Raw genomic sequence first — 57,671 nt, 5'->3', positions numbered from 1 at the left:
GCTATGCCGTCTGCTGCGTGTTCGATTGTTTTATCCGTGTTCGTCTCGTATGCCGGAATCTGTTTCATTTGGTTTTCGATTTGAGCTGGGCGTTCTTCCTGCTGATGAGCTTCACCAAACAGCTGAGCAAATGATGCTTCATGTTTGTCCGCAAAAAAGTCGATTAGCTCTTGAATAGTCGGATACTCAAAAAACAGAGTCGGATTTAATTCGATCTTTGTCTCTGCTTCCATCTCCCTTGTCAATGAAACCAATTGAGAAGAATCGATTCCAAAATCCATGATATGCGCTTTTGCAAGAGACAATTTTGACGGATCGGCCATGTTTACTGCCAGTTTATCTGTTACATAGCTTCTGATACGATCTTTCAGATTGCTGGCTTTGATTGCCTTGTTTTGATTTCCTCTTTGATTCGAAATACGAAGCTGTTTAAGCGAGTAGCCCGAGTAGTGCAGCACTGTTTCTGACGACTCATTGATCACATCTACATCAAACAGCAGCATGTCACCTGTATTCTTAACCAATGTAATCAAAAGCCAGCAATCCCCTTTTATCGTTTGCTTTGTAAACTGGATATCATTGATTCCAAACGGCAGGAAGCCGCCTGTCATGTCAAACTGCTCTAAGAAACTGAGGATAGCCAAGTACGCGCTGTTTGTCATCAATGGGCTTACAGTGTAATGGTGCCCGTTTGCCAGCCCGCTTTGGGGCAGGCGAATTTTTGCCAGTATAGACTTGTGATCTCTGTAGAGATGAGTAATTGTCTTAAATAACTCTCCCCATTCAGGACCGTTTCCGGTTTTATACATCTGATCGATGTGATGAAGCTTAGTTAATGAATGCTTAATGTTCTCGATATTGACTTTTTTTGGCTCAAAAGAACCGATTCCGCATTGTCCGATTGCGGCAGGCTTCCACAAACCAGAGGACGGCTCGCGATACATGATTTGCAGTTCTATGACTTGATCTTTTTGCAGCGGCTTTGCCTGAAGTTCAATGGTCTCGCCTTGTTTGATGACAATTGGACTGATATAACTTAATTTGCTGATACGGCCGCTGTTTTCCTCAGGGAACAGGTTAAAAAATGCTTCAACGGCCAGACTGCCATATGTGGCACCGACAAGCACCCGTTCATTGTTGAAGACGTGTCCTTGAACGTAAGGCTCATCATAAGTGAATTGATCTTGAATGACCGGCTGATTGATATTGTCTTCAACATCTGACGATTTCTCATTGATAGACGATACAGCGAAATGAAATGGTGTATTATGGTCAAATGCATAGTGAGGCAGATGAACCCAGCCTGTTCGGTTCCCTATATCAGCTTCTTTAAAAGCAATCGATGCCCCTTGTGCCCATTGCTCTGCTGCGTTTATTTCTCTATCCCTAGATGCTGATTCCGCACATGGCTGTAAATCGAATGATGTATAGATGCCTTGCTGGAGTGAGCTTTCTCTTGATGTTCGGAACACCTTTAGTTTTTCGATCAGCTCTTGAGTCGATGTCACTGTAAATGCAGCCCTATGCTCTAAATTATGGTTTCTCCTGTGTAAAGCCTGTACAACGGGTTCAATATCCAGAGAAGCTTCCTTCTCTAAAAACAATTGCATATTTTCTAGATAGCTAAGCAGGCTCCATTTTGTTTTGGCTGAAAAAACGGCAGTGAATTCCTGCTGGCGGGGAGCGATATGTTCTTTCTCAGGGGCCGTCTCCATATATTCTTCTATAATAAGATTGGCATAGGCTCCCCCCGCTCCGAAGGAATTGATCATGCTTCTGCGAGGCAATTGTTTTCCAGTTTCAGGATCATTCAAGCGATGCCATGGCTCTGTTTGTTCCTGAAGATAGAAAGCCGTGTGCTCCAGCTTAATATTTGGATTGACAGGCATCGCGTTAATTGTCGGCACCAGCGTCCCTTTCTTCATCTGCAGCAGCACTTTTGTCAGCTGAGAAATACCGGAAGCCGCCTCTAAATGCCCCAGATTGGATTTGACAGAGCCTATCGCACAAAACTGTTTCTTGTTTGTATATTGTTGAAACACGTTTGTTAAGGCAATTACTTCAATAGGATCGCCCAGCGCCGAACCATTTGCCGCCGATTCAATATAGCCGATAGTCTCTGGATCAATGCCCGACTGCTGAATCGACTTGACAATTAACTTTGCTTGCTGCTTCGGGTCCGGAGCTGTATACATCTGTCTTCCGCCGCTATGGTTGGCAAAACTGCTTTTGATCACAGCGTAAATATGATCCTGATCTTCCATCGCCTTCGAAAGCGGTTTTAACAGGACAGCTCCGACGCCTTCCCCGGGAATAAGCCCGTTTCCTGTGCCAAAACTTTTGCTTTGATTGCCGCTTCCCAGCAGATTGGCACGCTCCAAAGAATCATATTTAGAGAGATCGAGTGTTAAATTGACGCCTCCAGCAATCGCCATTGAGCAGTTTTTCAATTTCAGGCTTTCACACGCAAGATGTATGGCGTTTAATGAACTAGAGCATGCTGAGCTGACAGCGATACTCGGTCCGGTCAGGTTAAAAAAGTGGGAAACGCGATTTGCAATGTGCCAGTCTCCCCCATTTGAGCTGAGGACTGCCTGCTCTAAAGATGGGATATTCCAAAAATACTGGTTATACATATTCCCTATAAAAACACCTACTCCGTCATCATCCCGCAATTTATCCAGCCGGGTTCGCGTATAGCCGCCGTCCTCAAACGTTTCCCAGACGGTTTCTAAACATAAACGGAGTTCCGGTGTCATTTCCATCACCCGGTTTTGCTCCACCTCAAAAAGCTGATGGTCAAATGCCTCTATATCTTGTAAAAATCCGCCATAGCGTTTCTTATTTGCAGGATTTTTTGGATCTTTTGATAATGTTTTCAATAAAGATGTGCGCCATCTGGATTCCAGTGCCTCTGTAATACAATTGTCTCCGGCGATTAAATGCCCCCAAAGCTCTTCTAAACTGTTAGACATCGGATAGCGCCCGCTTACCCCGATTATTGCGATATCTTCTGTACTAGAATCATTAAAATGTGTTCTTTGCAAATTACTTGTCTTTTCTTTTTTTAGTGGTTCGGTATTTGCTAGCTGAGTTTCAGTGACTTCCTGCTTTGTAACAAAGCGGCGTGTATGAAAAGTAAATGGCTTATTAGGATCTGTACGCTCTGTTTGAAGTGGAGCTTCATTTTTTGCAGGCTTCGTTTTTTCCTTTAACAATGCTGTCCGGAGCTTATTTTCATGCCCCTTTACTAAATATTCGACGAGTTCTTTTGTGTTGTTATGTTCAAATAAAATGGTTTTTGGAAGCTCTCCCGTCACTTTTTCTAATTCACGAATGAAATTCACCTGCAAAATCGAATCAATTCCATACTTCTCAAATGTCGTATCTTCGTGAATACGTTCTGGTGATAGTTTGATTGATTTTGCCAGCGTATGCTTCACAAATTGTGCCGTTTGTTCGATGAGAGAATCGCTTTCATGTGAATGATCGATTTCAGCATTCATTTGTATATGGCTTGGATCTTCTTCTGCCCCCGTTCTCTTCTTTTGACGGACGACTCCGTTACTTTCAGCGGCAATGATCTGCTGGCCGAGCTGATGCGATTGTTCAGCCATAAAGGAAACATAGCGAAATCCTTCACTCTCAAGCACCGTTTTCCAAGTATCCGGATACAGGCCCGGGCAGCCCGGTATGCGGAGATCAGGATCCTCATACAGCCACCAGCCCTCTAAAAGGCCGAACGTCAAATGCGAATATATATTATGATCACTAATTTCATTTAAAAGGAGCAGCCCGTTTTTTTTCAAAACTGCTTTTGCATTTCGCAATGTCTGCCGGATATTTTTTGTGGCATGAAGCACATTTGCCGCGATGACCGCGTCGTAGCCTCCCGCATCAATATGCTGTTCAGACGCCGGCTCCTCGACATTAAATCGTTTATATGTCAAATATGGATTGTCAGGACCATACTCATTTTCTGCATGCATTAAAAAAGCTTTAGACAGATCTGTATAACAATATTCTTTTATATGTGTCTGCCATGCTTTCAATTTTTGAAAAACAGCCGCGCTTGTCCCGCCGGTCCCGGCTCCGATTTCTAATATTCGAATCTTCGCCTCAGGCTCTTGCTTCAGACGTTCTTGCAGATAGGCTGTTAACGTATCTGCAAGAACATCATTAAAATAGTCTGCGACTTGATTGTTTTTATAGATCCCTTCTACTAAATCCATAGATGAATTCGGAAACAGGATATCGGTGGCTGACGCCTTGCCGGTCAGAATCTCCGGCAAGGCTTTAAGTGCTGTCTCCACCAATGTCACCATGGCTTTCATATTATTGTCTTGAAGCAGGTCAGATTTTTGTTCATTCCATTCTTTCCACAGCTCGCTCATGGTGCCTATTGAGCGTGTTGGAACATGTCCGTTCTCCGTTCGCTTGAGAAATTGATGCCGTTCTAAAATCGATTGGCTTTCTTCAAACCATCTGCCATAGAAATTCTCCAATACCGGCTGGGATTTACTTTCTGTGAAAAACCCTATGGACTGTAATTGTGCGAAAAGCATTTTACAGAGAATGTCTTCTGTGTTCAGCATTGGCGCTTCTCCTCCTATAACAGTTGTTGAATCTTTGTGCTGTCACCCGGGTGATAGCTTCGCAGCTTTTGCATGGCGGAGCCGTGAGTTTCCGGGTACACTTCAATCGTTTCTTCTGTCTGTTCCGCTTCATCATTCGTTTCGTTTGCCATTTTCATCATTACTAGCTGCTTCAGCGGTCCCCCGAGCAGCAATTCCAAAGCTTCCATTGCTTCAGGGGCTTCAATTGAGCCTATGCCTGCCTGAGCCATTCTCTTTTGGTAATCCGGTGATGAAACAACACCAATGCTTCCCCAATAACTCCAATTCATCACGGCTACTGTACAAGGCCATACTTGAGACAGCCGCTGTGCAAAAGCATCCTTAAAACTGCAACCCGCAGCGTAATTGCTTTGTCCGGAAGCTCTTGCAAACGATTGTACGGAAGAGAAAAACAAAACAAAATCCAGTGGTTCATGCCGGAAAACTTGGGCCATTCGCACGCTTACATCAACCTTTGCAGCAAGAACGTTTCTGAAACATTCCTCACTCATATTCATCAGGCTTCGGTCTTGTAAGACAATCGCAGAATGGATGATGCCGTTGATTTCATGATGCGTTTGTTTCATTGTTTCATACGCGCGTTCTAATTCCTCTCGGTTAGCCGCATCTGCTTGAATGTAATACGGGGCTGGCCCTAGACGTGCAAGTCTGTCCAGCTTGCTTTGAATGGCTGCATCCTTTTTCCTTCTGCCAATCCAAACGATCTGCGCCTGATATGTTCTGATCATATATTCACTCCACGCCTCACCAATACCGCCAGCTCCGCCTATGACAACATAAACACCTCCGTGCTTATACTTCGTGTGCACCGGTTGATTGTTGTGTACTGGAATCAAACGAAGCTTATGCCAGACCTTGTCTCGATAGGCCCACGTATTCCCTTCTTGATCGGCAGGCAAGGAAAGGAGTTGAGATAACGGCAGGTCTTCGTATTTTTTAACATCGATCAGCTTTGTCTGCCAATTTGGATATTCTTTTGACATTGAACCGATCAGGCCGTGCACCCCGGCATCGACCGGATCGACAATATCATGCTGATCAACATATTGTGTGTTCACCGTCACGACCGTCCAGCTTATCTCCTTCTGTCCATAGCCTAAAGAAAGCATTGCCTTAATGAGCCTATACATTTGAATGACGCCTTGATCTTGGGCTTCAATCATTTCATCGCCGACTTCGCACTCTGTCACACGAGAAGGAGACATCCACACGATGTGGTCAAACGATCCGAGTGCTTCAAGCTGGCCTGTAATTCTATGAATTGATGCGTTCGGCTCAATGTACAGCTCCTTGGCAAACGGAAACTCCCTTTGAACAGCTTTTCTGCTGTTGTCATCCCCTCCGAGGATGACAACACGCTCATCAGCAGGCGAAATGCTCCTCTTCTCCAGCTGCACTCGATCCCATATCGGCGCCATAAGAAGCGCTCCGTTAAGAGTTGCTTTGGAGTTTCCTAGTGATGTGGGCCCGTCTGGCGGTTGTATGCCTTCTTCCAGCAGCCTTGAGGTAATCCCCTTGATTCTTACACACACTCGACCTTGTTCATCACACAAATCAATATCCAGTCTCTGTATTTTGTCCTCATTAGGACGAGATGTCACAGACACCCACATTTTATTTGTACACGGGCTGAATATTTCTAGCTCTTGCAGCGCAAAAGGCAGAGAAAGCTGCTCGTCACCGGAATTCAGCTTTAGCCCGATCGACGCTTGTAAAGCAGAGTCGGCCATACTTGGATGAAGAACGAATTCATTCAGTGTGTGAGTTACACCAGCAGGCAGAGAAAGCTCTGCCAAGGCTTGATTGCGGCCGATGTAAAGCCGATCTATCCCTTGAAAACCAGGTCCGTAGTCAATGCCGATCGCCTTAAACAATTCATAACACTGGTCGTGTGAGAGTGTGCTTAAACTGCATTGGTCTTGAAGCGCGCTGATATCCTGGACTGGAATGTCTCCTGCCCCACGGATTGAAGCACTGCCTTGACAATGTATCTTTCGATCATTGTGTGCAGCCTCTGTATAGACGTTAAAAGCAATCTCGCCGTCCTGCTGGGGATTTAGACTGATATCCACTTGAACAGGCTGGCCATCCGCCACAATCGGCTGCACCCACACAACATTTTTGATGTGAATAACAGATTGTTGATCTTCGGTTCTTCTCACTGCTCTTGTAACGGCAGCATGAACCATCTCAAGATATGCCACGCCCGGCATAACCGGTTTTCCCTTCACCTTATGATCGGCGAAAAAGAACTCAGCACCTGTAAAGGCCGAGCTGAAACGCTGCTCTGACAAATCAGATGTGTTGACATGTATCAATGGATGCAAAGCTGCTGATTCGACTGTTTTTAAAGCTGTTTGATGGGCGGCTGCCTCCTCTTTCGTATCCGTTATCCAGTAGCGTTCTTTCGCAAATGGATAGGTAGGGAGGCTGATGCGTTTCGGCTGTTTGCCGTCATACAGTTTACTCCAGCCTATTTCCATGCCTTTTACCCATAAATCAAGCAGTCTTTCATATATGTGAGGCTCCCAGCTATTGTTGAGCGTTTTCTGTACTTCGTCATCTGATCTCAATGTTTGTGCGATACCTTTTTCTGCTCTGCCTCTGTACATGTACTTCGCATTGGTGCCCCCTTCTATAAAGAGGTTCAGTTTTTCCAGCAAGTCCCCAGTCGAGACAGCGATGATCCCTAATCTCTCCTCCATTGCATCACGCCCCTCTTGGAGTGTATAAGCAATATCAGTGAGGTCACGAGCAGTGATAGATCGCTTGCTGATAAAGTCTGCTAATTGCCGGGCTTGGTCTTTCAGACGATCTTCATCCTTTGCCGACAAAATAAAGATGCCCGGGTGCTGTGCTGTCACAGCTGGTGCTGTTGCAGGATGGGTTGTTTCTTTCGGAATATATTCCTCAATGACCACGTGGGCATTGACGCCGCCTATCCCGAACGAACTGATACCTGCGCGGCGCGGCAGCTCTCGGCCGGCTTCATCCCGAAGCGCCTGCCACTCTCTCGATTCCTGCACAATATAAAACGGGCTGTCATCCAGTCTGATATATGGATTAACAGTTTCACTGTACAGACTTTTGACAAGCGTTTTATGCTTGAGCTGCAATAACACTTTAATGACACCCGCCACACCGGCCGCAAGCGATAAGTGACCGATGTTTGTTTTCGCTGATCCAAGTCCGCAATGGCTGCCATGAACAGCCGGGTCCCCCGTTTTTTCATACAGCTCTTTAAATGCCGCTTTTAAGCCGTTGATTTCTACTGGATCGCCCAGCTCTGTTCCAGTCCCATGCGCTTCAATATAAGTTACGGTTCTTGGATCAATTCCCGCTTTTTCATATGCTGTTTTTACGACATCCGCCTGAGCTTTCGGATTAGGAGTCGTTAGAGAATTTGCGCGGCCACCGTGGTTTACCGCACTTCCTTTAATGACACCGTAAATATGATCACCGTCTCGTTCAGCCGCTGTCAGCTTTTTCAGAAAGAGAATGCCGGCACCTTCACTGACTGCGAATCCATCGGCTTTGTCAGAAAATGTTTTGCATCTTCCTTCTTTGCTCAGCGCCCCGGCTTTATCATAGGCGATATGGCCTTGCGGAGTTACGACCGTGTTGACCCCTCCCGCAATCGCCATTTCACAGTTTCCATTTTCAATGGCGCAAACCGCATGATGAATGGCGACCAAAGAGCTTGAGCACGCAGTGTCGATCGGTTCACTCGGTCCATGAATGTTCAGGAAATAACTGACTCTATTCGGTCCTGCAGAAGGACTCATATTCGCAGCCGCTGAGCCTTCGATGTCTACATTTGACAGAAGTGAACTGTACCCTGTGTTTCCTGTCCCGATGAAGATGCCCGTTTTGGTTCCTGCCAGGCTTCTCGCTGAGTGTCCCGCTTCTTCTACCGCCTTCCACGCATAGGTCATTAACAGGCGCTGCTGAGGCTCCATCTGCTCAGCCTCCAGCGGAGATATGCCGAAGAACAATGGATCAAAGTCAGCTACTTCATCAATAAAACCGCCCCATTTGACGTTTGTTTTATTCGCTTCTTTCAGAGGGTCTCCGTAATACTCCTGCCAATCCCAGCGGTCTTTTGGAACCTCTGTAATACAATCTGCGCCCGATGACAGGTTCTTCCAATATTCCTCAACGTCTTTTGCCTTTGGGAAAACGCCGCTCATCCCAACAATCGCAATAGGCTCAGGCTTGTGATCAGCTTCCTTTTGCATTGGTGTTACCGAAGGTTTTACAAAGCGGTTTTCAGTCGAAAACGTCATATTTTTTATATTCTGTTCGACAGGCTGCATCAGCACCCCAGCTTTGGCAGGCGTTTGAGCTGTAAAAGCATTTGGATATTCTTCTGACAGATACCCTGCAAATGCATAAACAGTTGCGTGCTCAAAGAAGATCGTAGGCGTAAGATCCAGCTTGTACTTCTCATTCAGTGTATTTGCGAATTCAGTTAACGTAATCGAATCAAATCCATATTGATTAAACTCCATGTCCGGGTCAATCTCTTCAGGTTTGATTTTGAGCAATTGAGAGATTGTTTGCTTTAAAACTTCTTGAATGTGATCGAACATATTCCCTTGATCCATTCTTGCTTCAGATGTCACCGGTACTTGCACTGTTTTCATTGGTACATCATCAGAAGACGGCTTTTGAGTCAGCTTTTCCCTCATCATGTCTTTGAATCCTTCCATGACGATGACTTGATCTTTGCCAAATGCCAAACCTTTATACAGCGCTTGAATGCCGGTCTCGGTCCGCATTGGAGTCACACCTGTGTTTTTCAACGTCATGTTTTCAATTTCTTTATTCGCGCGCATGCCGCCTTCTTTCCAGAGCGGCCAATTGATTGACAACGTTTGTCCGTGCCTGTACATGGCGGTTACAAGCGCATTTCGATAAGCAGCATAACTGTCCATAAATGCATTAGCCATTGCATAATCGGCCTGTCCCGCGCTGCCGGCAACACTTGATATTGAAGAAAAGAGGATAAAGAAATCTAACGCAAGATGCTCGGTTGCCTCATCCACATTCACAAGCCCTTTCACCTTAGGAGCGAGAACTTGTGTCAGCTCTTCATTGGTTTTGCTCATAAGATAGTTATCTTTAATCAGCCCAGCGCTGTGAATGACACCATTCAAGTCTTCGTAATCAGACGTAATGCTTGTGATAAGCTCGGAGGCTGCTTCCGTTTGTGTCACGTCAACCTGCCTGTATTCTGCGCGAGCCCCTAATTGCTGAAGTTCGTTAAGCTCCGCCTGCTGATCCGCATTCAACTCGGATCTGCCTGTCAGAATGAGCACAGGCTGTTCGGCTTGACGAGCAATTTCTTTTGCAAAAATAAACCCAAGTCCTCCTGCGCCGCCCGTGATGAGGTAAACACCTTTATCTCTCCACGGCATGCTTATTTCCCGATCATCTATTTGCATTTCATCCAGATCATTGATGTACCGTTTGCCTTTTTCATATTTGATGTGCTGATCTTCTGTGTGCCTTTTATTCTCTTTCAGTTTTTCTATTACACTTTCAATATTTTCATGTGAATCGATTTCAATCGTCTGGCCGATTAGTTTTTTATTCTCCAGGCCGGCGGTTTTAAGGAGCGCCGATAGCCCTGAGAATGAGTACTGCTTTCTTTGTGCAGAGGTAAGCAGCTGGATCAGAACATTGCCCTGAGGTCTGCTTTTGAGAAGACCCTGGACCGTCTCAAGCGCTTGTTCGGCATAATCTTGGAACCTCTCTGCAAGTCCTTCGCGGAATGACTCCAAAACGATGCATTCCGCTCCTGTCATTCTTGATTCAATGCGATCTTTTGAGAGGCCATTCATGTCGCAAAGCATGACAATGTGCCGTTCGTAATGAGGCTCAGGACTATCTTTTTTAAAATCCTTAGGCACCCATTTTTCTTCAAACATCAGGGTTGCCAGCGTTTGATCAGATTCCGCCGATCCAGAGCCGCCTTCTGCTGCTCTGAAAGATAATCCTTTCATCCGTACGCAAACATTGCCGCTCTCATCTAAAATATCAATATCGCGCTTTTGCACCTTATCAGTTGCCTTGCTGCCTTGGCTGTATCTTGCGTATACCCACATTTCTGACGAACATGCTCCGAAGACTTCAAGCTCCTGGACCGCAAAAGGCAGTGTCAGCTGGTTATCCCCGGCGCCTGTCAAAATGCTTGACGCCTGCAAAGCAGAATCCATCAGCCCAGGGTGCATTTTGTATTGGCTGAGCGTATCTGCAGCTGACGGATGCAATGACAATTTTGCCAAAACAAATTGTTCAGCTGTATAGATTTTTTTCACTCCGCGATAAGCAGGACCATATTCAAATCCAATCATTCGATAGGTGTCGTATACTTCGTTTACGCTGAAATGGCTTTCCTGACACTGCTCCCGCAGAGATTGCAAATCAACCGCCGGCAGATTTTCAGCAGGATTCAATACCGCGCTGCCTTGACTGTAGACGATTGACTGTTCGCCAGTAACGTCTGAATGACCATAGATTTCATAAGATATCTCACCATTTTCTCCCGGTAAAAGCCTAATGTGTACTTGCTGCGGCTGATCCTCTACAACAATAGGCCGCACCCACACCGCATTCTTTAGCTTCATGATGCGTGGTACACCTTGTACCTCTGCGGCCTGCTCAACAGCTGCCCGCGCCAATTCAAGATGAGCCACTCCCGGCAAAATCCGTTGGCCTTTCACAACATGATCAGCGAGGAAAAACTCTTCTCCCGTATAAATAGAGCTAAACCTTTGTTCCGAGAGATTCGATGTGTTTTGATGCATTAATGGATGCAGCACGGCTCCGCCAAGGCGGGAGGCTGCTTGATTTGCATCAATGCTGCTGCTTTTTTCAATATGATCAGAAATCCAATAACGGTCTTTTGCGAAAGGATACGTCGGCAAGCTGATGCGCTTTGGCAGATTCTCGCCATACAATTTCCTCCAGTCTACATCAAGCCCCTTTACCCATAATTCAAGCAATTTTGCATACTTTCCCCGTTCCATCCATTTCTCGACGGCTTCTTGAATCTCTTCGTCCTCTGTCAGCATTTGGAGTGTGCCTTTATCAATCCTGCCTTTAAATACATCCTCCACACCGCTTTTCTCCGCTGCAAAGTCTTTTAACTTTTTCTGTAAATCCTCAATGGAACCGGAAATAATCCCGAGACGTTCTTCCATCGCATCCCGTCCGGCTTGCAGTGTATAAGCGATTCGGGCGAGATTTACGTCACTATATGTTTGCTTATCAAGCGCATCTGCCAGCTGCTGTGCATGTTCTTTTAGCCTCGCTTCATTTTTAGCCGATAAAACGAAGATACCCGGATGTTCCGGCGCGATGGATGGTATATTCTCATCGGATGCTTCCGGAATATATTCCTCGATAATCACGTGGGCGTTTACTCCGCCGATTCCAAATGAACTGACACCTGCCCGTCGAGGAAGCTCTTCTCCCCGTTCATTTTTCAGCGCTTTCCATTCTTCCGTTTCCCGTACGATATAGAACGGACTGTTTTTCAGCTGAATGTATGGATTCACGGTTTCGCAATGCAGACTTTTCACTAAGGTTTTATGCTTAAGCTGCAATAATATTTTAATAACTCCTGCTGCACCGGCTGCCAGCGATAAGTGGCCGATGTTTGTCTTTACAGACCCTAATCCGCAGTAAGGATTGGCTGATGTGTCTCCTTCATTTACACCCAATGCTTTAAAAGCTGATTTCAAACCGTTAATTTCAACCGGGTCTCCAAGCTCCGTTCCGGTTCCGTGGGCTTCAATGTAGGTCACGGTTTTCGGGTCGATTCCCGCTTTTTGATATGCCGACTGAATAACATCTGCCTGCGCCTTCGGATTGGGAGTCGTTAAAGAGGCTGCACGGCCGCCGTGATTGATTGCACTGCCTTTTATGACTCCGTAAATGTGGTCTCCCGCTTCTTCAGCCGCTTTTAATTTTTTCAGGAACAGTATGCCGGCACCTTCCCCATGTGCAAAACCATCGGCTTGATTTGAAAACGTCTTGCATTTTCCTTCTTTGCTCAGTGCTCCCGCCTTATCAAAGCTGATATACACCTCAGGAAGGATAATCGTATTTACACCGCCGGCTAATGCCATGTCACAAGTGCCTTCCTCAATTGAAGAGATGGCATGGTGGATCGCCACTAGTGAACTTGAGCACGCTGTATCAATCGGTTCGCTCGGCCCGTGCAGATTAAGGAAATAACTGACCCGGTTCGGACCGACCGATGGGCTCGTATTGGCTGCCGCTGATCCTTCTATTGCCGAGTTCGCTTTAGATAGAAGAGAGCTGTATCCTGTATTTCCCGTTCCGATGAAGACGCCGGTTTTTGTGCCTGACAACCTTTTCGCCGAATATCCTGCATCTTCGATCGCTTTCCAGGCGTAAGTCAGCAGTAAGCGCTGCTGAGGTTCCATTTGTTCAGCTTCACGCGGGGAAATGCCAAAGAATAATGGATCAAAATCTGCAATACCGTCAATAAAACCGCCCCATTTCACGTTCGTTTTATTGACTTCCTTCGCCGGATCACCTTCATATTCACGCCAATCCCAGCGATCTTTCGGGATTTCCGTCATGCAGTCTTTGCCCTCTTTTAAGATGTTCCAGTACGCCTCAACGTCTTTCGCCATAGGGAAAATCCCGCTTATGCCCACAATGGCAATTGGCTCAGGCCCAGCATCACTCTGTATGGCGTTTGGCAGCATGACTTGCTGCTTTCTGCGTCTTTTAGCTTTGGCACGCACGGCTTGTTCCTGTTTCGCGGCAGGCTGAATCTTAGCCGATGCAGCGCGCACAGCAAATGTCTTCGCAAATACCGATTGATATTCTTCTGACAAATGCTTGCCAAACGCATGAATCGTCGGGTGGTCAAAAAATACGGTTGGCGTCAGCTCTAACTGATAGGCGCGATTGATATGGTTGGTGAATTCAGTCATGGAGATAGAATCAAAACCATACACCGTCATCTCGGCATGATCATCAATCGTTTCAAGCTTGACCTTTAACAGCTTGGCGATCTCTCGCTTTAACATCGCCTTTACTTTATCCAGCAAACTGTCTGTATCAATGCTATTTATTTGTTCAGTCATGTGTTCTGCTTCCTTCTTTTCCGTAGGTGCTGAGGCGTTTTTGGCCAGCATGTTTTGTTTTATTTTCTGCACATCGCCTTCGATCACCATTACTTGGTTTGCTTCTGAATGAAGTGCTTGATATAATGCCTGAATTCCTTTTTCTGCCCTCATAGGAACAATACCGGCAAGTTGTACAAGCCTTTTCTCAGTTTCTTGATCGACCTGCATGCCTCCATCTCTCCATAAAGGCCAGTTTACAGAAAGCGTCTTCCCATGCCGCTGGCTGAGGTCGGCAAGCCTATTTCGATAGCCTGCATACATATCCATAAATACATTGGCTGCCGCATAGTCAGACTGGCCAATGCTCCCTAAACTTCCTGAAAGAGATGAAAAGAGAATAAAGAAGTCTAAAGGCAAATCCTTGCTCGCTTCGTCTAGATAAACAAGCCCTTTTACTTTAGGCGCCAGTACATCGTGCAGATCTTTTACCTGTTTATTAACCAGGTAGCTGTCCTTGATGATTCCGGCACTATGAAGAATACCGTTCAGACGGCCATATCTTTTTTGAATGTCGTCAATGAGCTGATAGACTTCAATTTTATTGGTAACATCTGTTTGCCGGTAGGTGATGTCAGCCCCCTTACTATGAAGCTCTTCCAGCTTTTTGCTTTTGCTTTCGCTAAGAGGTGAGCGGCCCGCCAGAATGACTGTCGCATTTTTCGTTTGTTCCGCAATTTCCTTTGCAAAAATATGACCTAGTCCGCCGGCACCTCCTGTAATGAGATAAACACCATTGTCTTTCCACGGTTTGCTGCCGTCTCCTTTTGCCTGTTTGATTTCACGCCAATCAGCAATATACCGTGTCCCGTTTTGATATTTGACATATGAATCGCCGCTCATTTGATTTTCTAACAGTTTGCCAGCGATGCTTTCTCCACTTTCTTCACCGCTGACTTCAATCATTTGGCCGGTTAGTTTGGCATTTTCCTGACAAGCTGTTTTCAGCAGTCCTGTCAACCCTGAAAACAATTGCTGGTCTCCCTCTGCAGAGGTTACGATCTGAACGAGAATGCCGTCTTTCGGTTTCGTACGAATGATCTCTTGTACCTTTTTAAACACTTGTTCTGTATAAGAATGGAAACGCCCATCTACTGAAGAAGGCCTTGCTTCCAGGCTGTATACATGGACATCCTCGATGGCTGCTTCAATTTGTTTTCTCGTCTCATGATCATATTCACATAGGAATACGAGATGCTCTGCATATTTTTTTGCAGCTAAGCTGTCAGCAGCCTTTTGTTCTTGCCAAACGGGCTGGAGCAATAAAGTTTCAGCGTTGATTTTTGATGGTTCGGTTTGTATATCTGCCTCCATCACTCTCGTCGAAAATCCTTTCAGCCGCACGCAGATCATGCCATGCTCATCACATAGGTGAATATCGACTTTCTGTATCAAATCTCCTGGTTTGTTTTTCGAGTTGAATTGAACATAAACCCACATGTCAGAAACGCACTGACGAAAAACCTCAAGTTCCTCCAGTGCAAATGGCAGTGCTGCCTTAAAGTCTTCAGTGTCTGAAAGTTCCGCTCTGACGACATTTTGCAAATATTCAGCCGCCTGTAACGCCCCGTCCATTACACTTGGATGAAGAACATAATCGCCCAACGTATGTGCAACAGATTCTGGCAGTGATAATTTGGCAAGCAGCTGGCCGTCGCCTTTATATACGGCCTCTACACTCTTGTAACCTGGACCGTAATCGGCGCCGATCATCCCTTCATAAAACGAGGCAGCATCCATTTGGCTTTGATCACATTGTTTCTTGATCTTAGAAAGATCCAGTGCTTTTTCTCGCTTTAACTGAATCAATTCCGCTTTACCTTGGTTATATACAACTGGTTCTGCATCAGCGGATTCCGGATCACCATACATCCGATAAGCAATATGTCCGCCATCTTCATCGTAAAGTCCGATATTTACCTGAACCGGCTCACTTCCTGCTACAACCGGGCGAACCCACACGACATTTTTCAGCCTGATTCCAGTTTCATGATCCTCCAATCCGCCAATTCCTTGTTCTATAGCGGCTCTTGCCATTTCAAGCGTGACCGCCGCCGGCAAAATCGCCATGCCTTTAATGATATGCTCGGCAATAAAATACTCTTGTCCTGTGAAAATGGAGCTGAAACGCTGCTCTGACAGAACCGATGTATTATGGTGCACCAAAGGATGCAAACGAGATGGTTCAATTGTTGTGATAGCGCCGGTGCTGCTTTCAGGCCAGTATCGTTCTTCGGCAAAAGGGTATGTCGGCAAGCTGATGCGGCGTGGCTTTATATTTGGATAGAGCCTGCGCCATTCAACGTGAAAGCCATTTGCCCACATCTCGGCAAGCTTTCTCAATTCTTCTTTTGATATCCGCGATGAAGCCATATCATCTGCTTCAGCATTTCCAAGCAGCTGTTCAGCGGATGTCATTCTCGTTTTTTCTCCTTGAATACAGCCTTCTGCGAGCGGCTTTCCAGTCACAAAAGCTTCCAGCTGATGTTTCCACTCTTCCAGATCGTTCACTATAAAAACGATCCTGTTATCCATTGCTTCACGGCCGACTTGGAAGGTATATGCAATATCTCTTAAAGAGAAATGCCTTTGCTCGTCTTGACTGATATAGGACAGCATTTCCTTCGCGTATACTTGGAGCCGTTCACTATTTTTTGCTGATATAGGAATGATGTAAGGCTGATTGCCTTCGTTTTCGGTACCTGCATCAGAAATGTTTTCATATTGCTCAAATATTGCATGGGCGTTAGTTCCGCCAAGGCCGAATGAGCTCAGAGCCGCCCGATGGACACCTGCGTGTTTCTCTAACGATTTTCGTTCACGGACAACATAAAAAGGAGAGCTTTCAAACTTTATATCCGGATTCGGCTCCGTACAGTTGATGGTCGGTGCAAGTTCATTATGGTATAAACTCATCGCAACTTTAATACATCCGGCTAACCCCGCAGCTGTATCCAAATGGCCAATATTCGTTTTCACTGAACCAATTCCGCAAAATTGTGTTTTGTCTGTGTATTGCTTGTACACTTTATTTAGCGCAGACATTTCAATAGGATCGCCTAATTTCGTTCCCGTCCCGTGCGCTTCAATATAACTGACCGTTTCAGGATGAACCTTGGTTGTATCCAATACATGCTGTATCACCTCTGTTTGGCCTTTTACACTTGGCGCATAGAAGCCGGCTTTTTCTGCCCCATCATTATTGATGCCTATTCCGCGCATAATCGCATAAATATGGTCTCCGTCTTTTACGGCATCCACAGCTTTTTTCAGCAGGATGACCGCTACGCCTTCGCCCCCGGCCATTCCGTCCGCCGAAGCATCGAACGCCTTTACATGCCCGTCGCTTGAAAAATTCAACCCGTTTTGGTGCACGTAGCCGATCGCTGATTGTGCGTGCAATGTTGCGCCTCCGACAAGCGCATATTGTGATTCGCCCGATGTCAGGCTTTTGTATGCTTGATATAAACCGACTAGTGATGAAGAACAGTTAGAATGAACAAAATAGCTTGGCCCTTTTAATCCGAGCTTATGTGAGATCATTGTGGGAATGGTTCCGCTTTGGGCTAAAACCCATGAGACATAGCCATCCGGTGATTCATGTCCTTCTGTTGTCTCCTTCGGCAATAACGTTCTATATGAATTGCTGCTTGCAGACATATATACACTTGTTGCCGGAATCTCCTTAGCCACATATCCTGCATCTTCAATCGCTTTCCAGGAGTGCAGCAATAAGAGGCGGAGCTGAGGGTCCATATACTCAGCATCTTTTGGCGAGATTTGAAAGAAACCGGGATCGAATAAGTCTTTCCCTTCGATCACAGATTGCACAGGCACATAGTCAGGATGCTGTATCAATTCTTCGGGAACTCCATTTGCGCGAAGCTCTTCTTCAGAAAAGAATCGTATGCTTTCTTTGCCTTCTTTGATGTGGTTCCAGAAGTCATGATGATTTTTCGCACCCGGGAACTGGCAAGATATCCCCACAATCGCAACACTGTCATCAAAATAAGGGGGAATCTTCTGTTCTAGGTGTTTTCTATCTTTTTTGATATCATAATGATCTTCATTTTGTGTCCCGGCTAGATCTGAGTTTTTCATCTCCAAAATATATTCACTGATTGCACGGATCGTGGAAAACTCAAACAGCTCAGTAACATGAAACTCACAATCGAATTCTTTTTTGATTCGTTCAGCCACAGCTACAGCCAGAAGCGAATCGCCGCCCGCATCGAAAAATCCGTCTTCCGGCCCAAATCCGCTGACCTTGAGCGTTTCCTCCCAAATACGCAGCACCTGATCCTCTATTTCCGTTAATTGCAAGTGATTTGGTTTCCTTCTGTTGAACACGATCTCGCGTTTTTCTAATTCTTTACGGTTCACTTTTCCGCTGGGCGATAATGGAAGCTCATCTAAGCGGATAAAGTGTGAAGGTATCATATATTCGGGCAGACTCGATTTTAGATGAAGGCGCAAATCTTTTGGATTGGCAGAGGCATGTCCGCTTTCCTCTGTATAATAAGCAGCGAGCTGTTGATGGCCCTCAAGCTGCTTCACCACTACCGCCTGATCTAAAATGCCCGGAAATTCACCCAGCTTTGTTTCTATTGCGCCCAGCTCGACGCGAAAACCGCGTATTTTGACTTGGCTGTCAATCCGTCCCAAGTATTCTATGTTGCCGTCAGGAAGCCACCTTGCTGAATCACCCGATTTATATAGCTTCGTCCCTGATTCAAAGGGATTATCAATAAATTTTTCAGCCGTAAGCCCCGGCTTTTTAAAGTAGCCTCTTGCTAAGCCGGCTCCAGCGATGCAAAGCTCACCTGGCTTTCCGATCGGGACAGGCTTCAAATGCTGGTCCACAATATAAATTTTCGTGTTGGAAACAGGCTTTCCAATCGGTGTATGGTGACTTGCGATATCTCCTTTTCCGCATCCGAAATACGCAGCGTAAATGGAGGCTTCTGTCGGTCCGTATATATTTTCAACCCGGCAGTTTGTAAAGAGCGATACCGCCTTTTTCACTAATTCTTTAGGGAAGGCTTCACCTGCAACCATCATATACTTCAGCGGACCGTCCTCTGTGAATCGCTTGTTGTCTTTCGCCATTTCTAAAAAAACATGCAGCATGGCCGACACAAAATTAATGTGAGTCACTTTATATGTTTCAATATAATCCATGCAAAGCTGCGGTGATTTCTCCCCATTAGGCGGAAGAATCACTAGACGGCCATCTCCAATAAACCATCCGAATAATTCTGAGATCGATACATCAAACACATAGTTCGTCTTCAATAAATATGCATCCTCAGCCGTTACAGGATAGTGAGATTCAAGAAAATTCAGGGTATTCATAATGCTCCGATGCTCTACCATAACCCCTTTAGGCTCTCCGGTGCTTCCCGATGTATAAATAATATAAGCGAGGTGTTCCGGTTTTACTTCCCGCTTTAAACCGCTGCTTTGCTGGTCTGTATAACCGTTTCGGCAAGCTAACTCGATATTGATCGCTTTTACATGGCTGCCAGTTAATCCGCTGATCCTATCATGAACGTTAGGTTGGGTGAGGACAATGGATGCCTGACTGTCTTTGAGCATGTACTTTAATCGTTCTTGCGGAAAACTTGGATCTAACGGCACATACGCTCCGCCAGCTTTCAGTATTCCTAAAATTCCGATGATCATATCAAACGAACGCTCTGCACAAATGCCAACGGGCTGTTCAGGTCTAACACCCTGATGTTGAAGGTAGACTGCCACAGATGTGCTTTTTTCATCTACTTCTTTATATGTAAGTGATCTGTCTTCAAACATCACAGCAACCGCATCGGGGGTTTGTTTCGCTTTTTCCTCAAACACCTCATGTATACACTTGTCATTTGCGATGTTTGTCCCTGTCGCATTCCATTGTTCCACCAAATTAGTTTGTTCTTGATTTAATCGCAAAGAGTAGGCTTCAAGCGGCAAAGACGGGTCCTCCATCATGTGCTGCGCGAGCTTCATATAGTTCTCCATCATGCTTTCAATGGAGGACAGTTCATACAAATCAGGGTTGTACAGAAGATGAAGCACTGTTTCATTTTCTTGCTCATATATTTCGAGCGCCAGCTCAAATTCACCCTCTTGCCGAATGTCTTCAATATATTCGATGCCAAGCGTTTGATACGGTTCGAGCACTTTTTGCAAGCCTGTTGCTTGAAAAAAGTTTTGGTACAGAAAAGCTGTTTGAAAAACCGGAGAATCCGCGGCCGAGCGGTCTACATTCAGCTCTCTTACCAATGCAGGGAACGGAAACGCCGCATGATCCAGGCCGTCAGCCACTGTCAGCTGCAGTTCCCGAATAAATGCTGTTAATGGCTGAGATCCGATATTCTTGCTCCGAACAGCCATCATATTGATAAAATAACCGATTAGGGTTTCAAATCTGTCTTCTTGCCGACCCATTGTCGGAACGCCAACAATGATATCCTTTTGTTTTGTATAATGATGCAGCAACACTTTGTAAATGGAGAGAAACACAACCGATTCATTCACATGATTGGTGCGGGCAAACGATTTAATTTGATTGCTCAGGTGATGAGGGAGCAAGCTTTTATAAGCTTGCCCCTTGAATTTTCGTGCTGAAGACCGCGGACGGTCAGCAGGCAAATCAAGAACTGGCAGACTCCCAGACAACTGTTCTTTCCAGTAAGCGAGATGCTCTTCCCCTTCTCTGCCAGTCAGCATCCGTTTTTCCCAATCGACAAAATCGTAATAATCAGCTGTTAATGGCTGCTGCAAGGGCTCAATCCCATTCAGCAATTGTTGATACGCTTCGAATAGCGCCGATATCAATGTCAGCATCGACACACCATCAAATATGATATGGTGAATTGTTATAAGAACAATGCATTCTTCTAACCGATGAAAAAGGTGTGTGCGCCATAACGGACCAGCATCCAACTGGAAAGGTTCTTTTGCTTTTTCTTTTAGAAAAGGAAAGATATCTGCTGATTTCATTGCTGATATATTCTCTTCCACAAAATAAAGATCCTTTGATAACTGAACCGATTGAAATGGAATGCCATTTTCTTCTTGAATCACACTGGCTAAGATCGGATATTGTCTCTGTACAAACAGAAGGGCTTTCTTGAACGTCTCTGCATGTATTGGTTTGCTGAAGCGAAAGCATAAAGGAATATGATATGCACTCATCCCAGGAGACATTTTTTGAAGCATCCACAGCCCTTTTTGCCCTTCTGAAAGCGGGCTTTTCAACTGCCGCTTCATGCCTTTAAGATGTTCTTCCACCTCAGAAATGGTTAATTCTCCTGATCTGAAGGCATCGAGAATTTCTTTATGATTCATACGATTTACTCCCTTCTATGATGTTTTGCACACTCTTAAAATCCAATTTCCCTAGCGCCACCTCTTGCATCAATCCGATGATTTGCTCGTCTGTATACGTGTCCTTTATTTGATGTGCTGCTGCGCTATGATTTTGTTTTTCCGCTTTTAAGGCCAAATGGTCAGATAGAGCTTGGACTGTCTGACATTCAAGGATTTCCCGACCGGCCATCTTCAGCTGCGTGGTTTTTTCGATATGCCGCATCAATTTTCGGCCAAGAATTGAATCCATCCCATAATCCAGGAAGTTTCTTTTGAAATTGATTCGATCCTCAGATATGCCCAATTCTCGTGCTAAAAATTGAACAATGATCTTTTGAATGTGGCTTTTGCCATTCGGCTCGTCAATCTCTGTTTTCATATCTTGTGAATGCTGTTTAACGGCCTCTGATTGCTGAGTGCCTGACGAAATCCAATACCGTTCCCTTGCAAATGGATAACCAGGTAAAGAAACCATCCGAACGTGATCGCCATCATGAAAGAGTTCCCAAGGAATCTGATATCCTTTCACCCAGCATTCCGCGATGTTTTCCAAATTTCTTTCTTTTGCGAGAGCTTGCAGAACTGCTTCATCTTGTTCTTCTAAAATCCCTTCTGTATATCCTGTATAAAGGGATCTCTGTTGGCCTGATACCCCACCATTCTTCATTGCTTCCACATATTCCTTCAATTTTCGCACCAATTGCTTCTGATTGTTTGCAACGAGCGCGAGCCTTGCTTCCATGGCTTTTCTCCCAACCTGAAGCGTATATGCCACATCAGGTAAAGAAAGGTTATGATTCTGCTCCAGATACGCAATCATGCGGCAGGCAGCATCCTGAAGCCGATCGTCATTTTGGGCTGAAAGCACAATGATCTGCGGTGACCCTTGATGCCGCTGTGTGGACGGCTGATCATCCGGGATGTATTCTTCAATGACTGCATGTGCATTGGTGCCGCTGATTCCAGTCGTGCTGATCGTTCCCATCCTCGGCTTCTGATTTTTCCTGATCCACGAACGGTTTTCTTTGCAAAGCACAAATGGGCTTTCTTTAAACGGAATATACGGGTTTTCCGATTCACAGTGATGAGTGGCCGGAATGATCTGGTTTTTCATAGCCATCAGCATACTGATTAAAGCAACCGTTCCTGACGCTGCAAATGTATGTCCGATTAAAGGTTTAATTGAGCTGATCAAACAGCATTGCTTCTGCTTCGTATATTTGCTGAACACGCTCGTTAACGCTTGGACCTCAAGCGGATCACCAAGATTCGAGCCGGTACTGTGCGCCATCACATATTGAATATCGAGCGGATTGATTTCATTTTTTTCATAAATGTTTTCGATCAATTCTGCCTGGCTAAAAGGATTTGGCGCAGTAATGCCGTTGGTTTTGCCATCGTAATTCACGCCGCTGGCTTTGATGCAGCCATAAATATGATCTTTATCTTCAATTGCCTTTGATAATGGTTTCAAGAGAACAGCAGCCACCGCTTCACCTGGCACAAGACCATTGGCATCCTGGTCAAACACTTTGCATTGTCCGTTCGGAGACAGCATTTCGGCCCTTGTCAGCGCCTCAAAAGACATGTGAGAAATATTCAAGCTGACGCCGCCGGCTAAAGCCATTTCACAATCCCCCTGACGCAGAGCTGAACATGCCTGGTGAATCGCCACCAGTCCAGATGAACATGCTGCTGTCAAAGCCATATTAGGCCCTTTTAAATCCAATGCGTATGCGATTCTCGCAGACAATGTGGCGTTTTGTGTTCCGTTAATGTAATCCGTATCTTCGGTTAGATGCGCATATTCCCCTTCTTCCACACCTACATAAACACCGCAGGATTTTCCTTTTATCCGATCTCCCATATAGCCGGCGTCTTCAAACGTGTGCCATGCTTCCTCTAGAAAAATGCGCTGGCGCGGATCCATGCTTTCGGCTTCTTTAGGCGATATTTGAAAAAACAGCGGATCAAACCGGTCTATGTCCTTCAAAAATGCACCCCACCTTGGCACTGCTTTTTCTGGCTCTCTGTTAGCTCTCCCCCAGTCCCGGCGTTCGCCCGGAATGTCAGAGATACACGATTTACCGTTTTTCAGATTATCCCACAGCTCATGGACCGAATCAGCTTGAGGGAACCTGCCGCTCATGCCGATAATGGCAATAGGCTCATCGTGAACCTGCCGAATGCTTTGTTTACTGGTTTCCGGTTCAGGAGCTACAGGAATTGCTTCATAAGCTTCAGGGGGCTTTTGCGCCTCTGATGCATCATCCCGGTAAAATGCTTCAAATTGCTCTTTATGATCGGTTAAGAAAAAGCCGATCAATTCTTGTAAAGTCGAATAGCCGAAAAATAAAGCCGGTGTCACTTCGATGTTGAAATGCTTTGATAACACATTCGAAAATTTAGCCAAATAGATTGAATCAAATCCGAAGTCGGCCCAATTTTTGTTCAAATTCAGCTTGTCCTTTGAAATCTTAAGCAATGTGTGAATATGCTCTTTCAAGTCGTGTTCTAAACGCTTTTCAATGCTTAACGTTTTTACCTCATCCTTGTTTTCTTGTGCTAGAGGGGCTTGAGTGGCCGGTTCTGAAATAGCTGGTTCAGTCATTCCTAAAAATCTGCTGACACGGCTGGGCTGACCGGCTATCACGAGATGCTGAGCATCCTGCTGAGCTAGGATGTGCTCAAACATACGGATGCCTTCCTCGGCTTCTAGGAAGCGTTGGCCGCTTGATTTCAGGTACATATCCGTTGTTTCCTCATCACCGATCTTCATTCCGCCATCCTTCCACACAGGCCAGTTGATGACAAACGTTTTACCGTTATGCAGCTCATTTCTGTATTGTGCGTAAGCCATCTGAAACCTATTGCCAATCGCATAATCACAACATCCAAAATCCCCTAAAACCGCAGAAGAAGAAGAAAAATAACACATAAAATCAAGGTCTTCATTTTTAAGCCATTCATCAAGCGCTATCGTGCCGTTGATTTTCGGTTCAATGATGCGCTGGAAGCTTTCGATCTTTTTGTCAAAAATAGCAGAGTCGCTCTCGATTCCGGCTGCATAAATGACACCGTTGATGGCACCGAATCGGTCTTTCCCTCTTTTTACGCAGTCTCCCATTGCGATAGGATCAGACACATCTGCTTCTGCATACATCGCTTCGCCGCCTAGATCCTTTAATTCTTTTATTTGCTTTTGCTTCTCATCATTAAAAGGCGACCTCCCTGTCAAAATCAGGTTTGCGGCATAGTTTTTGGCCAAATGCTTGGCAAATAAATAACCAAGCCCTCCTACACCGCCTGTAATCAGGTAAGTACCGCCAGACTTCAATTTGCTGTTGTCCGGTTGTATCGTTGTCTGTTCAATGTGATTTACATATCGTTTCAGATTCTGATACAAAACCGTTTGTTCAGTTGAAGCCTGTAATTCTGCCCAGACTTTACGTGTCCAATCATCCATCGATCCTTGTTCCGCGGGCTGAAAGATTCCAGTCACTTTTGTGTGCGGAAGGACAAGCCCGAGTGAACGTTCGAAGCCAATCCATGATTCCAGATAACTTCGGTCAAGACTATCTTCAAAACATCCTGCCAGCAGCAGCCGTGAAGGATGAAGCTTTGCTGCGGACATACCTTGTAATAGGTAAACAATACAGGAATGGTCCTTAATACAGCGCTTGTCTTCCATAGGCCACATATAGAGGATTGCATCTGGCTCTCCAAGTTCTTCTTTAATGCTCTGGAAGGCCTTTTCAAAAGTAACGGGTTCTTGCCGCACAATCTGATAGCTATATTCAGACTGTTTGCTGTACACTTCGCCCTGTGATATAAAAATGACCTTGGTGTCTTGATCAACGTTTTTCAGGGCTGAAGCAAATGCGTTTTGCTTTTCTCTTTCAGTCAGAAAACAGATGAGCGTTTTGATACGTTTCGATGTGAGAGTCGCCGGCTCTTCTTTCCACACTTCTTGAAACGTCATAACCTTGAAAGGTTCTTCAGTTTGCTGATCATGATCCTGTTCTATAGACGCCGGAGCCTTTGCCGCGCCTGGCGCCCAGTAACGTTCTTTTGCAAATGGATATGCCGGAAGACTGATCCGGACAGGCGTTTGGGTGCCGTACAGCATGCCCCAGTCGAAAGACAAGCCTTTCACCCAAAGATCCAGCAGTTTCGTGTATTTCCCTTTGCTCATCCATGCTTCTATGATTTTTTCCGTATCCTCATCCGCTGATAAGACTGCTAACGCTTTTTTGTTATCATCGATGCGATCCAGATACAGGCTGTCTGCTTTGTTTTCGATAAAATCGTTCAGCTTTCTCTCAAGATCCTCTAGTGATTCCGCTATAAAGGCCAGCCGTTCCTCCATTGCTTCACGGCCTGTTTGCAAGGTATAGGCAATCCTGATCAGGTCTGTTTCGCGGTACCTTTTTTGTTTGATGGCTGTAAGCAGCTGTTCCGCTTTTTCTTGCAAGCGTTCCATGTTTTTGGCCGACAGCACAATCAGCGCTGGAGGATGGTCTTTCGGCGTTTGCGCCCCCGTTCTTGGAATATATTCTTCCAGGATGATATGGGCATTGGACCCTCCGGCGCCAAAACTGCTCAAGCCAGCGCGCCTAGGCACCTCTTGCCCGCCAATCACCGGGCGTTTCCATTCACCAAGTTGCTGCTGAACGACAAATGGCGTATGGCTGAACTCGATGTTCGGATTCAACCGCTGAGCATGCAATGATGGCGCAATTTGGCCATATTTAAACTGAAAAAGTATTTTTGTCAGCCCTGCAATTCCGGCTGCACTTTCACAATGACCGATATTTGATTTGCTGGAGCCGATCGCACAAAACTGTTTCTCCTGCGTATCTTTCTCAAATGCTTTTGTTAACCCCGCTATCTCAATCGGATCTCCTAATGCAGTGCCTGTTCCATGCGCCTCTAAATAACTGATGGTTCGGGCAGGAATGTCGGCGCGCTCCATTGCTTCTTTAATTACCTGTGCCTGTGCATGAGGATTTGGAACCGTGTATCCATTTGTTTTTCCTCCGCTATTAATGGCACTTGCCTTTATCACACCGTAAATATGGTCACCGTCCGCTATTGCTTGCTGCAGCGGCTTTAACACAATGGCGCCTACGCCTTCACCGTCGACAAATCCATCTGCATCATCGCCGAATGATTTACATGTATCACTAGCAGAGAGCATATTCATGACAGATAAATTCTGATAGTGAACCGGGTCGACAACTAAATTGACACCGCCGGCAATGGCACAATCACTCGATCCGCTATAAATGCTTTCCAGCGCTAAATGAATCGCTGTCAGGGAGGATGAGCAGGCTGTATCGACTGCAAGACTCGGGCCTTGGAAATTCAGTAAATAGGATATTCTGTTGGCGATAGACCAATAGCCGTATCCGGTCGGATAATTTTTGTTCATGACTCCGGCAAAGACGCCGATTTTTCTGCTTGAACAGAGCGAGTCAGGCGTGTATCCCGCATCTTCAATACTTGCATAAGCGGTTTGCAGAAATAATCGCTCCTGAGGGTCCATTCTTTCTGCCTCAAGCGGAGAAATCTGAAAGAATAATGGGTCAAACTTGTCCATATCCTTGATAAATCCGCCCCATTTCGTATAAATTGATCCTTCTTTTCCTTTTTCTTTATCGTAATAAACTTTCCAATCCCAGCGTTCTTTCGGAATTTCCTCAATACAATTTCTTCCTTCTTTTAGGTTGTTCCAAAAGTCTTCTGCGGTTTCCGCCTGAGGATAGCGTCCAGAAATGCCGATAATGGCAACGTCACGACTTGCAAGAGTGTTTGTCGGTGTTTCTTTCTCCCCGCTGAAGCCAAGCTTGCGATAGCGCCGTGTTCTTTTAGCCGCCTGATCAGGTTTCTGTGAAGATTGGGTTCTGCTTTCGGCCGGTGTCTGTTGTTGAACTTGACGGTCAAGACCTGTTAATTTCATCAGCGCTTCTGTTTTTGTTTTGATGAAATGCTCCACTAATGCGTCAATGGTCTGGTACTCGAAAAATAAAGTGCTGCTTACATGGTCAAATTCTTTACGCAATGTATTCGTCAGCTGGACAACAACGATAGAATCAATACCGTACTTTTCAAGCGGTTCAGATGACTCAATCTTTCCTGCAGGAATTTTCAACGTTTCCCCGATTAGTTTTTTCATATATTCTGTGCTTTTTTCTCTTAGGAGAGCATGTTTTGATTGTCCAGCTTCCTCTGAATCTATGGTATGAATGTAGGCTGGCTCCTGATTAGACGCTTGTGAAACAACCTTCTCCGGCAAGATCACATTTTTCATCATACGGCGAACCAGCCCGTTGCTTGAGGCTGCGACGATTTGGTGACTCAGATCATGTGCCGCCTCAGCCGGGAAAAAGACAGATTCAAAGCCTTCGCTTTCAAGTGCCGCTTTCCAGCTGTCAGGATGTAAGCCTGGACAGCCGGGAATCCGCACTGCAGGATCTTCATACAGCCACCAGCCTTCCAAAAGACCAAAGGTGATGTGAGGGAACAGGCTGTTTCCCGCCATTTCATTCAACAGCAGCATTCCGTTGTTTTTCATTACCGCTTTTGTATGCCGCAGTGTTTGACGGATATTTTTTGTTGCGTGAAGGACATTAGCGGCAATGACGACATCATAGCCTCCCGCTTCAAATTCCTGCTGATCAATCGGTTTTTCCACATCAAAAAGCTGATATGTCAGGTACGGATTTTCCGCCCCATATTCCTTTTCTGCATGCAGCAAAAATGCTTTAGACAGATCTGTATAGCAATATTCATTGATGTGCTTTTGATATGGTTTCAGTTTTTCAAAGATTCCGGCACTCGTGCCGCCTGTGCCTGCGCCTATTTCCATAATGCGAATCGATGCCTCAGGGTCGTGCTTCAGACGTTCATCCAGATAAGCTAATAATGTATCGGCAAGCACTTTATTAAAATAGTCTGCCACTTGGTTATGCTTATAAATGCCTTCCACCAGTTCCATCGAGGAATGCGGGAACATGATATCTGTTGCAGGGACTTTCCCTGTCAAAATATCCGGTAATGCTTGCAGCATGGCCTCTGCTAATACAACCATCGCCTTTGTCTCGCTGTCTTTAAGCCACTTTTCTTTTTTCGCGTTCCATTCTAGCCAAAGCAGCTCGATATCCTCTGCTTGGTCCTTCCTCACCAATGAATCTCCAACTTTCTTAAGATAGCCATGCTGCAAGAGAAATTCGCTGCTTTGCCGAATCCATTTTCCATAAAATTCACGAGTCTTATATTGTTGAAGACGTTCAACCGATAATGTATAACCATCAAACAGCCCGGCTGTTTGCAGCTGTCCTAACAACAGCCTGTAAAGAAGATCATCAAGCTCTTCATGTGTCACTCTTTGAAATCGTCCCGTAGTCGGCAGACGCTCCATCAGGCTCTCTGCATCTGCTGAAGGTTGCTCTGGATAAAGAGTGATGAATTCCTTCTGATTCACGCCTTCGACTGCTACAGGCTTTGTCGTATGAATGAAAGCTGTTTGGCTGACTGGCCCAGAAAGCAGTGCTTCCAGCGCCTTCATAGCCTCCGCAGGCTCAATTAAACCTAAGCCGATTTGATTCATGAGCTGTACATAATGTTCATCCTCAGCCGCTTCACTATTCCCCCAATACCCCCAGTTCATGACTTTTACAGGGCATGCCCAGCTCTGAGAAAGCTGGTGAGCAAAAGCATCTGCAAATGTACAGCCAGAGGCATAATGGCTTTGCTTCACATTTTTGATATGGGCTACAAGCGAAGAGAAGAATAAAACAAAATCTACATTCTCCTGGCGGAACACTTGGGCCATCCGAATACTGACATCGATCTTCGCCGCCAGTCCAGCGGTGAATTCTTCCGGCTTCATTTTTTCCAGGCTTTGCTCAAATAAAACCATCGCAGAGTGAACAATCCCGTGAATATGAGGATGGCGCATTTTCACTTGTTCATAAGCCTGCTGCAATGAATGCTTATCGGCTGCATCGGCTGCAATGTAGAAAGGCTCAGGGCCAAGCGCCGAAAGTCGGTCTATTTTTGACTGGATGGCAGCATTAAGTTGACTTCGCCCAATCCAAACGATTTGCGCCTGGTAGCGGCGGATCATGTACTCACTCCACGCCTCTCCGATATACCCGGCTCCTCCGATGACCACATAGACTCCGCCTTTCCGATATAGCGTGTCGCCTGACAGTGAGTACCGATATGGGATCAATTGCTGCTGATGCCATTGCTGATTACGATAGGCCCAAGCATGGCCAAGGCGGTCAGCTGGGAGCGCAAACATGTGATTTACCGGCCATGTGCAGCCTTTTTCAAGATCGAGAAGACGGATTTTCCAGTGTGGATATTCCTTTGCCATTGTGCCGGCAAGCCCATGAATGCTTGCATGGGCGGGTTGTACTGCCTCATGTTGCGTAACCGGCTGCGCTTGGACGGTCACAAGAGACCATTCAAGTTGTTTCTCGCCATAGCCTAATTGCAGGCAAGCTTTCACAAGCTTAAATAAGTGAAGAACAGCTTCTCCTTGTCCATCACTATCTATACTTCCCCGATGTGACGGGGCAATCCACAATACATGGTCAATGCTTCCGTACGCTTGCAGTTTGACCGCTATTCCCTCAATGTCATCTGCAGGCCGGATATCGATAAAGGAAACTTGCGGATAATGATGCTTTATGAATGCCCGATCAGCTTCAGCAGCACCGCATAAAACAGCTCGTGTACCAGCAAACGAAGCATTATCCTCCGTATCTGAAGAAACCGGTTCCCAGACAGGGATCATCATCGTATGCCCGGTCATCTGAGAATCAGTTGATAGTTGCGGCATTGAGTGCTGCTCTCCATCAAGTGCCCGCATCGAGGCACCCTTCATTCGCACACAAACGTGTCCGTTCTCATCACATAAATCAATATCATACTTTCTGACTTTGTCCTCCGCTTTACTGTCTGAACTGTATCGAATATAAGACCATATCTTCTCTGGACATGGGCTGAAAATATCAACCTCCTGCAACGCAAATGGAAGAGACAGCGTCTGAGCTTGTCCAGCGGCATTGACTGAGCTAACGATAAAACCGACTGTGGCATGGAACGCGGAATCCATCAAACTCGGGTGGAGCGCAAAATGCTGCTTGTCGTTTTTTAGAAAAGCGGGTAACGAGATTTTTGCAAGCAATTGATCTTTGCCGACATAGACTTTTTCAATCCCTTGATAGCCCTCTCCATAGTCAAGCCCAATCTTTCGAAACGCTGCATAGCATTGTTCTGACGTCACTGTGTCCAGGTTGCATTCTGTCTGTATTGATGAAAGGTTTAAAATGGAAGTCTCCGCTTCATCTGAAATGACAGCGCGGCCTTGGCAGTGTATCGTCAGGGCTTCTTCTTTATGTTCAGAGCTGCTATAAATGTCAAAGGAGATGTCCCCGTTATCCTCAGGAAAAAGGCCAATATGTATTTCTTTTGGTTCACTTTCAATCGTGATAGGACGCACCCACACAATGTCTTTAAGCGACACCACTCTTTGTTCGCCGTCCAGATCGCCTGCAGCTTTTTCCGCTGCTTCCCTTGCCATTTCTAAATAGGCAACGCCCGGCAAAATCTTCTGTCCCTGTACAACATGATCAGAAAGGAAAAATTCCGTGCCTGTAAATACAGAGCTAAAGCGCTGCTCAGTAAAGTCTGATGTATTGCGGTGCACCAGCGGATGTAAGATATGATTCACAGTGCTGGTTTTCATTTCAGGAACCGGGATCCAGTAGCGCTCCCTTGCAAACGGATAGGTCGGAACACTGATTTTAAGCGGCTTGCGATCGCCGTATAGGTCGTCCCAGGTGACCCGCTTTCCTTGAACCCATGCTTTCGCCATTTCCATCATTTCACTGTCTGTTGTCAAATGGTTATTCAGCGCATTTACCGATGCTAGCCCAGCCGCCTCCTGATTCTCCTTGGCTTGTCCGGTCCAGCAGCCCTCGATCTCTTCTTCTCCATTGGCAAACGCCCGAAGTTTAGCCGTTAAATCTTTTATGTCTTTTACGATGAAGGCCGCACGCTCCTCCATTTCAACCCGCCCTGCCTGCATGGTATAAGCTAACGCTAAAAGATTGACGTCCTCGCTAAGAAAATCAAGAAGTTTAAGAGCGTAAGCCTGCAGACGATCTTTGTTTCTCGCAGACAAAGGTATCACTATTTCTTCATTTTTCGTTAAAATCGTCTCTGAATGGCTCTCTGCCGGAATATATTCTTCCAAAATAAGATGCGCATTTGATCCTGAAGCGCCAAACGAACTTAAACCGGCACGGCGGGGATATGTGACGTCCACCCCGTTTTCTGTAAAAGATGGCTGCTCCCATTCCTTTGTTTCATGCTGGACAAAAAATGGGGTTTGATCGAGCTTCAAATAAGGATTCAGCTCTTCTGAATGTAATGAGGGCACCAAGGTTTTATGATGCAACTGCAGGACAGTCTTCGTTAAGCCGCTAATGCCGGCTGCAGCTTCAGCATGGCCAATATTTGATTTCACAGAACCGATTGAACAGAATTGCTTGTCCTGCGTATTGCGGCTGAAAGCTTTTACTAACCCCTGTACTTCAATCGGATCTCCCAATGAGGTGCCAGTGCCATGGGCTTCAACATAGCTGATGGTGCGCGGATCAATTCCTGTTTTTTCTAGACATGCTTCGATTACATCAGCTTGAGCTACCGGGCTCGGTACTGTAATTCCGCTTACTTTTCCTACATGATTTATCGCACTGCCTTTGATGACAGCATAGATTCGGTCACCGTCCTGTTCAGCTTTTCGCAGCGGTTTTAGCAATACTGTGCCGACACCTTCTCCAGATACGTAGCCATCCCCACCTTTGCCGAAAGTATGGCAATAGCCGTCACTTGAGTGCATCCCTACACTGCCATAGCTGATATATTTAGCCGGATGCAGTGACAAATTGACGCCTCCGGCAAGCGCGGCCTCGCATTCTCCATTCCGGATGCTCTCTATTGCCAGATGAACCGCAGTTAATGAGGAAGAGCAGACCGTGTCCACCGCCATGCTTGGGCCGTGGAAATTACAATAGTAAGAGACCCTGTTGGCGATTTGCGCATAATTCAGCGATAAAGGAAATGGATTGTGTTCTGATAGAGCTTCAGCCCCTATAAGGGAATAGTCCTTATGCATTACGCCGGCAAACACACCGACATGCTGTCTTTTATTTTCTCCCTGCGGTGCAGCAATTGTCTCTGGTGTATAACCCGCATCTTCAATAGCTTCCCAGCATGTCTCTAAAAATAACCGTTCCTGAGGGTCCATCATTTCCGCTTCACGCGGAGAGATTCTGAAAAATTGAGGATCAAAGCAATCAGCCTCCTCGATAAACCCGCCCCATTTCGAGAGTGGCTTGCCTGCAGGTGAATCCTGTCCATTGTTTTCTTTCCACTCCCAACGTGAGTTTGGAATCTCTGTGATGCAGTCGGTACCCGCTTTAAGATGTTCCCAAAATTCCTGTATGTTTTTTGCCTTAGGATAGCGTCCCGCCATTCCGATAATGGCAATGTCCTCCCCGATCTCTGGTGAAGAGGTAACACCATCAGGAGAATCCTTCATTGGTGAAGGAGATTGGCGGACAGCATCGTCCGCCTCTCCAATTGAATAGTGATCAGCAAGATGAGCAGCTAGTTCTGCAATTGTTGTAAATTCAAACAGCAGTGTCGGAGCAAGATCCGCTCCAACCTTATCTCCAATTTCCTGAACCACGGTAAGCAATGACGGAGAATCCAGACCAAGCTCATAGTACCCAGCGTGGATATCCATTTGTTCTGCCGGCCTTTCAAGCTGCTTAGCAAGCAGCTGACGCAAATACATTTCAAATGCGGGATAGTCCTGACTGATGTTCTGAGAGACAGCAGCTCTTTCTTCTTGAATTTCTTTTGGAGAATGAAAGGCTGACATATTCCGTACAGACTTGCCTGCAAATTGTTTCAGCTCGGCCACTTTTTGTCCTGATGAATTAAAATATTCAATCGTCATATAAGTGAGCTCTTTCTTTTGGCGCACAGATGAGGAGAGGATCCGTGCTGTACATCCTTTTTGCAATCGTTCTGAAGCAGAAAACGATTCATAATACAATGGCAGGTACATCGTTTGATCTGAGATCAGGCAGCTTGAACCTATGCCGCTGCCGTCAATAAGCGTCGGATGAAACAGAAAAGCTTCAGAATGGCGCAGGGCTTCCTGTCCAACTGCTAAATCAATTAAAGCACCCTCTTTGGTTTCATAAATCCGCCCTTTTGCCTTCATCATGCCGGTATGCACTAACTCCTGAGAACGGCATTGTTCATAGATTTCATCTAAATTCAGAATCCTGTCAGCTGTACTTTTCCACTGATTAAGGTCTATTGATTCGGCAAAAGCGGTTTGCTCTTTACGATGCATGTCAGCAGTCACATATTGTCTCTTGTCAGATAGCGATTCTCCATGCTGTTTTTGTCCGTCGATGATGATGGACCATGTCCCTTCCTTTCTTTCAGACACGTGAATGGTCAGGGCAATGTCATATGACTCATCTGCGATCAAAGGGTAAAAAATGGTCAGGTTTTTTAATTCAAGCTCTTGGTATGCATAACCATGTTCCTGGAATACTTGGTAGATTAAATCTATATAAGCAAGGCCGGGTAATAACGCTTGTCCATATACCTTGTGGTTGGACATGATTGGATTATTTAATGAAATGTGCAGTTGTTCAGTTATCATTTTCCCACTCCTCTCTTATTTGAAAGTTTTCCAAAACATATCTTTAGAAGCCCCTGTGTCTGAATGCACTTTTTCCTGCACGTTTTGAGCTGATGGTTTGATTAAAACGGGCTGCCTATTTAATTCCGGCAAAGGCAGAGGTTTTCTTCTAATTGGACGAGCAACCGATTCATTCCAGGCTTCTATAATGAGATGGGCGTTCGTTCCGCCATCTGCAAAACAATTAATTGCCGCAGCCGGCGTTGTCTCCTTCCACTCGGCTTGCGATCTGCTGAAATACAAATCTGTTTTTTCTATATCAAAATACGGCATATTTTCATTACCTGACAGGAACGGAACCAATTGTCTATGCTTCAGCATTAAAGCTACTTTAATCAGGCTCGCAATCCCCTCTGCACATAATGGATGGCCGATGTTAGGTTTCACCGATCCCAGCCCTAACGGAGCCTTTGATTCAGAACGGTAAATGGACTGGATTGCCTTTAATTCAAGTAAATCTGTTACTGCCGACCCCGATCCGTTCGCTTCGAGATAGCTGATCTCTTCAGTCTTTTTGCCGCTTTTTTCAAGCGCTGACAGCATGACGTCCTTTTGTGCCTCGAGATTCGGAGATGATGGGCCTGCCGTTCTTCCGTCATTATTAATCGCAGCGGCTTTAATGACTGCATATATGGAATCTCCGTCTTCAACCGCTTGGCTGACGGTTTTGACGAGAACCATGCCCACGCCTTCTCCTAAAATGACACCGTCTGCCCGCTTATCAAAAATATGGAATGACGGTTTGTCACATAAAAGTCCGCGCTCATGAAACATTCGATGCGCATCAGCATCAAGCAAACTGACGCCGCCTACAACCGCTGCCTCAATATCTCCGCTTCGCAGAGCCTGAATGGCCATATTCAGCCCCACCAGTGCAGAGGAACAAGCGGTATCCAGGACAATACTCGGTCCCTTCAAGTCAAAAAATTGTGAGATGTTAGCCGCTAAATAGTTTTGTCCACCAGCGACTATCGGATTTTTTGCTTTTGAAAGACTGGCCGGATCAGGCTTGTGCTGGCTGCGGCCTCCTATATAAACACCAGCCCTCATGCCTTTCACTTCTTTCTCTGTATAACCCGCGTGATACCATAGCTTCAAGCTTTCCTCCAATACAGCCAAAGCTTGAGGGTCCATCGCTCTGACATCGCTTTCGGACATCATGAAGAAATCATGATCAAATCGGTTCATTTCATCAATGAGGCCCGCGTAATTCGAGCTGGAGTTCCCGAATCGTTCAGGCGGAACAGGCGCAATCGCAGACCGTCCATCACGTATTAAATCCCAGTATTCCTCTAGGGTTTCTGCTCCCGGGAACCTGCAACTAAGACCGATGATAGCGATGTCCTCAGCAAGAAGTGCCGTTTTTTCATGGCTTATCTGTTGCGGCCGCTGTTCTGGCACCAGCTTCTGTTTCATTGCTGATTGCGGCTTGAGAGGTGTCTGTTTCTCAGGAACAGATGGCTGTAAAACAGCTGATATGTCATATTTCGAAATGAGCCAGTGTGCAAAGGATTCTATTGTCGGGTATTCAAACAAGATTGACGGATCAATATCTCCATTTAATTGTTGGTTCATCTGCTGTACCAGCTGGGCCAATATAATCGAGTCGATTCCGTATTCTTGGAAAGGTTCATCCGTTTCAAAGTCTTCTGCAGCTATTTTCAGTTCATCTGAAAAAAGAGTTACGAGCCAGTCGACTGTTTCAGGGAACAGGTTGCGAGTGCTGGTTTGCTCTTTCGTCTCAGGATGCGAGAGAGCTTCGACAGGCAATGACGGCTGCATCAGCTTATCCGGCTTCCAAACGTTTGTATCTGGTACTGCCGGCAGCACGACAGCATACTGTCTGTCTGATAGAATCTGGTCAAGCAGCTGTAATCCCTCGTCGTTTGTCAAACTGATCAATCCAGTTTGTTCTAAAGCTTTGCTTCGAACCTCGCCTAAACCGGTCTCCTTCCAGTTAGGCCACTGAATGCTTACAATGGGACATTTATCTTGATGAGCCTCCGCAAAATAATCCATAAAAGCATTTGCCATCGCGTAATCAGCTTGTCCTGCTGCTAGTGCAGGGATGGCCGCTGATACTGATGAAAACAAGGTGAAAAACGCCAATGGTTCATCTTGAAGCAGGTCAAACAACGTTTGCAGACCTTCGACTTTCGGTTCAAGCACCTGTCCGATCTCTTCTAGTGATTTTCTGATAAAAGCCGGGTTTTGTTTGTTCACCATCCCGGCACAATGGATGACTCCGCCAATCGCCCCCATTGTTTCGTGTATTGTCTTCAGGCTCTGTTCGACAGCAACCCTGTCTGTGAGATCCAGAGACAGCACCTGAACTTGCGCACCCATGTCTTCTAGCTCTTGAACGGCTTTTATTTTCTCGGCAAGCGAGGAAATTTTTACCGAATTCCACTGGTCACGCGGTGGAAGCTCTTCACGGCCGATAAGGACCAGCCGCTTAACGCCGTATGTTTTCACAAAATGCCGCGCACACAGCAAGCCGAGACCTCTTGTCCCGCCTGTAATGAGCAGGACTTTGTCTGTTGAAAACGATACTTGCTTATGACTTAGAGCGGCTTCTGCTGGCTGCTCTGTCAAATATGCGCGATATCGCTGTCCGTTTCGATAACAGACTTCTGATTCTGTGCTCTTGGCATAATATTCAACTGCAATCAGTCTGGCCAGCTCCTCATGAGAGGCTTCGCATTCCATATCTGCATGTCTTGAAGTAAGATGGCTGTACTCACTTTGAAGCATGCGGTATAAACCGGCCCGTGAAGCACCAGACAAAATAACACCCTCATTTGCGTAGGCCTCCAGCCCCTTTGTTACACCCAAGACCGTCAAATGATGCTTGCTTGCACGTCCTTGCTCGATCAGCTTTTGGAGCCAGTTTATCCAGCCCATAGAATGCTCATGGCTCGTTCCGCACCCGATCAGATCGATTGCTCCAGCAACGTGTTCATAGTCAGCAGCAGATACCCGATCCAGCTCTTGGCTGTCAAATATACGGTATGTCGAGAAATACGTCGAAAGCTCTTCCGCTAATGCCATTGTCTCCTCATTTGCCAAAATGGCGACGGTTTGATTCGTCATTTCTGCCGGTTCAATCGGACAAGGCTGCCACTGTTTACGCAGAAAGCAGCGCTTTGGCATCAGTTCGAATTGAGGCATTGCTGTAGCAATGGTTTCGGGTTCACCTTCTTGAGTTGGCAGCCAGTAATACTCTTCCGCGAACGGATAAGCAGGCAGGCTGATTCGGCGAGGCGTGTATTCCCCATAAAGCTTGTTCCAATCTATCTGCAGCCCTTTCACCCATAGCTCTGCTACTTTCTCCAGCCTTTTTTTCTCTATCCATGTTTGCAGCAATGCTTTGGCATCATGATCCGTTTCAAACAGCTTGATTTCGCTCTTCTTCGTTTTCACGTGAGCAGCAAATATGCTGCCGTTCGGCATTTCAGCCAAATAATCATCTAAAGCTTTGATCAGCATTTCTCTCGAATCCGCCAAAAACGCCATGCGATAATCCATTGCTTCCCGGCCCGTCTGAAGTGTGTATGCCATATCCTCCAGATCGATATCTTCATTGGAAGTTACGAAATCTTTCATTGCTTCCGCATAGGCCTTCAATTGCTTCTCTTTTTTCGCTGAGAGTACAAATAATGCTGAGCGGTGCTGCTTTGTTAATCGATCGTTCCTCTTTTCAGGCTGATATTCCTCTATCACAATATGGGCATTCGTTCCGCTATATCCGAAAGAGCTCACACATGCTCTCCGCGGTTTTCCATCAGCCGTTTCCCAAGGCTTAAGCTCCGTATTTACGTATAAAGGAGAATGCTCAAATTCAAAATGCTCATTCGGCGTCGTGAAGTTCAATGTCGGCACAAGTGTTCTATGATTCATGCACAATAACACTTTTTGAACCCCGGCTACTCCTGCCGCCGCGGATGTATGGCCAATATTGCTTTTGACGGAACCGATTGCGCAAAACTGCTTTTTGTCTGTTTTTTCTTGAAATACGGTGGACAGAGCTTCTAATTCAATTGGATCGCCTTGTTTTGTTCCTGTGCCATGCATCTCGACATAACTGATACTCTCAGGATGTATGCCGTATGTTTCATATATGTCTCTTTCCAGGTCCATTTGGCTTTTCGCACTCGGTGCTGTGATTCCGTTTGTTTTCCCGTCCTGATTAATACCCGAGCCAATGATGATGCCATAAATATGGTCACGGTCCGCTTCCGCATCTTTCAGCCTTTTCAGAACCAGCGCACCCGCACCCTCGCCGGGCACAAAACCATTCGCGCCATTGTCAAATGCTTTACATTGTCCATCAGGTGAAAGCATGCCGGCCTCACACATACTGATGTAAGATTCCGGCGTCAGGTATAAGCTGACCCCGCCGACCAGCGCCATATCAATTTCTTTGTTTATAAGTGCCTGCCGCGCTAAATGTGTGCCGACCAATGAAGATGAACAAGCGGTGTCAATAGGAATCGCAGGCCCTTTTAAATTAAGAAAATATGGAATACGCGCCGCAGCGATCGCAAAGCTGTTCCCGGTGGCATTTGCTCTTGCCTGCCGGTTCAGCATGACCCCGTATTCATTGCTCATAATGCCGAGATATACACCGCATTTTTTCTCATTTAAAGTTCGGGCGTTGTACCCAGCGTCCTCAAAGGCTTTATAGCCTTCCTGCAAAAAGATTCGATGCTGCGGGTCCATCAGTTCAGCTTCTGACGGTGGAATATTAAAAAACAACGGATCAAAATGTTCAATATCATCAAGCATCCCCATTGATTTGCAATAGACTTTCCCTTTTTTGTTGAGGACAGGATCATAGTATTTGTCAACATCCCACCGTGATGTTGGAATGTCCCGAATGGCATTTCTCGCATGAACCAGGTTATCCCAGTACTCTCTTACATTACGAGCGCCCGGGTATCTTCCCGACATCCCGACAATCGCTATCGCATCCTCCGGGCGGTCTTGAAGAACAGGAACCGTTTTCTTCTCATGTTCTTTCTTTATTGGATGTTGAACAGGCTGTAGCGGCCGTTCTGCCGGCTTTGGATTAGATGGTGCTGCTGGCTTTTGCTGGGCTGCTTCGAAAGAGTCAGTATGCTCTATCTTTCTATCAAGATGAGTTCCAAGCTCGGACTTTAGCATTTCGGCAAAATCACGTATCGTTGGATAATCATATACTCTGGTTACCGTAAATGACGTTCCGTATTGCTTGTTCACCGCTTTTATCCATTCGAGTCCGGTAATCGAGTCCATTCCGATATCTATAAACGCTTCGTCAATATCCACCTCGTATGGCTCCATGTATAACACGTCTGCTATGCTTTCGCTCAAGTTTTCATGCAGCGTTTCAATTGCTACAGTATATTGTCTTGATGCAGATATTTCTGCCGCTGCATATTGAATCGTTTCTTCAGCCTCCTCTTGCACTGGCTGATGATGTTCTAACGGCTGCAGAGATATATTAGCCGGTTTAGCAGCAGGTACCGCTGTTTTTTGTCTGATCGGCGTGTACGTCTCCGTTTGTTTTTTCTCCCCAGCCTGTGTGCTTAACTCGTGTGCTAAGTAAACAGCGAAATCACGTGTTGTCGGATAATCATATACCTTTGTGACATTTAGTGATGTGCCATACTGTTTATTTATTGCTTTTATCCATTCGAGCCCGGTAATCGAGTCCATACCGATATCTATGAATGCTTCGTCTGGATCAATCTCGTTTTGGTCCATGTACAGCACTTCCGCTAAGCCCGCTGTCAGTTCATCGCACAAGGCTTCCGCCGTGATCGTCTCTGTTTCTGTATCTGATGGAACCAGAGATGCTGTCCGCTCCAAACGATCCTGATTGGTCATTAAAGGCTGTAACGTAATATTGGCAGGCTTGCCACTGGCTTCTCTGTCTACAGACGACTTTGGAATGACGGGCTGTACTGGAGCGAATGGCTCCTCCGTTCTTTTTTCCTCAGCCTTTGCATTTACGTCTATCCAATAGTGATCTCTTGAGAAAGGATAGGCAGGTAAACTGATGCGCCGCGTTTTTTGATCCTGATATAGCGTGCTCCAGTCGATTCGCAAACCTCTTACCCACAGGTCTAAAACCTTCGCATATTTTCCTTTTTGCAGCCATGCCTCAATTGTTTTTGACATATCCTCATCAGCAGCAAAAGCAGCAATGGCTTCTTTGTTGCTCTTTACTTGTCCGCGATAGACATATTCACGATTTTCTGTTCCGGAGATACATTCATTCAGCTTTTCTTCAAGCTCCCGCATCGATTCCGCAACGAACGCCAGCCGTTCGTTCATCGCTTCCCGTCCGACTTGAAGCGTATAGGCAATTCGGTGTAAATCTGCTTCAACATATGTTTGTTCACGAATGGCATGCAGCAATCGCTCCGCGCGTTTCTGAAGTCTTTCCTCATTTTTTGCTGAGAGCACAATGACAGCCGGCTGTTTCCTCGCTGGTAAACGTTCCTCCACAGGTTCCGGAGCATACTCTTCTATTAAAATATGGGCGTTCACACCTCCGGCACCAAATGAAGAGACTCCTGCGATTCTCGGTAATTCGATGTCTTTGCCATTGACACTGATGATCGGCCTCTTCCACTCTTCTAGCTCTTGCTGTACTTTAAACGGCGAGTTAAGGAAATCAATATTCGGGTTCAGCACGTTTGAATGCAGGGAAGGCGCAAGCTGCCTGTATTTCATTTGGAGCAATACCTTCGTTACTCCTGCGATACCTGCCGCACTCTCACAGTGCCCGATATTTGATTTGGCTGACCCTATTGCACAAAATTGTTTGTCATCGGTTTCTTGCGTAAACACTTTGGACAGCCCTGTGATTTCAATAGGATCACCGAGAGAGGTTCCCGTGCCGTGGGCTTCGATGTAACTGACTGTCCGCGGATCAATCTTCGCTTCCACAAACGCCTTTTTGATGACATCTGCTTGGGCATTCGGATTGGGCACTGAGTACCCGTTTGTTTTTCCCCCGTGGTTGATGGCTGTCCCCTTAATGATTCCATAAATGTGATCACCATCTTCAACTGCTTTAGACAATGGCTTCAAAAGCACTGCTCCAACGCCTTCCCCCGGCACATAGCCGTCTCCGCCCTGTCCGAAGCTTTCACATCGGCCTTTGCTGGACATAAATTTGTTCTGCCCGAGCATCAAATATTTATTTGGATGGATTGACACATTCACGCCGCCCGCGAATGCCGCCTCACACTCTCCGCGCTGCAGGCTTTGGCAGGCCAAGTGGATAGCCGTTAAAGAAGAAGAACACATGGTGTCTAAAGCAATACTCGGTCCGTGAAAATCAAAATAATAAGATACCCGGTTCGCGATGGATGATGGATTTCCCGTTAAAGCCAGAGACCTTCCCCGCACCTGCTCTTGTGCCCCGTACAGCTGATATTCTTCGTACATGACACCGACGTAAACACCGACGCTTCCACCAAGCTCAGCATCACGCTTACGGCCGAGGTGCTCTCTTGTATAGCCTGCGTCTTCCATCGTTTCATACACGCACTGCAAAAATAAACGCTCTTGCGGGTCCATTAATTTTGCCTCACGCGGCGATATATGGAAAAACTGCGGATCAAACTTGTCTACATCCTTCAAGAAGCCTCCCCACTTGCTGTAGGTTTTTCCAGGCTTGTCTTTATCTTCATCATAATAAAGACTGTGATCCCAGCGGTCTGCAGGAATTTCAGTAATACAGTCTCGACCGTCTCTCAGGTTTTCCCACAATTCATCAATGTTGTCTGCCTGTGGATAGCGACCTGAGATACCGATGATCGCGATTTCTTCCGTTTCCTTCTCTCTTAACTGCTTCTGCTCTTTATCTCGCAAAGGAAGAAATCCAGACTTTCTTAGGGTAACTGGGATTTCAGGTTCTGATTTTCTTTCAACAGAAGGTTTTCCTGTTTCAATTCCCAAGATGTCCAGCAGTTTTTCTCTGCGGGAATCAATAAAATACCGTGTTAATGAGCGAATATCCTGATATTCAAAGAACAACGTCTTGGACAAAGAACCGAATACTTTTTCTAATTGACCCGTTACATGCATGATCATGATAGAATCGATCCCGTAATCCTCGAGAGGAGCTTCAGCATCAATCTGGCCGGCTGGCAGCTTAATCACCGAAGAAAGCACCTGTTTAAAATAGTTCTCCGCTTTTTCTCTTAGTATCTCTTCATCAATTTCCCCGATCATGTCTGCTTTTTCTGCCTCCTGATTGAGACTGCTTTTTTTGATATCGTGAGATTGGCCTTTGCCATGTCCCGTTTCATGTAAAAATGCACGAATCCGATCAGTAACACCGGAAGCAACTAACACTTGCGGCTTTCCTGACGTCCAGCCATGATATAGCGCCTGAATCCCACGATCTGTTTCCATGGCCACCATGCCTGTTTCTCTTTTCAGCATCCTTGCAGTTTCCGCATCAATTTGCATGCCCCCGTCTTTCCACAGCGGCCAGCACACTGAAAGAGTTTTTCCGTAACGCTTGTGCAGCTCTGCTTGGCCATTGCGATATTCGCTGAATGCATTCATAAATGCATTGGCCATTGCGTAATCAGCCTGTCCCGCGCTTCCTACTGCTCCGGCACCTGAGGAAAAAAGGATAAAGAAATCGAGCGGAATATCTTTCGTTGCTTCGTCAAGGTGAATCAGTCCTGCTACCTTTGGAGCAAGAACGGTTTGAACCTCTTCTTTCTTTTTCTTCATAATGAAATTATCTTTTATTAAACCGGCGCTGTGAATGATGCCATCTAAGTCTCCGTAAACGTTTTGGGTTTCTTTTAATAAGGCATCAACCGTTTGTTTGTCAGCCAGATCAGCTTGTCTGTAAATCGCTTGGATGCCAAGTTTCTGTAAGGCTTTAAGCTTCTTCTTCTTCCTTTCATCAAGCGGAGAGCGTCCTGTCAGGATCACAACCGCATCATTCGTTTGGTTTGCGATTTCAGTTGCAAAGATGAATCCCAGACCGCCCGCACCGCCTGTGATCAGATACACGCCTTTATCCTTCCATGGCATGTCAGCACTTAGGTGCTCACCAGACACTTCTTTCCACTTGCTTACAAATCGCTTCCCTTGCCAGTGGCGGATATGCGTGTCACGCGGATAGCGTCTGTTTTCCTCCAATATTTCGAATAGGTCACCAGCTGACATCCCGGTTTCTATTTCGATCAACTGTCCTGTCAGTTTTGGATTTTCCAGTTCAGCCGTTTTGAGCAATCCAGTTAAGCCGCTTAATAGCTGAGGCTCGTCCAACGCAGGCACCGCCACTTGAATGAATGTATGTCCTCCTGTTTTTGAGTGCATTAGCTGTTTGATTTCTTCAAATAACTGTATGGCATAACCTTCAAACCGTTCATCAATTGTCTCTGTATCATGCTGCAGAACTGTACAGTCAAGATGATTTTGGAGGCTTTCCATTTGTTCTCCAACATCACAGACAACGACTTTATACGTGTCGTACTCTATGAGCTCTTGCCTCTCTGCAGCACGTTCTTCCCAAATATGTTCGAACAGTAGCGTGTCAGTCGCTTCAGAAGGACCTTCTTGATCTGTTTCTAACACTCTTGCAGAATAGCCCGTCAATCGCACGCAAACCTGCCCCTCTTCATTGCATAAATCGATATCAAGCTTCTGCATACGATCCCCAGCTGTACTGCCCTCGCTATATGTGATCCGCGCCCACATAGATGCCTCGCAGCCTTTGAAGATTTGGACATCCTGTATGGCAAAAGGCAGCATTGCCTTTCTGTCTTCTAAACTCGTAGCTCCTCCCAGCCTCAAACCGATAGATGCTTGAAATGCCGAATCTATCATGCTCGGATGCAGAATATAATGGTCTTCTGTATCAGAGATTACAGGAGGCATCGTCAATTTCACTAGAACTCCGTTTTCGCCGGCATATAGGCTGTCGATCGCTCTGTGGCTGTCACCATAATGAATACCCATTTCTGTATAAGCCTCGTAGCAATCAAAAGGTGACAGCGTCCGGCCATTATAGCTTGCCTTCAATTCTTCAATGTTGATAACCGGATTTTCACCAGCCTCACAAAGCACTGCACTCCCTTGCCCATATACAATCGGCGACTCCTCTGCGCTTTCAGGGTCCCGGCAGATTTCAAATGTAATCTCACCATTGTCCTCAGGATATAGACGTACGTCTATATCTTTCTGCTGTTCCGTGACGGCGAACGGCCGGACCCAGACGATATTCCGGAGCCGGAATCCTGTCGGGAACTGATCCGCAGCTGCCCTTTCCACAGCTTCCCGAACCATCTCCAATAAAGCTGCGCCAGGTAAAACGTGTTCGCCCTTTATGACATGATCCTTCAAGAAAAATTCACGGCCTGTAAACGCTGAACGGAAGCGGACACCCGATATGTCGGACACATTTTGATGCAGGAGAGGATGCAGGATGTGTCGCTCCTCCTTTAAACGATCAGTCTTTTTCTCCGCTTTCGGCACCCAATAACGCACCCTCTCAAATGGGTAAGTCGGCAGGCTGATCCGCTTTGGTTTGTTTCCCTCGTAAAGCAGCTTCCAGTCAACCCCAGATCCGTTCGCCCACTGCTCCGCAATTTGATCGAGTTTTCTTTGCTCCAGCAATTTATGTACCGATTCGCCGGGACGCGATGGTTCGCTTCCTCTTGACACGCGGCCCTTCCAGCAATGCTGAATGGTTTTTCGTCCTTCTATAAAAGCCTTCAATTGGTCGCTCAATTCTTGAATTCCGGATGCTAAGAAAGAAACCCGTTCTTCCATCGGTTCACGGCCTACCTGCAATGTATACGCCAAATCTCTAATCTGAATCCCATCATGAAGAAAATCCAAGAGACGTTTTGCATATACACGAAGACGTTCTTGATTACGGGCAGAAAGCGGAATAACTGCGGATATGTCAGAATCTGAGGACAAAGAAACGTCCTGCTCCGCTGTTTGAGAAATATATTCCTCAAGGATAATATGTGCGTTTGAACCAGTTGCTCCGAAGGAACTGATACCCGCCCGCCGCGGATAAGGGACCTCTTCCCCATTCTCCTTGATAACAGGCTGCTTCCACGTTTCTGTTTCATGCTGTACATAAAATGGAGACTTTTCAAAATCAACGTACGGATTCAGTTCTTCCGAATGCAAAGAAGGCACAAGTTTTTGATGGTGAAGCTGAAGGGCAACCTTGCTTAAACCGCTGATCCCCGCGGCGGATTCGGCGTGCCCAATGTTTGACTTTACAGAACCGATTGAACAGAACTGCCGATCCTGCGTATATTGGCGGAACGCTTTCACTAATCCCTGTATTTCGATCGGATCTCCTAAGGACGTGCCGGTTCCATGGGCTTCCACATAACTGATCGTCCGCGGGTCGATTCCCGTTTTCTCCAAGCATGTCTCAATCAGATCAGCTTGAGAAACAGGGCTCGGCACTGAAATGCCGCTTACAGTGCCCACATGATTCACAGCACTTCCTTTAATAACTGCATAAATGCGATCTCCGTCTTTCTCCGCCTGGCGCAAAGGCTTTAATAAAACCGCGCCTATACCCTCGGCAGGCACATAACCGTCCCCATCCTTTCCAAACGTACGGCAGTGCCCGTCAGTGGAAAACATATCCCAGACCCCGTATGTCATATATTTATTCGGGTGCAAAGACAGGTTCACTCCGCCTGCTAACGCAACATCGCACTCACCGTGACGTATGCTTTCCAACGCCAAGTGCACTGCGGTCAAAGAGGATGAACATACCGTATCGACAGCCATACTCGGACCGTGGAAATTACAAAAGTAAGAAACACGGTTGGCGATTTGCGCATAGTTGAGCGAGAGAGGAAACACGTTTTCTGCTGATGCTTCTTCAGCTCCGACTAATGTATAATCCTTGTGCATGACACCGGCAAAAACTCCTACATGCTGCCTTTTATTTCGTCCTTTAGGCTTCGCCAACGTCTTTGGCGTATAGCCCGCATCCTCAATCGTTTCCCAGCATGTTTCTAAAAACAGCCGCTCTTGAGGGTCCATTGTCTCCGCTTCTCTTGGCGTAATTCTGAAAAATTGGGGATCGAAGCAGTCGGGATCATCAATAAATCCTCCCCATTTGGAAATGTCCTTCCCCGAAGGAGATGTGATTCCTTCAAGTCGCTGCCAATCCCAGCGCGACTCAGGAATCTCGCTAACGCAGTCCTTCCCCTCTTTCAGATTGTTCCAAAATTCATGAATATTGGCTGCCTTCGGATACCTGCCCGCCAAGCCGATAATCGCAATGTCGCCTGCTGCCTCAATAGGTGCAGGACGAGAAGCTTCAACAGTCTTACGGTCGTTTATGCTGTCGGAAACGCGTGCTCTTTCATTCTGGCCAAGGCCAAGGGAACCAGCGGCACTAAAATGCTCAGCATATTCCTCGGCAAGAAACGCTGACAGTTCCGCTATGGTGGTATGCTCAAACAGAAGAGTCGGCGAAAGGCTCTCACCGATCTTATCACTGATCGTTTCTACCACCTCAAGCAAGCCCGATGAATTCAGTCCCATTTGGTAATAACCGACCTGTTTTTCAACTTGTTCTACCGGCTTATTGATTTTCTCTGCGATTAATTGGCTTACGAACTGTTCAGCCTCACTATAGGAATTAACGGGAGAAGATACCATGTCAGCAGGTTTATCACGCTCAGCAGTGTCCGCTCTTGTCATCTGTGTCTCCTGTGCATCTTGATGTTTTCCGCTAATCAGCTCCGCTTCTCGCACCAATTTGCTTGTAAAGTTCTTCAACTCAGCCACTTTTTCTCCCGACGCATTAAAAAATTCAAGTGTTACATAAATCAGCTCTTTTTCCCGCCGGACGGAGGAGCGCTTAATTCTCGTCATGCAATCCGACTGCAAAAGTGCAGAAGCGGAAAAGGATTCATAGAACAGAGGCAAATACAGCCTCTGTTCTCCTTTAAGCAAAGATGTGAGCAAATGATTGGCACCCACCCCGCTCCCGTCTATGAGAGTCGGGTGAAACATAAAGCCTTCTGCGTGAAGCATGGCTTCCGAACCGAGAGAAAGCTCAAGAAGGACGCCATCTTCCTCTTCATAGATGCAGCCACTTGCTTTCATATATTCGCTGTGCACCAATTCCTGACGTCTGCATTGTTCATATACATCATCAAGCTGAACAACGTTCTGTGCAGATGCTTTGATTTGACTGAGATCCAGTGTTTCTTCAAATATGGCTGGGGAGTCTGCGTGCATGTCAGCCTTCATATAGAGCTTTTCTTCTGAAACTTCTTTCCCATCACGTTTTTCAATTCCCTTGGCTGTGATTTGCCACTTTCCTTCTTTTTTCTCCGCGCATTGGATATTCAGAACAATTACTGCATCCTGTTCCGCCCTCAATGGCTGATAGATGGATAAATTCCGCAGCTGAAGCTCTGAGCAGGAGAAGCCGTGTTCTCTGAATATCTGGTAGATTATATCGATATAAGCCAATCCCGGCAGGACATTTTGTCCGTAAACCACATGGTGATAAATAAACGGATTTTTTAACGATAATGTGAGTTGTTTCGTTATCTTTTTCACGTTAGACCTCCACCTCATAAGTATCCCATATGTTTGCCGCAGTCATTTTCGAAGTCTCCGCTTCCAGCTTTGTCTCGCCTGGCGAAAGCATTCGTTTCTTTAATTGAGGAGGCGATTTTGGACTGCGCTTGATGGCGTGTTTTTCATCTTTTTCCCACGCCTCTACGATGACATGGACATTCGTCCCCCCATCGGCAAAGCAGTTAATAGCCGCAGTAGGCTGCGAATCTGTCCATTTTTCCAGGGCTCGGCTGAACGTGATGTTCGCTTTCTGTTGATCGAAATGCGCCATCTCTTTTTCACCTGATAAAAATGGGACAAAGCGGCGCTCTTTCAGCATCAGCACAACCTTAATGAAGCTGGCGATCCCTTCAGCACATAGCGGATGCCCGATGTTCGGCTTGATTGAGCCAAGAGAAAGAGGCGATGAGTGCCCAGAACGGTACACTGATTGGATCGCTTTTAGCTCAAGGAGATCGGTTACGATTGAACCTGACCCGTTTGCCTCAAGGTAGCTGATGTCCTCTGGTTTTTTTCCGCTTTTGAAAAGCGCATCTTTCATGACTTCCTTTTGCGCCTCAAGATTAGGTGTTGCAGGCCCCGCCGTTCTTCCGTCGTTATTGACCGAGGCCGCTTTGACGACAGCATATATGGTATCTCCGTCTTCCAGTGCCTGTTTTACGGTTTTTAGCATGACCATTCCGACGCCTTCACCTAACACAACTCCGTCAGCACGCTCATCAAACACATGGAAGGATGAATGCTTGCTTAAAATGCCGCGCCGGTCAAACAGCCTGTGAGAGGCATCTGAGCTCAGCAAACTGACACCGCCGACTATGGCGGATTGAATATCTCCGCCACGCAGCGCCTGAATGGCCATATTCATGCCGACCAAAGCTGACGAGCATGCAGTGTCAACTACAACACTTGGGCCGCGGACATCAAAAAATTGTGAAAGATTAGCGGCTAAATAATTTTGGCCGACTGTCACGATCGGATTCTTGGCATGATCAAGGCTGTCTTCATCAGGTTTGTGCTGGCTTCTGCCTCCGATATAAACACCGACGGGCTTGCCCTTTATTTCCTCAGGTGTATAACCGGCGTGATACAAGAGCTTCAGACACTCTTCCAACACGAGCAGTGCTTGCGGATCCATCGCCCTTACGTCTTCTTCGTGAAGCAAAAAGAAATCAGGATCAAAATAGCTGACGCCATCAATCACGCCGGCATAATATGGTGTCTTACAGCCCCAACGCTCTGCCGGAATCGGGCCGATTGACGAACGCCCCTCGGATAGTAACGACCAATATGACTCCAATGTCTCTGCCCCAGGGAATCGGCAAGAGAGTCCGACAACGGCAATACCTTCTGCATGAGAGTCCGGTGACAAAATCGCTGGTGCCTGAATCTGAGGTGTAAGAGCTCGATCCTTCGCAGGAACAGGTGCCTCCACCTCTATTTTGTTCTCCAAAGGTGCTGATGCATCCGATATCCTGCCTCCGAATAAAGCGGACAGCCTTTCGGAATAAGAACCGATCAGCCAATCTGCGAACCTTTGAATTGTCGGGTATTCATATAGAATCGATGGATCGAGCGCTGCCTCTAATTTGCGGTTTATACGCTGGAGCACCTGTGCCAAAATGATCGAATCCACGCCATAATCCTGAAACAACCCGTCAATCTCGAAGTCTTCACGATCTATTCTCAGCTCTTCGGTAAACAGATCAATAAGCCAGGACTGTGTTTCAGATAATAATCCATCACATTTGGAAACTTCATCGGCCTCTTCAATGTCTCTGGCTGGCGGGCTCTGTAAAGCAGCTTCCTGCAAACCGCCCTCATGCGGTTTCCTCCTCTTCATCAGCAGTTCCGGCTCCCAGTTTGTTTGATTCGCCATTGCAGGGAGAACAACCGGTCCGAACATTTTCGATACAATTTGATCTAGAAAACGTAAGCCTTCTGAATTCGTAATGCTCAACAAGCCGCTTTCCCGATACGCTTGATTTGTCACTTCACCCATACCGGTTTCTTTCCAGTTCGGCCACTGAACACTGATGATCGGCACATGTTTCTGATGTGCTTCTGCAAAATAATCCATATAGCTATTGGCCATCGCATAGTCAGCTTGTCCCGCCGAAAGCTCCGGAATAATGGCTGAAACAGAAGAAAATAAGACAAAAAACTGTAAAGGCTCGTTACACACATGGCGATATAACGTTGTAAGACCTGACACCTTAGGTTCCAGCACCCGCTGAATATCATCTGAAGTTTTTCGGATAAATGCCAACGTATCCATATCCGTCAGACCTGCACAATGAATGACACCGCCAATCGGTCCTAATGTTCGCTTGATATGTTGCAGCGTTTGCTCAACCTGAGCTTCATCAGATAACGTCAGCGACAGCATCTCAACCTGTGCACCCTTCGCTTCCAGCTCCCGCACCGCCTGGATTTTCTGGGCAACTGATGTGTTCGAGGTGTCAAAACGAGTCCATTCCTCTCGCGGAGGAAGCTGTTCTCGTCCGGTCAGCACCAGTTTTTTCACCCCATAGCACTCTGTAAAATGACGGGCGCATAATAGTCCGATGCCTCGTGTGCCGCCTGTAATGAGAAGCACATGATCTTTCGGGAAGACCGCGCTCTGTTCCGTGGCCTTACCTGTTTCCGGATGAGCTTTTAGAAAAGCTTGATACCGTAAACCATCTCTGTAGCAAACCTCGGCATCATGAGAATCGGAATAAAACTCATCAGCGATCAACTTCGCGAGACGGCGATGATCAGTAACCTCCTCAGCATCCATATGCCTTGATATAAGATGGCTGTACTCGCATTGGAGCATTCGATACAACCCAGCCCGGGAGGCGCCTGCCATCCGGACAGATGTGTTTTGAAACGATTCGAGCCCCTTCGTCACACAAAGCAGCCTGAGCCCCTCTTTATGCCCGAATTCAACCAGTCTTTGCACCCATTCAATCCAATCCAGCCGGCCCTCATCATCCTTACCGCATCCGATGACATCCACTAGGCCGTCAAACTCTTTCCAATCAATGTCTGACTGATCATTTTCTATCCGGCTCACATCTAATAAGAGATGATTCGGAAAATACGAAGACACTTCTGCTGCTAAATCTGCTGTCTCTTGATTGCTCAGGATGGCAACGGTTCTTGTCCCCGGCACTGCTGAGCCAATTGGACTCAAACTCCATTGTTTCGTCAAAAAGCATGCAGCCCGATCTTCAATCGCATTAACCAGTTCTTTTTTGTCTCTTTCTGAATGTTCCTTTGCCGGCACCCAATAATGATCCTTTGCAAACGGATATGAAGGGAGGCTGATCAGGCGCGGTTTGGTCTCTCCGTATAATGTGTTCCACTGGATTGAGACCCCTTTGACCCATAAATCAGCAAGTTTGGCGTATTTTCTTTTTCTGATCCAAGCATCAAGTGCCAACGCCATATCTTCATCTGCTGTAAAAATAGTCTGGGTCTCTTTATTTCGATGAGACTGTCCCCGGAAAAATTCGTCTGTTTCTTCCTTACCGTCAACAAACGCCTGCAGTTTCTCTTCAAGTTCCTGCATCGTCCCCGCAACACACGCCAGACGCTCATCCATTTCCTCGCGCCCGACCTGCAGGGTGTAAGCGATGCGGTGCAACTCCTGATCTGTATATTTTTTATTGCGAATCGCCTCAAGCAATTGCGAAGCACGATCTATCAGCCTGCTTTTATTTTTAGCCGACAGCACAATTACGTTTGGCTGTTCTGTAGCCGTGTGTTCTGAATTGGCTTTTGGCATATATTCTTCAATCACAATATGCGCGTTTACTCCGCCAATCCCAAACGAACTGATTCCCGCACGGCGCGGAAGCTCGTTTCCGTCCCAATCTGTGACAGACTTCCATTCCTGTTTTTCCTGAACGATGTAAAACGGACTGTCAGTCAGCTGAAGATAAGGATTAAGCGTCTCGCAATGCAGGCTTTTCACTAACGTTTTATGCTTCATTTGCAAAAGCACCTTGATCAAACCGGAAATACCTGCTGCTAGCTCTAAATGACCGATATTGCTTTTAACTGAGCCGATGCCGCAACGGTGATCTGGAACATCCGGCTGGCTCTCGCCTCTCATATTGGATAGTTCCTTAAACGCGGCTTTCAGCCCATTTATTTCAATCGGATCGCCCAATTCCGTCCCTGTTCCATGTGCTTCGATATATGTGACAGTGCTTGGATCTATGCCTGCTTGGCGATATGCACGCACCAACAAATCAGCTTGTGCTTTCGGATTAGGCGATGTCAGGGTATTGGCTCTTCCGCCGTGATTTTCCGCCGTCCCCCGAATAACGCCGTAAATATGATTTCCGTCGCGCTCGGCATCTTCCAGCTTTTTCAACATGACCATTCCGACCCCTTCGCCTCTGACATAGCCATTCGCATCGGCAGAGAAGGTTTTACACCTGCCGTCTTTGCTGAGCATCCCCGCCTTGCTGTAGCTAATATGCGCCTCCTCGGTTAAGATCGTATTCACGCCTCCAGCGATCGCCATCTCACAATCACCGTTTTGCATCGCAGTCACAGCACGGTGAATGGCTACAAGAGAACTGGAACAAGCCGTCTCTACTGGCTCGCTCGGACCATGAATATTTAAAAAATAACTCATTCTATTCGGGCCTACCGAAGGAATCATATGACCTGTAGCAGCATGGCCTTCAATTGGAAGATTCGCTCTATGGAATAGATCTTTATAACCGGTGTTTCCCGTACCGATAAAGATACCGGTCCCTGTACCCGAAAGGCTTTGCGGCGAGCAACCCGCATCTTCCAGTGCCTTCCACACGTATGTCATTAACAAGCGCTGCTGAGGGTCTACATAATCAGCTTCTCGCGGCGAAATACCAAAAAACAACGGATCAAACTCTGCGACACCATCAATAAACCCGCCCCATTTGATGTCGGTTTTATTGACGTCAGTGTCTGGGTTTCCATAATGCTCCCGCCAATCCCATCGATCTTTTGGAACTTCTGTGATGCTGTCTTTTCCTTCTTCTAGGTTTTTCCAAAATTCGTCTATATCCATAGCGCCAGGGAATCGGCCGCTGATGCCGACAATTGCAACCGGCTCAAAATCGGCAGCCTGCTTTTTGTTTCTTTCTGCTTTTGCAATAATAGGCTGTGTAAAGCGGCGCTTTCTACGTGATGTGATTTTCGGCGCTTCAGGGGATTTTGTCTGTAACTCTTCCTGCCCCTCTGGTTTTTCTCGCTCCTGAACCAGGGTGTCACCATGTTCAACGGTCAAATACTCAGCCAGGCTGTGGATGCTTCCATATTCAAAGAAAATGGTCGGCGTTAGCTCCAACTGAAATTCTTCGTTGATCTTGTTTGTAAAGACCGTAAATGTAACGGAATCAAATCCGTATTCACTCAGCTCTGTATTGACATCAATATCTTCACTATTTACTTTTAAAATTGCACTGACCATGTTGCTTAATGATGCCTCCAGGCTGTTTAAACTGTGCACTAAGTTTGTTCTTTCATCTATGCCTTTAGCAGTAGCATCTTGATTCCATTCGCCCTGATACGCAGCAACTACATATTCAGCCAGGCTTTGGACGCTACCATATTCAAAGAAAATGGTCGGTGTTAGCTCCAACTGAAATTTTTCGTTGATCTTGTTTGTAAAGACAGTGAATGTAACTGAGTCGAATCCGTACTCACTCAGCTCTGTGTTGACATCGATATCGTCTGTGTTTACTTTCAAAATTGCGCCAACCATCTGGATTAAGGCTGCTTCCAATTTTCTAGTTTGTCCTTGATCCTGATCCGCCTTTCTCTGATCGTTCCGCTTGGCTTTCGATCCTGCGGAAAGCAGTTTTTGCTTCATTTTCTGAAGCTGTCCTTCCATCACAAAAACTTGCGGCTTATCAGATGCTATCCCCTGATAAAATGCTTTCAAGCCACTATCTGTCGGCATCGGGACCATTCCCGTCGTTTTCAGCATTCTCTTTTCATCTTCAGCGCCGACTTGCATACCGCCTTCTTCCCATAACGGCCAATTGAAGGAAATGGTGGAGCCGAATCTCTTTTTTGATGCCGCAAGAGAACGGCGGTATTCAGCAAATGCATCCATAAACGAATTGGCTGCCGCATAATCGGCTTGTCCAGCGTTTCCTAAACATCCCGAAACAGATGAGAAGAAAATGAAAAAGTCCAATGGGAAATCCTTGCTGCATTCGTCTACATGTAACAACCCGCTCACTTTTGGCTGCAACACCTCTTGAAACTCTTCATTCGTTTTATGAATGATGAAGTGATCTTTAATGCTGCCTGCACCGTGAATAATTCCATTGAGAGTGCCATATCTTTCTTTGATTTCCTCAAAAAGATGACGAACCGCATGCTGATCACTTACATCAGCCTCTCGATAGACAACCTCCGCTCCGATGCTTCGAAGAGCCTCCAGCTCGTTTTCCTTATCCTCACTTAAAACAGATCGTCCCGTCAGCACAATAGTAGACCGGCCAGTTCGATTGGCAATTTCCTTTGCAAACAGAAGGCCTAAGCTTCCTGCTCCGCCTGTGATTAGATAAACACCCTCGTCTCTCCACGGCATGTGAAGCGTATCAGCTGAAGGAAGCACCATTTCCCTCCAGCCTTTCACAAAACGGTGTCCAGCCTCATATCGAATCTGTTTGTCAAATGGTCTCCGGCTGTCGTCTTTCAGCTTGAGGTGAAGGTCTATCATCTCTTCAGGTTTCTCAATTTCGATGATCTGAGCAGTCAGTTTGCTGAACTCTATTTCTGCTGTTTTAAACAGACCGGAAACGCCGGCAAACAATTGCTTCTCTTTTTCCAGCGGAACAATCGCTTGAATGATGATACGGCCTGCAGAAAGCTCACGGACCTTGCTTTGCAGGAGTTCAAAAATGTTCTGCGTGTAACATTGATAACGTTCAGCAATATGTCCTACAGCTTCGTTTAGAGTAATCACACGGGCATCTTTCATGTGGGAGGCAATGCTGTCTGTGACACTTCGTTCAGTTTCGAAGAGAACAATGATATGCTCCGTGTACGAAGGATCTTCGTCCTCTCGTTCTTCATTCTGTTTTTCCCACACCGGTTCAAGCATTAAGCGTTCGTGCCGTGTTGAAGGCTTTGAAGTATGAACCTCCCCTTCTAATACTCTCGTTGAAAATCCTTTGATCCTGACACATACGCTTCCACTCTCGTCAATGACATCGATATCCGCTTTCTGAACAACCCCTCCGGAGTGATCGCTGTCACTTAAGCGAGCATAAGCCCACATAGAAGAAGAACACCCTTTGATCACTTCAAGCTCCTCAAGCGCAAATGGCAAAATCAGCTTTTGATCCGTCAATTCCTGCATGATGCATATTGTTGCTGTCTGCAAGGCGGAGTCCATGATACTTGGGTGCAGCACAAACTGTTCATTCGTTCCAGAAACGATTTCTGGAAGCTGCAGCTGCGCCAAAACCTCTCTGTTTCCTATATTCACATTCTTAATTCCTTGAAAGGCCGGGCCATGGAACATTCCTCTGCTTCTGCCTTCTTCGTAAAATTGATCAGGCGACATCTTTCCTTTGCCGCAGCGGCGTGACATTTCAGTGAGATCTGCGACTGGCGTTTCGGCAGCAGATGCCAGCTCCGCACTGCCTTGACTATGAATAACAGGGTCGTCCCCGTCTTCCTGTATACTGTAAATGTCAAAGGTGATTTTTCCATCTTCTTCAGGAAAGAGACTGATATCCACTTGAGCTGAATGTCTGTCAACCACAACAGGCTGAACCCAGACTGTATGATTCAATCTGATTCTGACATCTTGGCCAATTTCACTTCCTGCCGCCTGGTTTATAGCCGCGTACACCATTTCAAGGTACGCAACACCAGGAAGCACAGGCTTTCCTCTTACCACATGGTCTCTCAGGAAGAATTCGTCACCAGTGAAAACCGAACTGAATTTCTGTTCAGAAAAATCAGATGTATTCTGATGAAGCAATGGATGAATAGAGCCGATCCCTGTCTGATTTCCGGATATTTGCGCCACCGGTTTGCGGTCATCCTGCGACGGCCAGTATCGTTCCTTTGCAAATGGATAAGTCGGCAGACTCATTCTGTTTGGGCGCTCTCCCTTGTAAAGCTGCATCCAATCTATATGCGCTCCCTTGCTCCACATTTCTGCAAGCTTGTTTACTTTTCCTTTGGCCATCCACTTACGTATGAGTTCAGCGCTGTCCTCATCCTCCGTCAGCCATGAAACCTCTCTTGCATTGTGCTTACTTCCTTGAAAACAGCCTTCAATCGCTGTTTTTCCATTGATAAAATCTGTGAGCCTCTGTTTTAACTCATTTACATGATCGGCAATAAAGACAACGCGATGCTCCATCGCTTCGCGCCCCACCTGAAGGGTATACGCAAAATCAGGCAGCTGGCTGTTCTCAAGCCCTCTTCTTTCCAAATAGGCCAGAATGTCTTCTGCATACTCTTGCAGCCTCTCTTTATTTTTCGCCGAGATCGGGACAATGCAGGTTCCGTCTATCTTTCTCTTATCTGAATCCCTTTTAAATTGTTCAAAAATGGCATGGGTATTTGTCCCGCCAAGCCCGAACGAGCTAAGTGCAGCCCTGTGCGTTTTGATCTCACGGCTTAACGTTTTCTTTTGATCGACGACGTAAAAAGGAGAGCTGGCTAAGTCTGTATTTGGATTCGGCTCCTTATAATTGATACTCGGTGCAAGCTCTTGATGATAAAGACTCATCACGACCTTAATGCAGCCCGCAAGACCGGCGGCTGTATCTAAATGTCCGATATTGGTTTTCACCGACCCAATGCCGCAAAATTGCGTTTTATTTGTATATTGCCTGTAAACGTTTGTTAAAGCCGCAAGCTCGATCGGATCCCCCAGCTTCGTTCCGGTCCCGTGTGCTTCTACATAGCAGATGGATTCAGGCTGTATCTTCGTTTGATTCATGACCTGTTGGACCACGTCAGCCTGGCCTTTAACGCTTGGAGCATAAAAGCCGACTTTGTCAGCGCCGTCGTTATTTACACCAATGCCTCTCAGCAAGGCATAGATATGATCCCCGTCCTTTACTGCATCAGCTGCTTTTTTCAGCAATACAACAGCAACGCCCTCACCGCCTATCATTCCGTCAGCTGAAGCGTCAAAAGCCTTAATATGTCCATCACTCGAAAAGTTCAGCCCCGGCTGATGCACATATCCGATATTTGACTCGGTATGCAGCGTTGCACCGCCAACTAAAGCATAATCAGATTCATCCGACAGCAGGCTTTTATAGGCAGAATGCAATCCAATCAGAGATGATGAGCAGTTGGCATGAACGAAATAGCTTGGCCCTCTCAGCCCGAGCTTATGAGAAATCATTGTCGGAATCGTCCCGCTCTGTGCAAGCACCCACGAAACATAGCCGTCCGGCGTCTCCAGGCTCCCTGTTGTATCTGACGGTAACAGCGCGCGATAAGAATTATTGCTTGCCGACATAAAAACACTGGTTTGCGGAATCTGTCCCGCAGCATAACCGGCATCTTCTATTGCTTTCCATGAATGAGTCAGCAGCATCCGAAGCTGAGGGTCCATAAATTCAGCGTCTTTAGGAGAGATTTGAAAGAAGCTTGGATCAAATCTGTCTTTCCCCTCAATTGAAGCTTTAGCAGGGACATAGTCGGCATTCTCCGCTATCTCCTTTGAAATGCCAAAGCGCTGAAGCTCTTCTTTATTGAAAAACGCAATGCTTTCCTTGCCGTCTCTGAGGTTCTCCCAAAATTCATCATGATTTTTTGCCCCTGGAAATTCACACGATATGCCAATAATCGCCACACTATCGTCATAATAGTCCGGGAGATCACTCATCTCGGTAGACTGATCTTCTATATGAGCTGCCGGGTCTGTCGGCATATGGTCACTTGCATCGCCCATTCGCTGTTCAGTGATGTACTGGCTGATATTTTTAATCGTTGAATACTCAAACAGGTCTGTGACAGAAAACTCACAGGATAGTTCATGTTTGATACGATCAGCCACAGTGACCGCGAGAAGCGAATCCCCGCCCACATCGAAAAATCCGTCATCCCATT

The 57,671-nt window shown here is 46.3% G+C and carries 5 protein-coding genes (2 of these 5 only partly in view); all 5 read right to left on the bottom strand.

All coding sequences use genetic code 11. From position 1 onward, the window contains the following. On the bottom strand, window positions 1-4,595 hold the 5' portion of the coding sequence (locus tag NST79_RS09385; protein ID WP_212060454.1) for a beta-ketoacyl synthase N-terminal-like domain-containing protein. The gene continues 3,037 nt to the left of window position 1, outside the view; the window shows 4,595 of its 7,632 coding nt (coding positions 1-4,595); its start codon is at window positions 4,593-4,595; its stop codon lies off the left edge, out of view. Between the two features lie 14 nt (window positions 4,596-4,609). Continuing rightward, window positions 4,610-21,076, bottom strand: a complete 16,467-nt coding sequence (locus NST79_RS09380) for a non-ribosomal peptide synthetase (protein ID WP_212060511.1) — start codon at window positions 21,074-21,076, stop codon at window positions 4,610-4,612. Window positions 21,077-21,143: 67 nt separating this feature from the next. Beyond that, window positions 21,144-33,944, bottom strand: a complete 12,801-nt coding sequence (gene pksM / locus NST79_RS09375) for a type I polyketide synthase (RefSeq protein ID WP_212060456.1) — start codon at window positions 33,942-33,944, stop codon at window positions 21,144-21,146. Between the two features lie 15 nt (window positions 33,945-33,959). Next, window positions 33,960-47,585: a type I polyketide synthase gene (gene pksL, locus NST79_RS09370; protein ID WP_212060458.1), complete on the bottom strand. Its 13,626-nt coding sequence runs from the start codon at window positions 47,583-47,585 to the stop codon at window positions 33,960-33,962. Beyond that, on the bottom strand, window positions 47,569-57,671 hold the 3' portion of the coding sequence (locus NST79_RS09365; RefSeq protein WP_212060460.1) for a non-ribosomal peptide synthetase. The gene runs 5,029 nt beyond the window's last position; 10,103 of the gene's 15,132 nt are visible here — the last part of the coding sequence; its start codon lies beyond the right edge, outside the window — the gene reads right to left on this strand; the stop codon is at window positions 47,569-47,571. Before NST79_RS09365 ends, pksL begins: the two co-directional genes overlap by 17 nt.

Origin of the sequence: Bacillus sp. PS196 (assembly GCF_037963555.1) — a bacterium.
Classification (GTDB): Bacteria; Bacillota; Bacilli; order Bacillales; family Bacillaceae; genus Bacillus; species Bacillus subtilis.
This window is presented reverse-complemented; position numbering and strand designations above follow the sequence as displayed.

Coding starts and splice junctions, on each gene's coding strand:
- NST79_RS09380 (WP_212060511.1), bottom strand. CDS start 21,076: ATGAAGCGGCAGTTGAAAAGCCCGCTTTCAGAAGGGCAAAAAGGGCTG.
- pksM (WP_212060456.1), bottom strand. CDS start 33,944: ATGATAACTGAACAACTGCACATTTCATTAAATAATCCAATCATGTCC.
- pksL (WP_212060458.1), bottom strand. CDS start 47,585: ATGAGGTGGAGGTCTAACGTGAAAAAGATAACGAAACAACTCACATTA.